Source organism: Streptomyces sp. HB132 (genome assembly GCF_016909575.1).
Taxonomy (GTDB): domain Bacteria; phylum Actinomycetota; class Actinomycetes; order Streptomycetales; family Streptomycetaceae; genus Streptomyces.
Map to the genome: position 1 here is coordinate 1 of NZ_JAFBGA010000002.1, position 55,841 is coordinate 55,841.

A 55,841-nucleotide genomic window follows, 5' to 3' on the forward strand; every position below is an offset into this window, starting at 1 on the left:
TTCACCGGGGCCCTCCGGGCGCTTCCCTTCGTTCTTGCGTTTCCGACTCTATCAGACTCTTTCGTGTCCGATTCCCGGCCGAAGCGGGTCACTGCCTTTTCGCTTTCCAGTTCTTCGCTTTCGCGTTTCCCTTTCCGGCGAGTCCGACTCTATCAGATCCTTTCGGGCCTGATTCCCAGTCAGCGGGGTTCGTCCTCCCGGCCTTCGGCCGTTCCGACGAGTGAGACATTAGCGGAATCCCCGGCCCCGACGCTAATCGGGTCACCTTCGAACACTGATTCCTCATTTCGCACGTGCGCACCCATAAACGCACGACAGAAGTCGCTCGTTCTGAGTGGTTACTGCGGAATCGCTGTCCGGGGACCGACCGGAGTCGACGCTCACGTCGGACAACTCGGAGCACACTACGGTTCGGTGGAGGGCGTGTCAACCCCCTCCTCTTCGCCCCTGCTGTGGGCGGCGGACCCGCCGCCATGAGGTCGCAAGGGGGCGGGTCCGGAAGCGCGGGAGTTGGGGCCGGGGTGGGATGCCCGCAGGTCAGCCGTTGCCCGAGGCCAGCTCACGGCTGCGGTCGCGGGCGGCTTCGAGCGCCGCGATGAGGGCGGCGCGTACGCCGTGGTTCTCCAGCTCCCGGATGGCACTGATGGTCGTGCCGGCCGGGCTGGTGACGGCCTCGCGGAGCTTGACCGGATGTTCGCCGCTGTCCCGGAGCATGACGGCCGCTCCGATGGCGGCCTGGACGATCAGGTCGTGGGCCTGGGCTCGGGGCAGACCGAGCAGGATGCCGGCGTCGGTCATCGCCTCGACGAGGAAGTAGAAGTACGCGGGGCCCGAGCCGGACAGCGCGGTTGCCGCGTCCTGCTGGGACTCCGGGACCCGGAGCGTCTTCCCCACGCCGCCGAAGATCGACTCTGCGTGGCCGAGGTGCTCGGCGGTGGCGTGGCTGCCCGCGGAGATGACGGACATGCCCTCGTCCACCAGCACCGGGGTGTTCGGCATGACGCGTACGACCGGGGTGCCCGTGGCGAGGCTGTCCTCGATGAACCCGGTGGTGATGCCCGCGGCCGCGCTGATGACCAGGCGGTCGGGGCTCAGGTGGGGGGCGAGCTCGTCCAGGAGCCGGCCCATGTCCTGGGGCTTGACCGCGAGGATGAGGATGTCTGCGCTCTTGGCGGCCTCGGCGTTGGTGACGGCCTCGACGCCGTACCGGGTACGGAGCTTCTCGGCGCGCTCGGGGCGGCGGGTGGTCACCAACAGGTCACCGGCCCGCCAGCCGGCCCGGATCATGCCGCTGAGCAGGGCCTCGCCGATCTTTCCTGTGCCGAGGACTGCGACTGTCTGGGTCATGCGGTTCATCCTCCGGGTGGCGGTACGCGTCGTGGTTCGCCATCCTCGCACCGCGCCGTCAGGTGGTGCGGCGCCTGAGGGTGGCCGCGCCCAGGCAGAGGACGAGCAGCGCACTGCCGGCGACGACGAGGACGTCCCGGTAGAAGTCGCCGGTGATGTCGGTCCGGGTGAGGACCTCGTTCATCCCGTCGACTGCGTACGACATCGGCAGCACGTCGGAGACGGTTTCGAGTACGGGGTGCATCTGGTCGCGCGGTGTGAACAGCCCGCAGAGCAGCAGTTGCGGGAAGATCACGGCGGGCATGAACTGCACCGCCTGGAATTCGGACGCGGCGAAGGCGGAGACGAACAGGCCGAGTGCCGTGCCGAGGAGCGCGTCGAGCAGGGCGACCAGGAGCAGCAGCCAGGGGGAGCCGACCACGTCGAGTCCGAGCACCCAGAGGGACATCGCGGTGGCCAGGAGGGACTGGGCGACGGCGACGGCGCCGAAGGCCAACGCGTATCCGGCGATCAGATCGCCCTTGCCCAGCGGCAGGGCGAGGAGGCGTTCGAAGGTGCCCGAGGTGCGTTCGCGGAGGGTGGCGATGGACGTCACCAGGAACATCGTGATCAGCGGGAAGATACCGAGCAGTGACGCACCGATGGCGTCGAAGGTGCCCGGGTCGCCGTCGAAGACGTAGCGCAGCAGCGTGATCATCAGGACCGGCACGAACAGCATCAGCGCGACGGTGCGGGGATCGTGGCGGAGCTGGCGCAGGACGCGTCCTGCGGTGGCGAGGGTCCGGGCCGGGCGGAGTGCGGGCGTGTCGGTGCTCATCGGGTCGTCTCCTGGCTCGCGTCGGCTTCGTCCTGTGCGGCTTCGTCCCGTGCGGCTTCGTCCCGTGCGGCCTCGGCCACCAGGCGGAGGAACGCCTCCTCGACGGTGGCGGAACCCGTACGGGCGCGGAGGGAGTCGGGCGTGTCGTCGGCGAGGATCCCGCCCTCGCGCATGAGCAGCAGCCGGTGGCAGCGCTCGGCCTCGTCCATGACGTGGGAGGAGACGAGGATCGTGGTGCCGCGGTCGGCGGCGAGGGTGTGGAAGAGGTTCCACAGGTCGCGGCGCAGTACGGGGTCGAGGCCGACGGTCGGCTCGTCGAGGACCAGCAGCTCGGGGGTGCCGAGCAGTGCGACGGCCAGGGAGACGCGGCTGAGCTGGCCACCGGAGAGGTTTCCGGCGAGGGAGTCCGCGTGGCGGGTGAGGTCGACGTCATCGACGGCGCGGGTGACGGCCTCCTCGCGGGAGGCGCGTTGGGTGCGTCCCGGCCGGAGGACGGCCGCGAAGTAGTCGAGGTTCTGCCGCACGGTGAGGTCGGTGTAGACCGACGGCGCCTGGGTGACATAGCCGACGCGTGGCCGCAGGGCCGGATGGCCTGCGGGGCGGCCGAGGACGTCGAGGGTTCCCGTGACCTTGGCCTGGGTGCCCACGACAGCCCGCATGAGCGTGGACTTGCCGCAGCCGGACGGGCCGAGGAGGCCGGTGATCCTGCCCGGCCCGACGGTGAAGTCGAGGCCGCGCAGGACCGTGCGGCCTCCCCGTACGACGGTGAGGCCGCGGGCCTCGACGGCGCTCGCGTCCCCGGTGCGCGGAGAATTCATCATGTGATGAATATTGGTCCCGCCGAAGCAGCCGCGTCAAGGGACGTGGCGTCGCCGGCCCGCGGGTTCAGCGGACCAGCACACCGAGTTCGACCACGTACCGCTCCTCGACCATGCCGTCGGGGAACACGGCGGCCAGGTGGCCGCGCTCCCGGTCCATGAACCGGCGGGTGGACCGCTCACCTGCCGCGCCGAGCACGAGGAAGGCGGAGTGGGTGGCGAGGTTGGCGAGATGCGCGTCGACGGACACCGTCCGGGACCACCGCAGCAGCCGTTTCTCGAAGCCGCCGCCGGAGAGCTGGGAGAGGTTCCGTGAATCGGCGCCGCCCGGTGTGCCGTGGGCGCTGTCGCCCCCGCCGAGTTGACGGCGCAACCGCTCGCCCTGGTCAACGACCCACGGGACGGAGTAGTCGGAGACGTTCCACCAGAGCGCCAGCGCGCCGCCGGGGCGCAGGACGCGGAGCGCCTCGGAGAGTGCCCGGTCGGGGTCGGTCCAGTGCCAGGCCTGGGCGTAGGTGATCAGGTCGGCCGACGCGGTGGCGAGGGGGAGGCGGTTGCCGTCACCCCGGACGACGGGCACGGTGGGCAGCGTCCGGCGCAGTTCCCCCGCCATGCCGGGACCCGGCTCGACGGCGGTGACCCGGGCGCCGCGCGCGTGCAGCAGCCGGGTGGCGATGCCCGTGCCGGCGCCGACGTCGGCGGTGCGCGCGCCGCTCAGCGGGCGGCCGGTCAACTCCTCGACTGTGTCCAGGAGTTCGGGCGGGTATCCGGGGCGCGACGCTGCGTAGAGGGCGGCGGCGCTGTCGAAGGAGAGGGCTCGGGGCACGGATGCAGACATGCGTTCATCGTGCCCGCGCCCAGCCGTGCGCGGGGTGGTTGCCCCGAACTACCCGCGCCCGGAGCGCTTCGCCTTGCCGCCCTTGCGGGCAGCGGGGTTGCCGGTCCGGGACGAGCGGCGCTTCACGTACTGGGCGAGCGCGGTCTCGTACTCCTCGCGGCGCAGTCCCTCGCCCGGCGCCTCCCGCAGCGAGCGGATGAAGTAGGCGAGGATCGAGCCGATGAAGCCGATCGTCTTGAGGCCGCGCAGCCTGTCCTCGTGGGCCGGGTCGGCGGGGCGGCGGGTGAAGCCCTCCCAGGTCTTGCGGAAGGCGATAGCGCTGCACACCGCGAACATCAGCACGACGAGCATGCCGACCAGGCCGCCGACCTCGGCGATCTCCAGGCCCTGGTAGGCGAAGCGCAGCACGAAGCACGCGACGACGGCCGCGACGAGCGAGCCGAGGGCGACGCCCACCCGCCGCAGCCCGTACCCGCCGTCGCGGTCGACCCAGGTCGTACCGAAGAAACGGAGGGTTTCGGGCTGCGGCCCCGGCGTGGTGCCGCTGGTGGGCGCGGCCGAGGACGTTCCGGGGGCTTCGCTTTTCTCGCTCACGGAACCGATTATCCCCGAACGCGCCCCGGCTCCGTCAGTCGCAGCGCGTAGCGACGTAGCCGTCACTGCCCGTCTTGACGTAGGCGTCCGACACGAACTGGCCGTTGGCGATGTTGTCCCAGAGGTTCGAGGTGCCGTACGGGCCGGACACCCGCTCCCCCGGCTTCTGGCAGTACACCGGGACGCTCATCCCGTACGGCAGGGTCCTGACGATCCCGTACTGCGTGCCGGGTCCCCTGCGGACGTTGACCCGGTAGCCGGGCGCGATCGGGTAGACGAAGGCGTCCGCGGCGAGCGTCGTCGCCTCCGCCGCGACGACCGCCTCGGTGTCCGTGGTGACTGTTCCGGCGCTGTTCTCTTCAACACCCATGAGGGCCTCCCCCGTTGAAAGCAATGCGTGTGACGCGCAGGCTAACAAGCCCCCCTCGCCTCGCACGCACCATCGACTAGGCTCCGTGCGTCGCGCTTGCGCACGAACACACGGGGGTGGGCGATGCCGCCGCTGCGAGGGACCGGATCACATCCGGAAGCGGAGCATCCTGAGTACGCCGGGCAGTACAGGCTCGAGGCATGCCTCGGAGCGGGTGGCATGGGTGTCGTACACCTGGCGCGCTCCGCCTCCGGGCTGCAGCTCGCGGTGAAGGTGGTGCACCGCCAGTACGCGGCGGACCCTGAGTTCAGAGCGCGTTTCCGGCAGGAGGTCGCGGCCGCCCGACGGGTCAGCGGGGCCTTCACGGCGCCGGTCGTGGACGCCGATCCGGCAGCCGCACTGCCCTGGATGGCCACCCTGTACGTGCCCGGCCCGACGCTCTCCGCGCAGGTGAAGCGGAACGGGCCGATGAGCCCCGCGGAGCTGCGCAGGCTCACGGCCGGGCTCGCCGAGGCACTGCGCGACATCCACCGGGCCGGTGTCATCCACCGGGACCTCAAGCCGAGCAACGTGCTGCTCCCCGACTCCGGGCCCAAGGTCATCGACTTCGGGATCTCCCGGCCGTACGACAGTGATCTCCGCACGGAGACGGGCAAGCTGATCGGCTCACCCCCTTACATGGCGCCCGAGCAGTTCCAGCGGCCCCGCGAGGTCGGGCCGGCCGCTGACGTGTTCGCGCTCGGGGCGGTACTGGTGCACGCGGCGACGGGCCGGGGGCCCTTCGACTCGGACAGCCCGTACCTCGTCGCCTACCAGGTGGTGCACCACGAGGCCGATCTCGCCGGCGTACCGGCGGATCTCGCGCCCCTGGTCGGGCGTTGCCTGGCCAAGGATCCCGCGGAGCGTCCCACCCCGGACGAGATCATGGCCGCGCTGCACCCCCCGTCGTACGAGGCGGCCGCCTTCATACCCGTCCAGCGCAGGCCGCTCGCCGTGGAGTCCGGAGCGGCGGACGAGGAGGGGGCCACCACCCATGTGCGGGCGACGGACGGCCTGCCCTCGGGACCCGGGACGGCCGAGGGCCCCCGCAGGTGGCGCCGGCTCGCGGTCGTGGCCACCGCGCTGCTGCTGGTGGCCGGAGGTCTCTGGGCCGCCGCGGCCCGGGGCGGCCCGGAGGCGCGGGAGGACGCTGTGCACGAAGGCCGCGCGACGGCCTTCACGCCCTGGCGTACGCCGCTGCGCTCGCCGGGCGGCTCCACGCCGTCGTGCGCGCCGGGGCCCGCCGGTCAGGGTTCCGCTCTGTACTGCGTCTCCGCCGGTTTCGGCCTGGCCCGGCTGGACGCGTCGGACGGCCGGGTGGTCTGGGCGCACCGCGACACGTCACCGGCCCCGGTGTCCGGAGCAGCGATGTCCGGCGAGGCGGCCTGCGTCGTGGTGGGCGAGGAGTTCCGGGCGTACTCCCCGGGCGAGGGCACGGAACTGTGGCACACGGACCTCTCCGCCTACTCCGACGCCCCCGTCCCGGCCGGCGACCTCCTGCTGGCGGTCCGCCGGGACGGGACACTCGAGGCGCTGGACGCGGCGACCGGTGAATCCCGCTGGCGGCGCACCGTACCGGGGCACGTGAATCCGGGTTACGCGCTGTACGAGGCCGGGACCGGTCTCGCGTACGTGTACGAGAGCTCCGCCCAGGGGGCCACCACCCTGGTCACGGCCGTCGACGCGGGGACCGGCGACACCGCCTGGCAACGCGGGCTGGACGGGATCCTCACACCGGCCGGGACATCGGACGGGCAGCTCCTGCTGACCGCCATGAACGAGAAGTCCCAGACCACCGCCCTGATCCGCTACGACCCGAGGACGCGGAGCGCGACCCGCATCGCGCTGCCCCTGCGGATGAACGCACCGGAGACCGTGGTGGACGGGGACACCGCCCTGCTGCTGGAGCGCGGCGGAACGCTGCTCGCCCTCGATGTCCGTGCGGGTGCCGGGCCGGCCGAGCTGTGGCGGCTGGAGACGGCGGTCGGAACGACTTCGGCGCCGGTACTCGGGGCGGGCGGTCGGCTGTACTTCTCCGCCACCGACGGGCGGCTGCTCGCCGTCGACACGAAGCGTGGAACGCTGCTCGGCCAGACGCGCCCCCGGCTGAGGAACGGGAAGCTCATCCACGCCTCCTCACTGCCGGCCCCCGTCGTCCTGGGCCGGAGCGTGATCGGCACCGCGCCGGACGGTTCCGTCTTCGCCGTGGACGCGGACGGCCCCGCCCGCTGGTGAACCCGGGGACGGGGCCGGACAGAAGCCGCTGAGGGTCAGCCGAGCTTGGAGACGTCGCGGACGGCGCCCCGGTCGGCACTGGTGGCCATCGCCGCGTACGCCCGGAGAGCGGCCGAGACCTTGCGGTCGCGGTTCTTCGGCGCGTACACGCCGTTCAGCGCCTCGCGGCGGGCGGCGAGGTCCTCGTCGGCGACGAGCAGCTCGATCGAACGGTTCGGGATGTCGATCCGGATCCGGTCGCCGTCCTCCACCAGCGCGATCGTGCCGCCGGACGCCGCCTCGGGCGAGGCGTGCCCGATGGAGAGGCCGGAGGTGCCGCCGGAGAACCGGCCGTCGGTGACGAGGGCGCAGGTCTTGCCGAGGCCCCGGCCCTTCAGGAAGGAGGTGGGGTAGAGCATCTCCTGCATGCCGGGGCCGCCGCGCGGGCCCTCGTAGCGGATGACGACGACGTCGCCGTCCTTGATCTCCTTGCGGAGGATCTTGTCGACGGCGTCGTCCTGCGACTCGCAGACGACGGCCGGGCCCTCGAAGGTCCAGATCGACTCGTCGACGCCGGCCGTCTTCACGACACAGCCGTCCACAGCGAGGTTGCCCTTGAGGACCGCGAGACCGCCGTCCTTGGAGTACGCGTGCTCCAGGTCGCGGATACAGCCGCCGGCCGCATCCAGGTCGAGGGTGTCCCAGCGCTCGGACTGCGAGAAGGCCGTCGCCGAGCGGACGCAGCCGGGAGCCGCGTGCCAGAGCTCGACGGCCTCGGGCGACGGGGAGCCGCCGCGGACGTCCCAGTTCTTCAGCCACTCGGCGAGGGTGTCGGAGTGCACCGAGTGCACGTCCTCGTTGAGGAGGCCGGCGCGGTGCAGCTCGCCGAGGAGGGCGGGGATGCCACCGGCCCGGTGGACGTCCTCCATGTAGTACGTGCCGCCGGGCGCGACGTTGGGGGCGACCTTGGACAGACAGGGCACGCGGCGCGAGACCTCGTTGATGTCGTCGAGGTCGTAGTCGAGCTCGGCCTCCTGCGCCGCGGCGAGCAGGTGCAGGATCGTGTTGGTCGAGCCGCCCATGGCGATGTCGAGCGCCATGGCGTTGTCGAAGGCGGCGCGGGTGCCGATGGCCCGGGGCAGGACGGTCTCGTCGTCCTGCTCGTAGTAGCGCCGGGTGATGTCGACGACCGTGCGGCCCGCGTCCTCGTACAGCGCCTTGCGGGCGGTGTGCGTGGCGAGGACGGAGCCGTTGCCGGGGAGGGAGAGGCCGAGGACCTCGGTCAGGCAGTTCATCGAGTTGGCGGTGAACATGCCCGAACAGCTGCCGCAGGTGGGGCAGGCGTTCTCCTCGATGCGGAGGATGTCCTCGTCGGAGATGCTCTCGTCGACCGCGTCACTGATCGCGTTGACCAGGTCGAGCTTGCGGACCGTGCCGTCGACGAGGGTGGCCTTGCCGGCCTCCATCGGACCGCCGGAGACGAACACCGTGGGGATGTTGAGGCGCATGGCGGCCATCAGCATGCCGGGGGTGATCTTGTCGCAGTTGGAGATGCAGATCAGGGCGTCGGCGCAGTGGGCCTCGACCATGTACTCGACGCTGTCCGCGATGAGGTCGCGGGAGGGCAGGCTGTAGAGCATGCCGTTGTGTCCCATGGCGATGCCGTCGTCCACCGCGATGGTGTTGAACTCGCGGGGCACCGCGCCCGCCGCCTTGATCGCCTCGGAGACGATCCGGCCGACGGGGGCGAGGTGGGTGTGGCCCGGGACGAACTCGGTGAAGGAGTTGGCCACCGCGATGATCGGCTTGCCAATGTCCTCACTGGCTACGCCGGACGCCCGCATAAGGGCGCGGGCGCCCGCCATGTTGCGGCCGTGGGTGACAGTGCGGGACCTCAGCTGGGGCATCGTCTCTCGCTCCTTCGACAGAAAAGACTGCCTTTGAGCGTACGCCTCCGGTGCCAAGATCTGGACATCCCGTCCGGAATGCGGGACGGCCTGCTCAGTGGGCGGGCAGGGGGAGGAACCGCCCGCCCCCTCCCCGCGGCCCGGTCACACCGCCGGAAGCGCCAGCAGGCGACCGCCGTGGAGGGCGGCCAGCCGCTTGCCGCCGGAGACCATATACCACGGGTCGATCGCCCCCGAGCCGTCGTTGAAGGTCCAGCGCAGCTTCCCGTCACGCGCGTCGTAGGCCTGGACGCCGCCGTCCTGGTCGAACTCCGTCGCCCCGTAGAGGGTGTCCCCCACCTTGGCGAACTGGAGCGGGACCGAGACCTCCAGCAGGTCGGCGTTGTGCCACCGCCGCTTGCCGGTGGCGGGATCGACGGCCCACAGGGCGTGGGCACTGTCCGAGGCGTAGAGCACCCCTTCGAGGACGGTCGGCCCGTTGAACGTGTCGAACTCCTCGGTCTCCAGCGCCCAGCGCTCGGCACCGTCGTCCAGGGCGTACGAGCGCAGGTGCCTGCCGTCGGCGACGAAGACCGCCCCGTCGTGGACGGTGATCCTCTCGAAGTTGGACCTGCTGATCTTCTTCGACCACAGCTGCCGTCCGGTCGCGGTGTCGCGGACGGTCAGGTTCTCGCGGTGGTCGGTGTAGGCGAGACGCTCGCCGAGCAGCGCGGAGGTGAGGCCGGACTCCTCGGTCCCGGTGTCGCGCTTCTCGCTCCAGACGGCCTTGCCGGTACGGATGTCGATGGCGGCGATCACGTTGGTCCGGGAGCTGAGGTCCTTCTCCAGGATGCCCGCGATCACGTACACGCGTTCGGTGTCGGCGCCGATGGGCCGCGGCTGGGCGTACCGCCCGTCCAGGCGGCTGCGCCAGGTCTCCTTGCCGGTGGCCGGGTCGAGCCCCACGAGATCGCCGTCGTACTCGCCGCTGGCCAGATAGAGCGTGTCCCCGCCCATGATCAGCCGCGCGCCCGGCTGGGCGGCGCCCGGCAGCGACCACAGCTTCTTGCCGGTGGCGAGGTCCCGTGCCGTCAGGGGGTCGTCGGCGACCAGCACCACGTTCCCCACGACGGCCAGCACCTCGTCGCTGCCGAGGGAGCCCACCCCGGTCGACTCCTGCCACAGGGCGCGCGGCGCGGTCCCGGCGGGCGGTGTGGTGAACGCGTCACCGCCGCCCTTGCCGCTCCCGCCGGGCTTCGGGTTTCCGGCACCGCCGGAGGCGTCGGCCTCCTCGGGCCCGCACGCCGTCGTCACCGCCCCGGTCAGGACGAGGCCCAGTCCCACGCCGGCCATCCGCAGCAGCCTCCGGCGGGGCAGGGCGCCGTCCGCCCCGCGTCCGTCAGGCCCGCGTACATCTCGAGTGGCCATGGCCGTCTCCCCCGCTTGTCGTTCACCACGTACGTCCGGCTCGCTTGATCCCGCACAGCCAACCATCGAAATTCGGCCACGCCGGCGGCTGATACGGATTCGCGACATCGTTGTGAAGCCACCGGCACAGCGGTCACACAGGCAGGACCTGGATCACCGGTCGCCCAGATAGCGCTGGAGCGTGGGGGCGACCATCTCGATGATCTTCTCCGGGTCCGCCGATGCCAGGGGTTCCGCCCGGATCACGTACCGGAGGATCGCGATACCGATCATGTGCGAGGCCGCGAGTTCCGCACGGAAGGTCGGGTCCGGCACGTCGAGGTCCGCCGCGATCCGCTCCAGCAGCCTGCGCAGCACGAAGCCGCGCAGCACCTTCGCCGCCGCCTCGTGCGTGAGTGCGGAGCGGAGGATCGCCAGCAGCGGCGCGCGGGACGCCGGGTCCTCCCACACGCCGATGAAATACCTGGCCAGCCGTTCCCCGACGTCCTCCGAGGAACGGCCCAGGACGGCGGGGACGACGAGCGCGGGTTCGAAGGAGAGCTCGATGGCCGCGGCGAAGACCTCGTCCTTCGTGCCGAAGTAGTGGTGGACCAGGGCGGCGTCGACGTCCGCCGCCCTGGCGATGCCACGGACCGACGTCTTGTCGTAGCCGCGCTCGGCGAATTCCGTGCGGGCCGCCTCCAGGATCCGGGTCCGCGCGTCGGGGCCGTCCGTGCGCGTCGTACGGGAGGGGCGGCCCCTGCGCCGTGGGGCCGGGCCGTCGGCGCCGGCGGTCACGGCCGGGGCGCCTGCGCCGACGACGCCAGGTGGAGTCGGGTGAAGGCGAGCGCCTCCGCGAGATCGGCCTCGCGTTCGGCCGACGACATGGCACGGCGGGTGTTGACCTCGATGACCACATGGCCGTCGAAGCCGGTGCGCGCCAGCCGCTCCAGCAGTTCCGCGCACGGCTGGTCGCCCCGGCCGGGCACCAGGTGCTCGTCCTTGTTGGAGCCCTTGCCGTCGGCGAGGTGGACGTGGGCGAGCCGGTCGCCCATCCGGTCCACCATGGCCAGGCTGTCGGTTCGCGCGGTCGCGGTGTGCGAGAGGTCCACGGTGAAGTGCCGGTAGTCGTCGTTGCTGACGTCCCAGGCGGGGGCGTACGCGAGCATCTCGCGGTCCCGGTAGCGCCAGGGGTACATGTTCTCGACGGCGAAGCGCACATCGGTCTCGTCCGCCATGCGCCAGATGCCGGAGACGAAGTCGCGGGCGTAGTTGCGCTGCCACCGGAACGGCGGGTGGACGACCACCGCCGACGCGCCCAGCTTCTCCGCCGCGGCCCTGGCACGCTGGAGCTTCACCCACGGATCGGTGGACCAGACCCGCTGGGTGATCAGCAGACAGGGCGCGTGGATGGCCAGGATCGGCACCTGGTGGTAGTCCGACAGCCGCTTCAGCGCCTCGATGTCCTGACTTACGGGGTCGGTCCAGACCATGACCTCGACACCGTCGTAGCCCAGGCGCGCGGCGATCTCGAAGGCCGTCGCCGTCGACTCCGGATAGACGGAGGCCGTCGACAGGGCGACCTTCGCATCCGGGATGCGCACCACTGGTTCTGCCACGTGGACAGCGTACGGGCAGCGGAACGCGACGCCGAAGGAACCCGGCGACAAGTGAGAAGGACCATGAGGCGGGCGGCCGCGCTCAGGCCAGGGCGGCCTGCTCCGACGGCAGGTGGTCGAGGCGCCGCAGGATGACTCCCTCGCGCAGCGCCCAGGGGCAGATCTCCAGTTCCTCGACCCCGAACAGGTCCATCGCGCCCTCGGCGACGAGCGCGCCGGCCAGGAGCTGCGCGGCGCGCCCCTCCGTGACCCCGGGCAGGTTCCCCCGCTGTGCGACGGTCATCGCCGACAGCTTCGGCACCCACTCCTCCAGGGCCTTGCGGGTGAGGACGCGCTGCACGTACAGCCCCTCGGCGGAGCGGGCGGCGCCCGTGATCCTGGCGAGCTGGCGGAAGGTCTTGGAGGTCCCGACGACGTGGTCGGGCGGCCCCAGCCGGGTGAAGTCGCCGACCGTACGGGCGATCCCGGCGCGGACGTGGCGGCGCAGCGCGCGCACGTCCGTCGCGTCCGGCGGATCGCCCGGCAGCCAGGCCGCGGTGAGGCGGCCGGCGCCGAACGGCAGCGACACGGCGGCGTCCGGCTCCTCGTCCATCCCGTAGCCGACCTCCAGCGAACCGCCGCCGATGTCCAGGACCAGCAGCTTCCCCGCGGACCAGCCGAACCAGCGGCGGGCGGCCAGGAAGGTCAGCCGGGCCTCCTCCTCACCGCTGAGGACGGCGAGGGCGACACCGGTCTCGTCCCGCACGCGCGCCAGCACCTGGTCCGCGTTGCCCGCGTCACGCACGGCGGAGGTGGCGAAGGCCAGCACGTCCTCGCAGCCCTTGTCCTCGGCCGCCCGGAGGGCGTCGGCAACCGTCGTCACCAGTCGGTCCACGCCCTCCGGGCCGATCGCGCCCTCCGGGTCGAGGAGTTCGGCGAGCCGCAATTCCGCCTTGTGCGAGTGGGCGGGCAGCGGGCGGGCGCCGGGGTGCGCGTCGACCACCAGCAGATGCACCGTGTTCGACCCCACGTCGAGGACTCCGAGTCTCATGGGGGAACGCTACTGCGGCTTACTCTGGGCACGTGCCAAAGACGAAAAAGGCGAAGCCGGACAAAGCCACGAAGAAGCTGCGTAACTCGAAGCAGGAGACGCAGCAGCCGGAAGCTACGGGGCCCCACGGGCCCGACGAGAAGGGGCTCGACTTCGCTCGGGCCTGGGTCGAGTTCCCCGATCCCACCGACGACGAGCAGGTGTTCCGCTGCGACCTGACCTGGCTGACGTCCCGCTGGACCTGCATCTTCGGAAGCGGCTGCCAGGGCATCCAGGCCGGCCGCGCGGACGACGGCTGCTGCACGCTGGGTGCGCACTTCTCGGACAAGGACGACGAGAAGCGGGTGGCCGGGCACGTGGCACGGCTCACACCGGAGCTGTGGCAGTTCCACGACGTCGGCACGAAGACCGGCTGGGTCGGCGTCGACGAGGACGGCGAGCGCCAGACGCGGCGCTGGGAGGGCTCCTGCATCTTCCAGAACCGTCCGGGGTTCGCGGGCGGCATGGGCTGTTCCCTGCACATCCTGGCCCTCAAGGAGGGCAAGGAGCCGCTGGAGACCAAGCCGGACGTGTGCTGGCAGCTGCCGGTGCGCCGCACGTACGACTGGATCGAACGGCCCGACGACACGCGCGTGCTCCAGATCTCGATCGGGGAGTACGACCGCCGGGGCTGGGGCCCGGGCGGCCACGATCTGCACTGGTGGTGCACGTCGGCGACGTCCGCGCACGGGGCCGGCGACCCGGTCTACGTGTCCTACCGCCCCGAACTCACCGAACTGATGGGCAAGGAGGCCTACGACCGGCTGGCCGAGCTGTGCGAGCAGCGGCTGGCGTCGCTGCTGCCCATGGCCCCGCACCCGGCCGACCCGGCCTGAGGCGGCGGGGCGTACGAGGCGGGGGCGGGTGCTCGGTGGGTCTCGGAGCCTGCTCCCACTCCCCCTCAGTTCCGGTCCGTTCGGCGTCAGCCTGCCGGCCCGGAGGGCTCGCCGGGGTCCGTGGAGGGTCCGGACGACGGGCCGGGTGCGGAGGATCCGTCCGTCGGTGACGGCGTGGGGCCCGGTGTGTCCGTGGGGGGATCCGTCGGCGTGGGCGTCGGGTCCGTCGGGGTCCCGGACGGGTCCGTGGGGTCCGGGGTGGGATCCGACGAGGGTGGCGGGGAGGACGGCGTGGCGCTCGGGGGCCCCGACGGGTCCGGTGTCGGCTGCGGGCTCCCGGGGCCGGGAGGCGTGGAGCCGTAGCCGGTGATCGCGACCGCGGAACCCGAGGGGGCGAGCAGGACACGGGCACTCCACGGGCCCCTCGGCTGGGCCCCGCGGTCCACGAACACGTAGAAGGTGACGCTCCGGCCGGGGGCGACCGTGCCGGCCGTACGGCTCAGGCGCAGCCACGGGGCGTCCGCCCGGGCGGACCAGGTGACGGCTTCGTCGCCGCCCGCGGTCAGGGTGATCGCCGTACGGCCGCCGGACGAGCGGGCCGAGACCGCGAGGGAAGCCGCTCCGTCGGGGCCGGCACCGAGGCTGACGACCTCGGCGGAGACGTCCGGGCTCCGGGCTCCGTCGGTGAAACCGTCGCTCCCGTCGGGGCTGGCGTTGCCCGCGTTCTCGTAGTGGTCGTACGGATCACCGTCGTCGGGCTCCCCGTCCACGTCCGTCGCGGTGATCGAGGTGTCGCGTCCCTCGCCGGTCAGCGGCGCGCCCCGGTAGGCGGCCCACAGGGCGATCACCGGGGCGGCGACGACCGTCGCCACGACCGTCGTCGTCACGACCCGGGCGCGCAGCCGGTCCCGGCGCGCGGCGTGGTCCTTGGGGTCCATCGGGAAGCCGGTCCGGCCGAAGCGCGGGGCGCCGGCCCGGGACCGCCGGGCGTGTGTCAGGGCGACCTGCACCGAGGGCCGCGGCGCCTCGACGACGGGGAGAGCGGCGGCCGGGGTGACGGTCGCGCCCGGCCAGGGCCCGGCCGCGCCGGCCCGCTCGGCGGCGCGGCGGCAGCGCGGGCAGTCGTCGACGTGCCGGACGAGCTCCCGGCGCAGGGTGGAGGAGAGCAGCATCTGACGTGCGCCTCCGAGCCGCGCGACGACGGGGCAGTCCCCCGTCCCGACGACGGCGAGGGCGGCACGGGTGCGCTCCACCTCGCAGGCCGCACCGGCCAGGAGCTCCCGGGTGCTCCCCGGGTCGAGGCCGAGGACGGCGCCGACGGCGCGCGGGGTGAGCCCGTGGCGCACGGCGAGCTCGAGCGCCTCGCGCTGCTCGGGTGTGGTGCCCGCGGCCTCGGGCCAGGCCAGTTGTGCGAGCTCGCGGCGGCGCGCCTCGGCCACCGGTGACTCCGTGGGACGGCCGGGCTCGACGGCCTCCTCCGGAGCACCGTGCGCTCCCCGGGCCCCCGCCGCGCGCGCGCTTTCACGTCGGGCGGTCGGACGCCGGTGCGCCTGACGGCCACGCCGCTGCTCGGTGAGCGCCCGCAGGCACGCCCATCTGGCCAGGGCGTACAGCCAGGATTTACGTTCCTCCTCGGCCGCGGGGCACCGGCCGTCCTGCCGCTCGGCGATCGCGAGGACCGAGCCCAGGGCCTCGGTGGCCGCCTCGTGGTCGCAGAGCACGGAGAGGCAGTAGGTGAACAGGCCGTCGAGGTGCGGCTCGTAACGTGCGGGCGATCGCTGCGCCGACGGGCGGGCCTCGCGACGGTGCGCCCGGTGTGCGCCGGTGGTGTGGGTGTGGGTCTCCAGCCTGCTGCTCGTCACCTGGCGACCGTAGGCAGTTGTGGGCGGAACCCCGACAGCACAGTGCGACATTTAATCCTTACGGGTGACAGGCTCACTCGAAAGGGGACAGGAATCCCGTATTCCCCAGGAATTACCGCATCGGGCACATGTTCGGCCCCCGTGCCCGCGACCGGGCTGTCAGACCTCACCTATACGGTGACGCCATGGCTGCCCGTACGAAATCCACGAAGGACAGGCCGTCCTACCGCTGCACCGAATGCGGCTGGACGACCGCCAAATGGCTGGGCCGCTGCCCGGAGTGCCAGGCATGGGGGACGGTCGAGGAGTTCGGCGGCGCCCCCGCGATCCGTACGACGGCCGCCGGCCGGGTCTCCACCGCCGCCCTGCCGATCGGCCAGGTCGACAGCCGGCAGGCGACCGCGCGCTCCACCGGGGTCGGCGAGCTGGACCGGGTGCTCGGCGGAGGGCTCGTGCCGGGGGCGGTCGTGCTGTTCGCGGGCGAGCCGGGCGTGGGCAAGTCGACGCTGCTGCTGGACGTGGCCGCCAAGGCCGCGAGCGACGACCACCGCACCCTCTACGTCACGGCCGAGGAGTCCGCCAGCCAGGTGCGGATGCGGGCCGACCGGATCCGGGCGATCAACGACCACCTGTACCTGGCCGCCGAGACCGACCTCTCCGCCGTCCTGGGGCATCTGGACGCGGTCAAGCCGTCCCTCCTCGTCCTCGACTCGGTGCAGACGGTCGCCTCCCCGGAGATCGACGGCGCACCCGGCGGCATGGCACAGGTCCGCGAGGTCGCGGGGGCGCTCATCAGGGCCTCCAAGGAGCGCGGCATGTCGACGCTCCTGGTGGGCCATGTGACCAAGGACGGCGCCATCGCGGGACCGCGGCTCCTGGAGCACCTGGTCGACGTGGTGCTGTCCTTCGAGGGCGACCGGCACGCGCGCCTCCGCCTCGTACGAGGCGTCAAGAACAGGTACGGCGCCACGGACGAGGTCGGCTGCTTCGAGCTGCACGACGAGGGCATCACCGGCCTCGCCGATCCCTCCGGCCTCTTCCTCACCCGCCGTGACGAGCCCGTCCCCGGCACCTGCCTGACGGTCACCCTGGAAGGCAAGCGCCCCCTCGTCGCCGAGGTCCAGGCCCTGACGGTCGACTCACAGATCCCCTCGCCCAGGCGCACGACCTCGGGCCTGGAGACCTCCCGGGTCTCGATGATGCTGGCCGTCCTGGAACAGCGGGGCCGGATCAGCGCGCTCGGCAAGCGGGACATCTACAGCGCGACGGTGGGCGGCGTGAAGCTCACCGAACCGGCCGCGGACCTCGCGATCGCCCTCGCGCTGGCCAGTGCGGCCAGTGACACACCGCTGCCGAAGAACCTGGTCGCGATCGGTGAGGTGGGCCTCGCCGGAGAGGTCAGAAGGGTGACGGGGGTCCAGCGCAGGCTGGCGGAGGCGTACCGTCTCGGGTTCAAGCACGCCCTGGTCCCGAGGGACCCGGGGCAGGTCCCGGCAGGCATGAAGGTCACGGAGGTGGCCGACATGGGTGATGCCCTGAGAGTCCTCCCCCGCCGGTCTCGGCCGGACGGACCACAGGACGACGGCGCGCGCCGGTAGACTTTGCCCTGGTCTCGCCCGCCCGTACGAACGGTACGAGGGACGCGAGGGCACCGCCGACCTGTGACCGGAGGAGTGCAGTGGCAGCCAACGACCGGGCAGCATCGCCCGGAAAGTCCGGCCAAGGCACGGGCAACGAGGCGCTGATGCGTGCCTCGTTGAGCGCGGTCGCGCCCGGAACGGCCCTCCGTGACGGCCTGGAGCGCATTCTCCGCGGCAACACCGGCGGACTGATCGTCCTCGGCATGGACAAGACCGTCGAATCCATGTGTACCGGCGGATTCGTGCTCGACGTCGAGTTCGCCGCGACGCGCCTGCGCGAACTGTGCAAGCTCGACGGCGCGATGATCCTCGACAAGGAGATGACCAAGATCCTTCGGGCCGGCGTCCAGTTGGTCCCGGACGCCTCCATCCCCACCGAGGAGACGGGAACCCGTCACCGCACGGCGGACCGGGTCTCCAAGGCGTGCGGCTTCCCGGTGGTGTCGGTCTCCCAGTCGATGCGCCTGATCGCGGTGTACGTGGACGGCGAGCGCCGGGTCCTGGAGGAGTCCTCCGCGATCCTGTCACGCGCCAATCAGGCGCTGGCCACCCTGGAGCGCTACAAGCTCAGGCTGGACGAGGTCGCAGGGACCCTCTCCGCGCTGGAGATCGAGGACCTGGTGACGGTCCGGGACGTGACGGCCGTCTCGCAGCGGCTGGAGATGGTGCGCCGGATCGCGACCGAGATCGCCGAGTACGTGGTGGAGCTGGGCACCGACGGACGACTCCTGGCGCTCCAGCTGGACGAGCTGATCGCCGGTGTGGAGCCCGAGCGGGAGCTGGTCGTCCGCGACTACGTGCCCGAGCCGACCGCGAAGCGGTCCCGTACGGTCGCGGAGGCGCTGGCCGAGCTCGACACGCTCACCCACACCGAACTGCTCGAACTTCCCGTCGTGGCACGGGCACTGGGTTACAGCGGTTCGCCGGAGACGCTGGACTCGGCGGTTTCCCCGAGGGGTTACCGGCTGCTCGCGAAGGTACCGCGACTGCCCGGGACGATCATCGAGCGGCTGGTGGAGCACTTCGGCGGCCTGCAGAAGCTGCTCGCCGCGAGCGTCGACGACCTCCAGGCCGTGGACGGGGTCGGGGAGGCACGGGCCCGGAGCGTGCGGGAGGGACTCTCGCGGCTGGCGGAGTCGTCGATCCTGGAGAGGTACGTCTGAGGGCTGCCCTCTGACGGGCCACCGCCGGTCGCGCCGCCTCCGGGCGGCGGATGCGGGCCCGCCGCAGGGCGGTGCCCCGCAGCCGTCAGTCCTTGGCCAGCACGAACGAGGCGCGCTGGACGCTCTCGCCCGGCACCTCGGCCTCCAGCAGGTACGTCCCCGGGGCCGCGGACCGGACGGGCGGGGTCGCGCACCCGGGTGCGCTCCCCTTGCGGTCCCACTTCACGGTATGGACGACCGTCGCTCCCGCCGGGATCCTCAGGAAGAGGGCTCCGGCCTTCGGGCAGTCCTTGGTGGACCACACCTTCTCGTCGTCCTCGCCCGCTTCGGTGATCGTGAGCACCGCGTTCTTCGGGCCGAAGTCGGCCTTGCAGTCCGCGGACGAGGTGTTCCTGGCGCTCAGCCGGAACGTCGGCTTGTCGTCGGGTCCGTAACTGTTGTCGGTCTTCAGGCTCAACCGCAGCACGGCGGCAGTGCAGTCGGGGAGCGACGAGCCCGCCGGCACCTGCTGGCCGCCCGTGCTTCCGCCGGTGGTGCCCGCGCTCGTACCCGCTGACGCGGAGCCGCCCGCTCCCCCGGCGTCCGACCCGGCCGACCCTGACGAGCCGCCGGCTCCGGTACCCCCGGCGTCCTCGCCGGAGCCCCCGTCCGTGCCGGAGCCCTCCGACTCGTCGCGCCCGCCCGGCGGTTGGCCGAGGTCCGGGCCGGAGCTCGAGGGCCCGGGAGTGATGGACGGCGCGGGATCGGAGTCCCCCGGCTTGCCGTCGTCGTGCCCGCCGCCGCTGCCGCCACCCGAGGTGACGGCCCACGCGACCAGCGCCGCGAGCAGCGCGATCACGAGAACCGCTACCGCTCTCCGACGCCAGTAGATGCTGGAGGGAAGCGGACCGACCGGATTGCGCATAGAACCCACGGACCGAACTGTACGAGAGTTCCTGCCCAACTCCGGCCCACAACCGCCGCTCTGATCGACAAGTTTTCCGGATCATCATCATGCGACGGGCCACTCCTGGCAATTCCGTCCGTTTTGCACCGGATAGGGTGCGTCCGCGCCGCACGAAGGGACAGAACGGGTGGCTTTATCACTCATAGAGCCCTTGCCCGGACCGACACACCTGGAGCCGTGCCCGACATCCCGCCTTTCGTGCCAGGATCGTCGGGCGATGACTGCAACGACTGCGACACAGACGATCCCCGCTTCCCTCCATACACCCGTCATCGGGTGGTTCGAGCAGCACGCCCGCGACCTGCCCTGGCGCCGCCCCGAAGCGGGCGCCTGGGGTGTGATGGTGAGCGAGTTCATGCTCCAGCAGACCCCGGTGAACCGCGTGCTTCCGGTCTACGAGCAGTGGATGGCCCGCTGGCCGCGCCCGGCCGACCTGGCCGCCGACGCACCGGGCGAAGCCGTCCGTACCTGGGGCCGGCTCGGCTACCCCAGGCGCGCGCTGCGGCTGCACGGGGCGGCGCAGGCGATAACGGAACGTCATGGCGGCGACGTACCGAGTGAGCACGGGCAGTTGCTCGCGCTGCCAGGGATCGGGGAGTACACGGCCGCGGCCGTGGCCTCGTTCGCATACGGGCAGCGCCACGCGGTGCTGGACACGAACGTCCGCAGGGTGTTCGCCAGGGCCGCCACCGGTATCCAGTACCCGCCGAACGCGACCACCGCGGCCGAGCGCAAGCTCGCCCGTGCCCTGCTCCCCGAGGAGGAGGGGCGCGCCGCCAGTTGGGCGGCGGCCACGATGGAACTCGGCGCTCTCGTGTGCACCGCGAAGAACGAGGACTGCACGCGCTGCCCGATCGCCGGACAGTGCGCCTGGCGGCTGGCCGGGAAGCCCGCCCACCAGGGACCGCCGCGCCGCGGCCAGACCTACGCCGGTACGGACCGGCAGGTGCGGGGCCGGCTGCTCGCGGTGCTGCGTGACGCGGTCACGCCGGTGCCGCAGTCCGCGCTGGACTCGGTGTGGGAGGAGCCCGTGCAGCGGGCGCGCGCCCTGGACGGGCTCGTCGCCGACGGCCTGGTCGAACCCCTGGCGAACGGCCGGTACCGGCTGCCCATGACGTGACCCAGACCCCGGCGCACGGCTGTCCACGGCTGTTACACAACCGATGGACAGCCGTGCGTTCGCGTACGGCTGCTCCGCACACCCTCGTGACAACGCCTCCGTAACGTCACCGGACGTCGGAAGGGGTCCACCCGGCCGACGGCGGTATACGGGGAACCACGGCGGAGGCGGTTGTGATGGCGCAGGGCGAGGTGCTCGGATTCGAGGAGTACGTACGGACCCGGCAGGACGCGCTGTTGCGCAGCGCACGTCGCCTCGTGCCCGATCCCGTGGACGCGCAGGACCTGCTGCAGACCGCTCTCGTGCGCACCCTCGGCCGCTGGGACGGCATCGCCGACAAGTCCCTCGCCGACGCCTATCTGCGTCGCGTCATGATCAACACGCGTACGGAGTGGTGGCGGGCCCGCAAGCTCGACGAGGTGCCCACCGAGCAACTCCCCGACGCGAGCGTCGACGACGGCGCCGAACAGCGCGCCGACCGCGCCCTCCTCATCGACGTTCTCGGGGTCCTGGCTCCGAAGCAGCGCAGCGTCGTCGTGCTGCGACACTGGGAGCAGATGAGCACGGAGGAGACGGCCGCGGCGCTCGGCATGTCCGCCGGTACGGTGAAGAGCACGCTGCACCGCGCCCTGGCACGACTGCGCCAGGAGCTGGAGGACCGTGCGGCCCGGAGCCGTGAGGCCGAGGAGACACTCGCGCGGATACCTTCGCAGCGGAACAGGCGTCATGACGAGCGGGGGCAGGAGCGGTGCGCGGCCTGAAGGGCAGTGGAGGGGGCACGACCGGCCTCGGGGGACTCGGGGCCGGCCTGGCGGCGGGTGGCACGGCGGCGGCCGGGCTCGCCGCCTTCATGCTGCTCTGCACCGGCTGTGCCGCGGGTGGCACGGGCACGCGGGACGAGGGCCCGGCGAGCACGCAGCAGGTCGCCGGGTCGACGCCGTCGAACGCTGTCGCCACCGGGACGGCGAAGCCCGTCCCACGGGTCGACGCGGTGACGCTCCTCAAGGGCGACCCCGAGGTGAGCCGGCAGCTGAAGGAGGACCTGAAGCCCTGCGCCGGTGACGAGTACCCGGTCGACACCTCCTACGGGACGGTCACCGACGGCTCGGCCACCGATGTCGTGGTCAACGTGATGACCTGCGGTGACTCGGTCGGCGTCGGCACGTACGTCTACCAGCGGCGCTCCGACGGTTCGTACGGGAACGTCTTCGCCTCGGAGGTGCCCGCGGTCTACGGCACCATCGACCGCGGTGATCTGGTGGTGACGACGCAGGTGTACGGGTCGAAGGACTCGGTCGCGTACCCCTCGGGCGAGGACGTCGTGACCTACCACTGGACCGCCGGCCGGTTCTCCGAGACCGACCGGGTGCACAACGTCTTCAACCGGGCCGTCGGCAGCGGGGAGGGCGCCCTCCCCGCACCCCAGACGACGCAGAACTGAGAGCCGCTCGCATGGCCGAGACCCATGTCCTCTTCGTCGAGGACGACGACGTCATCCGCGAGGCCACCCAGCTCGCCCTGGAGCGGGTGGGCTTCACCGTCACCGCGGTGCCCGACGGCCTGCTGGGCCTGGAGGCGTTCCGGACGGACCGTCCGGACATCGCGCTGCTGGACGTCATGGTGCCGGGCCTGGACGGGGTCAGCCTCTGCCGGCGCATCCGCGACGAGTCGACCGTTCCCGTGATCATGCTGTCGGCGCGGGCCGACGCGATCGACGTGGTCCTCGGCCTGGAGGCCGGGGCCGACGACTACGTCACCAAGCCGTTCGACGGTGCGGTGCTCGTCGCCCGCATCCGCGCCGTGCTGAGGCGCTTCGGCCACGCGGCGGGTGCGGGTGGACCTCCCGCCGGGGCCGTCGGGGAGCCGGACGTGACGAGCGGGGTGCTGGTCTTCGGCGACGTGGAGATCGACACCGAGGGCATGGAGGTGAGCCGGGCCGGCGCGCACGTGGGTCTGACACCGACGGAGATGCGGCTGCTGCTCGAATTCTCCTCGGCCCCCGGCACGGTGCTCTCCCGGGACAGGCTCCTGGAGCGGGTCTGGGACTACGGCTGGGGCGGGGACACCCGCGTCGTCGACGTCCATGTGCAGCGGCTGCGCACCAAGATCGGGCAGGACCGGATCGAGACGGTCCGCGGCTTCGGCTACAAGCTGCGCGCATGAGGCGGCTGGCGCTGCGGACCGGTGTCCGCTGGAAGATCAGCATCGCGATCGCCGCCGTCGGCGCGCTCATCGCCCTCGCGCTGAGCCTCGTCGTCCACAACGCGGCCCGCGTCTCGATGCTGGAGAACGCGCGTGAGGTGCAGTTGGAGCGGCTGCTGTTCGCCCAGCGGCTGTACGAGGCGACGAACACGCAGAAACCGTCGCCGAAGTTCGGCGCCAAGATCAACGACCCGTCGCTGCCGGCGAGCCTGCGCGAACAGACCCGCGAGAACCGGCGCGCCACCCACGTCGACGAGAACCCGGACGGGGTGCCGGACGTCTGGGCGGCCGTCCCGCTCGCCAACGGCGACGTCCTGTCCCTGCACACCCGCTTCGCCGACCGCAGCACCACGATCATGGGCGACCTCGACCGGGCCCTGGTCATCGGCTCGGTCTCGGTCGTCGTCGGCGGCTGCGCCCTGGGCGTCCTGATCGGCGGCCAGCTGTCCAGGAGACTGCGCAAGGCGGCGGCGGCGGCCGGCAAGGTCGCCCAGGGCAACACGGAGGTACGCGTTCGGGAGGCCGTCGGCGGAGTCGTACGGGACGAGACCGATGAGCTCGCCCGGGCCGTGGACGCGCTCACCGACGCGCTGAACGAGCGCATCGAGGCGGAACGCCGGGTCACCGCGGACATCGCCCACGAACTGCGCACCCCGGTGACCGGGCTGCTCACCGCAGCCGAGCTGCTGCCGCCCGGGCGGCCCACGGAGCTCGTGAGGGACCGGGCCCAGGCGATGCGGACGCTCGTCGAGGACGTCCTGGAGGTGGCGCGGCTGGACAGCGCCTCGGAGCGGGCCGAGCTGCAGGAGCTGCAGCTCGGCGAGTTCGTGAGCCGGCGGATCCGGCTGCTGGACCCCGAGATCACGGTGCGGGTGGTGCACGAGTCCTGGGTCTCCTCCGACCCGCGGCGGCTGGAACGCGTCCTGGGCAATCTGCTGGGCAACGCCGCCAAGCACGGGGCCGGACCGGTCGAGGTCACGGTCGAGGGCCGGGTGGTGCGGGTCCGCGATCACGGGCCCGGTTTCCCCGAGGCACTGCTTCGCGAGGGGCCGAGCCGCTTCCGTACGGGGAGCAGCGACCGGTCCGGTCGCGGTCACGGTCTGGGGCTGACCATCGCCGCGGGGCAGGCACGGGTCCTGGGGGCCAGGCTGACGTTCCGCAACGCGGGCCCCGCCGGCGACTCCGGCGGCGGCACGGGCGGGGCGGTCGCCGTGCTGTGGCTGCCCGAACACGCGCCGACGAACACCGGCAGCTTCCCCGTCCTGCGGCAGGCGGGAACGGACTGAGGGAAGAAAGGGGTGGGCCCCGGCGACGTCGTGCCGTCTCCGGGGCCCACCCGCGCCGGTGGCGGTTCAGACGGCCTGTGCCCCCTTGGCCGCGGCCAGGGCGGGCGCCGTGCCGTCGCCGTCTCCGTCCGACGACGCGGTCGGCTTCACCGTGCCACGCAGCGGGACCTCCTTGACGAACAACGCCGCCACCAGGGCCACCACCGCGACGGAGCCGCCCACCAGGAAGGCGATGTGCGTCCCCGAGGCCACTGCGTACTCGTACGCCTCACGTGCGGCGTCGGGCAGCTTCGCCAGGCTCGCGGCGTCCAGCTGCGCGGACTGCTCCATCGCTCCCCCGCCTCCGTGCGCCCCCATCTCGTCCCGCACCCGCCCGGTGAACAGCGCACCCATGATCGCGACGCCGAAGGAGCTGCCCAGCGTGCGGAAGAGGGTGGTCGCGGACGAGGCGACGCCCATGTCCTTGAGCTCGACGCTGTTCTGGGCGACGAGCATCGTGATCTGCATCAGGAAGCCCATGCCCGCGCCCAGCACCGCCATGTAGACGCCTGAGGTGAAGCGTGTGGTGCCCGTGTCCATGGTGGCCAGCAGGAACAGGCCCGCGACCATCAGGACGCTGCCCAGGATCGGGAAGATCTTGTACTTGCCGGTACTCGTGGTGATCCGCCCCGCGACGAGCGAGACGATCATCATCGAGAGCAGCATCGGCAGGAGCAGCAGGCCGGAGTTGGTCGCGGTCGCCCCCTGGACGGACTGCTGGTACAGCGGGAGGAAGAGCACCGCTCCGAACATCACGAAGCCGGCCATGAAGCCGATCACCGACATGAGCGTGAAGTTGAGGTTGCGGAAGATGTGCAGCGGCATGATCGGTTCGGCCGCCCTCGTCTCGACGAAGAGGAAGCCGACGAGCGAGGCCACTCCGAGCGCGATGAGCTCCATGATCACGGCCGAGTCCCAGGCGTACTCCGTACCGCCCCAGGTGGTCACCAGCACGATCGCGGTGATGCCCACGGTGAGGAGCGCGGCGCCCAGGTAGTCGACCTTTGCCGTCGACCGCTCCTTGACGGGCAGGTGCAGCACCGCGGTGACCATGGCGAGCGCGACCGCGCCCAGCGGGAGATTGATGTAGAAGCTCCAGCGCCAGCCCAGGTGGTCCGTGATCGCTCCGCCGACGAGCGGTCCGCCGATCATGGCGACGGCCATGACGCCGGCCATCATGCCCTGGTACTTGCCCCGCTCCCGCGGGGGCACCAGGTCGCCGAGGATCGCCATGACGCCGACCATCAGGCCGCCCGCGCCGAGGCCCTGGATCGCGCGGAAACCGATCAGCTGGCCCATGTCCTGGGCCAGTCCGCTCAGCACCGAGCCGATCAGGAAGATGACGATGGACGTGAGGAAGATGCCCTTGCGTCCGTAGAGGTCACCGAGCTTGCCCCAGATGGGGGTGGAGGCCGCCGTGGCGAGGGTGTACGCCGTCACCACCCAGGACAGGTGCTCCATGCCGCCCAGATCGCCGACGATCGTCGGCATGGCGGTGCCGACGATGAGGTTGTCGAGCATGGCCAGCAGCATCGTGATCATCAGGGCGAGAACCACCACCCTGACGCTGCGCCCCTGTGGCCCGGCCGACGTGGCCGCCGCCTTCTTCAGTTCCGTCATGCCGTGCTCCCCTGATCCCCTGAACGCCTGGTCTGCCACCGACCCGGCACTTACTTGCCGCCCGGCTAGTTGGCTACACTGAGGAAAGTAGACCCGTAACTAGCCGGGCGTCAAGTAAGTTCTTTGGAGAGTCGCATGGGCAGCACGCCGCAGCAGCGCCGGGGCAACACCCGCCAGCGCATTCAGGACGTCGCCCTGGAACTCTTCGCCGAGCAGGGGTACGAGAAGACCTCGCTCCGCGAGATCGCCGAGCAGCTACAGGTCACCAAGGCGGCGCTGTACTACCACTTCAAGACCAAGGAAGACATCCTCACCAGCATTTTCGACGACCTGAACCGGCCGGTCGAGGAGATCCTGGAGTGGGGCAAGGAGCAGCCGCGGACCCTGGAGACCAAGAAGGAGATCCTGGTCCGCTACAGCGAGGCCCTGAGGGCCGCCGCGCCGCTCTTCGTCTTCATGCAGGAGAACCAGGCGACGGTGCGCGAGCTGAGCATCGGCCACACCATGAAGAGCAGGGTCGTCGCCCTGGTGGACCTGATCAAGGACCCAGACGCCCCGCTGACCGACCAGGTGCGCTGCTTCACCGCGCTCTTCGCGATGCACGCCGGAATGCTCGCCCTCAGAGACGCCGAAGGCGACCCCGAGGAGAAGCGCGAGGCTGCTCTCGAGGTCGCCTTCGAACTGGTGACCAAGGCCCATGACCCGGGACCCACCGCCTGACTCGGCGACTACGGGGTGCGCGTCAGATGTGGACGTGCACGGACTTCAGGTACGACACCGGGTCGAGCGCGGAACCGTAGTTGGGCGAGTTCCGGATCTCGAAGTGCAGGTGCGGGCCGCTGGAGTTTCCGGTGTTGCCGGAGAGGGCTATCTTGTCGCCCGTCTTCACGCGGTCGCCGATCTTGACGTCGATCTTGGACAGGTGCGCGTACTGCGAGTACTTGCCGTTGGCGTGCTTGATCACGATGGCGTTGCCGTACGCGGGACCGTCGCCGCCGCCGTTCGGGCCGGCCTTGACGACGCGGCCGGTGTGCGCGGCCTCGACCTTGGTGCCGATCGGGACCGCGAAGTCCTGACCCGAGTGCTTGCTGGCCCAGCGGTCGCCGCCGGTGCCGTAGGTGGCGCTCAGCTCGTAGTGGTTGACCGGGGCCTCCCACGAGGCGGCCTTCTTCTTGGCCGCGGCCTTCTTCTTGGCGGCCGCCTTCTTCTTGGCCTCCGCCTTCTCGGCCTTGTCCGCCTTCGCCTTCTCGGCGGCCTTGCCCTGGGCGGTCGCCTGCAGGGCGACGGAGTCGGCGGCGGCCGCGCCGGCGCGGGCCGCGGTGTCCGTCGTGCCGGACGCGAACGCCGCGCCCGCACCGAACACCATCGACGCACCCAGGCCGGCGGCCACGACGGCGCCACTGACGCGGGACATGGACGGGCGGCGGGAGTGCTGGAACGTAACGCGCTTCGACATACGGGGGAACCTCCGGGGTGACTGGGACCCGATGCTCGACCGGGCTTGCTCCACCTTGGTAACCCGCACCCCCAGCAACGCCCAAACCGCCCATCTACGATCAAAAGCCGTAGTCGAGGGGGCGGGAATTCGGGACGCCACCCGGACCGGCGACCGATGATGATCTTGCGGCGAATTTCGGCCGTACGGGTTTAACCCCTGCTCCAGAGCCGCCCTTACGGGACATGGGCCAGAAACGACGACTTATCGCCCCAGACGCCGAAAGTCTCCCCGGGGGCAGGTCCAAGGTCCCTGCGCCGGTCACCCCCTCTTCTCCTAAGGCGCGTAGTTGGCTTCCAAGAGCCTGTGCGCCTTGTCACCGGCGGTGGGCCGGAAGCCTGTCCGTTTCGGGACCTTCGGCACCGGGGGTCGTCGCCCCGCGGAACCAGCACCCGACGGCGGTGGATCCGGAGGTCTCGCTCGGGCGACGGAGACCCGGCGCCCGCCCCGCGCCCGCCGCCCGGATCGGCCACATCCTCGGTGCCCCGCGCAGATCCGGCTGCGTCTCCCGGGGGCCCTGAGCGTCTCGGCTCCCTTGAGGGACGGGTAGCCCTCACAGCTCCGAGAGCGCCCTGAGCCCGGATCCGGTGGTGAGGCGCCACGACGGGAGGGCCTATGCGGAGGCCGGAGGCTGAAGTGGCTTCGTGCATCTCGAGGAACAGCGATTGTCGACCGGTTCCGGAGTCAGTTGTCGAGTTGTCGATCAGCTGGCTCGTGAATGTCGAAGAGAAATGACGGCAGTGCCGTGGCAGGCCACCACGCCGGCTCGGCCCTGCGGCCGTCGCCGCGGCTCAGGATTTCCTCTGACACGCGATCGGTCGGACACCGTCGCCCTCCTCGGCGATGCCAGCTGGCTCCGTCGGCGGTCTCGTCGACGAGGAAGCCGTGAACGGCGACAGCCCGCCGCAGCGCTCGTAGGATGCCTGGATGCCTAAGCCGATACGGATGAGCCGCCGCGCGTGGGTTGCCGCGTGGGCGGTGCTGTGCGCGGCTTGCCTCGCCGCCACCGCCAAACTGAACGCCTCCTCGGCACCAGACCCGCAGCCCGAGAAGTCCGTCAGTGCCGAGTGCGCCGAACGCATCGCGGACATCGAGACGCAGCTGGCCAAGGCCAAGCAGGAAGGCAAGGGAGACGGAGTGCTGGCCTTTTCACAAGTCCAGGTCGGCACCGAGGCCGATTGCCGTGACGATCTCCGTAACCACTTCCGTGGTGATCAGTGAGCCGCGGTACCTGGCTCGCCGTGATGGCAGGGCTAACCTTCGTCGCTGCCGTGGCGACCATTGCCGTGGGCGCCACGTCGGAACCGAAGCCGCGGCCCACGCCGCCGCGGGTGTACTCCTCCTGCCTGGTGGCCGACACCAAGCCGGTGTCTGCGGACGACGACCCGTGCGACGGCCGCTGAAGAACGTCCGAGCGACCGTCCGCCGCGTGGCAGAGCATCCAAACCCAAGCCGGCCTCTTGGCCGACGGCGCCACCACAAGAACCGTGGACATCGGGGTCCACCCCGATGAGGGGGACCCTGTTCGTCGAGGGCAGGGAGATCGAACTGGCCACCCACAGCCCTGGCAAGAGACCTGGCGCCTCCCAAACTCATCCACACCACTCGCCCGTGGAACGGGGTGCCTCCCAAGACCATCGACAAGTGACGTCACAACTGCTCGATAAGGCCACTCAAGGCCGGTACGGAGGCCGGAGTACGCCGCGGCAGACTCGGGGGACCGCTCTCTGCCCGGCCGGGCCCGTGCACGCCGTCTGCCGAACGGTCCGCCCCCCAGCACCCCTGGCGTCAGTACGGCGTGCGGGTCACTGCCAGGGACCCGCCGCTGGGCACACGAAAGGATCCTGCGGCAGCAGGCCACAGGCAGCAGGCCACAGGCAGACGGCAGACGGCAGACGGCAGCACCGTGACCCGGCGACCCGGCGACACGGCGGCAGCCGGGCCGCCACGACAGCAGGCAGATCGTGTACGGCCAACCAGGCCCCGACCGCCAGGCCCCGCCCGCCAGGTCACCGGCCGGGGGTGCCGCGCACCGAACCCGGCCCCCGGACCCGGCGGGACCGGACCCGGCAGCCCGCGGGCCCGGTGCCGCGAACGGCAGAAGGGGCTGCCCCGGACCGTGACCGGTCCGGGGCAGCCCCTTCAACGCTCAGGCGCTACGCGCCCTACGCTTCCTTCGTCAGGTTAGGGCCGCCGCCCGCCGCCTGCTCGATCGGCGGGACGTCGGGCAGCGCCGACTTCTCCTCGCCGCGGAACGAGAACTTCTTCTCGTCCCCTTCACCCTCGGTGCCCACGACCACGATGTGACCGGGACGCAGCTCGCCGAAGAGGATCTTCTCGGAGAGGATGTCCTCGATCTCGCGCTGGATCGTCCGGCGCAGCGGCCGGGCGCCCATCACGGGGTCGTAGCCCTTCTTCGCCAGGAGCGACTTGGCCTCGGCACTGAGCTCGATGCCCATGTCACGGTCCTTGAGGCGCTCATCCACCTTGTCGACCATCAGGTCGACGATCTGGATGATGTCTTCCTCGGTGAGCTGGTGGAAGACCACCGTGTCGTCGACACGGTTGAGGAACTCGGGCCGGAAGTGCTGCTTGAGCTCTTCGTTGACCTTGACCTTCATCCGCTCGTAGTTCGTCTTGACGTCGCCCTGAGCCGCGAAGCCCAGGTTGAAGCCCTTCGAGATGTCCCTGGTCCCGAGGTTGGTCGTCATGATGATGACCGTGTTCTTGAAGTCCACCACCCGGCCCTGGGAGTCGGTCAGACGACCGTCCTCCAGAATCTGGAGCAGGGAATTGAAGATGTCGGGGTGGGCCTTCTCGACCTCGTCGAAGAGGACGACGGAGAACGGCTTGCGGCGCACCTTCTCGGTGAGCTGGCCACCCTCTTCGTAACCCACGTAACCGGGAGGCGAACCGAAGAGGCGGGAAACCGTGTGCTTCTCGCTGAACTCCGACATGTCGAGGGAGATCAGCGCGTCCTCGTCGCCGAAGAGGAATTCGGCGAGCGTCTTCGAGAGCTCCGTCTTACCGACACCGGACGGGCCGGCGAAGATGAACGAGCCACCGGGGCGCTTCGGGTCCTTCAGACCGGCTCGCGTACGGCGGATCGCCTGCGAGAGGGCCTTGATGGCGTCCTTCTGGCCGATGACGCGCTTGTGGAGCTCGTCCTCCATGCGCAGCAGGCGCGAGGACTCCTCCTCCGTCAGCTTGAAGACCGGGATACCGGTGGAGGCTGCCAGTACCTCGGCGATGAGCTCGCCGTCGACCTCGGCGACGACGTCCATGTCGCCGGCCTTCCACTCCTTCTCCCGCTTGGCCTTCGCCGCCAGCAGCTGCTTCTCCTTGTCGCGGAGCGAAGCTGCCTTCTCGAAGTCCTGGGAGTCGATCGCCGACTCCTTGTCGCGGCGGACGCCCGCGATCTTCTCGTCGAACTCGCGGAGGTCCGGCGGCGCGGTCATCCGGCGGATGCGCATCCGGGAACCGGCCTCGTCGATCAGGTCGATCGCCTTGTCCGGCAGGAAGCGGTCCGAGATGTACCGGTCGGCCAGGGTGGCGGCCTGGACCAGCGCCTCGTCCGTGATGGAGACCCTGTGGTGGGCCTCGTAACGGTCACGCAGACCCTTGAGGATCTCGATCGTGTGCGGCAGCGTCGGCTCCGCGACCTGGATGGGCTGGAAGCGGCGCTCGAGCGCGGCGTCCTTCTCCAGGTGCTTGCGGTACTCGTCGAGCGTCGTGGCACCGATGGTCTGGAGCTCGCCCCGCGCCAACATGGGCTTGAGGATGCTCGCCGCGTCGATCGCGCCCTCGGCGGCACCCGCACCCACCAGGGTGTGGAGCTCGTCGATGAACAGGATGATGTCGCCGCGGGTGCGGATCTCCTTGAGGACCTTCTTCAGGCGCTCCTCGAAGTCACCTCGGTAGCGGGAACCCGCCACCAGGGCGCCGAGGTCCAGGGTGTAGAGGTGCTTGTCCTTGAGGGTCTCGGGCACCTCGCCCTTGACGATGGCCTGGGCCAGGCCCTCGACGACCGCCGTCTTGCCGACGCCGGGCTCGCCGATGAGAACCGGGTTGTTCTTCGTACGACGGGACAGCACCTGCATGACCCGCTCGATCTCCTTCTCGCGCCCGATGACCGGGTCGAGCTTGGATTCGCGAGCGGCCTGGGTGAGATTCCGGCCGAACTGGTCGAGCACCAGGGACGTGGAGGGTGTGCCCTCCGCGGGGCCGCCCGCTGTGGCGGCCTCCTTGCCTCCCGAGTACCCGGAGAGCAGCTGGATGACCTGCTGCCGCACCCGGTTCAGGTCGGCGCCCAGCTTCACGAGGACCTGGGCGGCGACGCCCTCGCCCTCGCGGATCAGGCCGAGCAGGATGTGCTCGGTGCCGATGTAGTTGTGGCCGAGCTGAAGTGCCTCGCGGAGCGACAGCTCCAGGACCTTCTTGGCCCGGGGAGTGAAGGGGATGTGCCCGGACGGGGCCTGCTGGCCCTGACCGATGATCTCCTCCACCTGCTGGCGGACCGCCTCGAGCGAAATCCCGAGGCTCTCCAGGGCCTTAGCGGCGACACCCTCACCCTCGTGGATCAGGCCCAGGAGGATGTGCTCGGTGCCGATGTAGTTGTGGTTGAGCATCCGGGCTTCTTCCTGAGCCAGGACGACAACCCGCCGCGCGCGGTCGGTGAACCTCTCGAACATCGTTAATCGCTCCTCAGAGCGGTCAGGCAGTAAGGGGTCGGTCCCCTCCCTGTCCTTCCGCAGCTTAGTCCCGCAAGCGGGGACCGCTCATTTCAACTGCCGACACCCGCGAAGGCCTCCTGCCCCGAACGCCGACAACTGCTCCAACCCGATGGTGCGAGACGATGTTCCCGCAGGCCAGGCAGATAGCCCTTTCGCCAGTACGCCGATGGCGAACGTGAGACGTTTTTGCCCGCGTGTCGCCCCTTCCCACTAGGGATGTCTTACCCGCACTCACTGACAGTCCATGCGGCGCGCCCCTGTTTCCTCCGCTACGGGCGAACAACTTCGCGCTGCCGGATGCCTTTGCACGCCCCCGTCACGGACACGCAGAGGAGTCGATCACCGACGGTGCGTAACCCCGCGGGCGTTTCGGCGGTTCATCGGACATGGCCACCCTCGTCCCGCCTCCCCGCTCGCCGAAGGATTCCGACGACTGCGCGCAGTGGTACGCCCGCGAACTCGGCTGGGCGACGACAGGCACGGCGCCCGTGCGGTTACCGACCGGGCTGAGCTTCGACGTGCTCGAGCTGCCCGCCGCGGCAGGCCACGCGGCGCTGCGCCGGATCGGCCGCGCCGGCCCGGTGGCACTGGAGGGTCAGCGGATGCGGCTGCTGGTGGCCGCGGGCGCCGCCGACGAACTGCCGGGACTGCTCGACTGGCTGGAGTGGGGCGGGATCGCCCTCGACCTGTCGGCGATCGGCAGCGGCGGGCACATCACGGCCCCGGTGCCGCCGGGCAGGACGGCGGGCTCGCCGGGGGCCGCGTTCTGGCTGCGGCCCCCCGGATCGCGCAAGGAGGCGGAACGGACGCTCCCGGCCCTGGGAGGCCTCGGGAGCAGGGGTGGGGATGCTCCCGATCTCGTACGACTCGTGGACGCGGCGGCCACGGAATGCCACCGTGCCAGGCTGGCGCATGCCAGGAGGTACCTGTGGACCCATCGGCCGACAGGTCAGCCGTTGGCCTTCTCGTAGGCCTCACGGATCTCGGCGGGAACGCGGCCGCGGTCATTCACGTTGTGGCCGTTCTCGCGCGCCCACCTACGGATCTCGGCCGTGTCCTTGTTGCCACCGGTGACTGCGCGGCCCTTGCCACGACCGGTGGCGGCACGGCCGCCGGTGCGACGCCCACTCTTGGTGTACGGCTCGAGAAGGCCACGCAGCTTGTCCGCGTTGGCCGTGGTGAGGTCGATCTCGTACGTCTTGCCGTCCAGAGCGAACGTCACGGTCTCGTCCGCCTCGCCGCCGTCGAGGTCATCAACAAGAAGGACCTGAACCTTCTGTGCCACCGGATTTCCTTTCATCGAAAAATTGAGTACGCGGAAAGGAAACCGCTTTTCTCCGGAAAACACAAACCCCCGGGAGAGGTTCAGGAGCACAAGAGCACGGGAAACATGCGCGATTCGGACATAGGGCTCCGGCGACTTCAGCCGTTCACAGGTGCAGAAGCATCCGGCTGTTGCCCAAGGTGTTCGGCTTCACTCGTTCGAGGCCCAGGAACTCTGCGACACCCTCGTCATAGGAACGCAGCAGCTCGCTGTAGACATCTCCGTCGACCGGCGTCTCCCCGATCTCCGTGAAGCCGTGCGCGGCGAAGAAGTCCACTTCGAACGTGAGGCAGAAAACTCTGCGGACACCGAGCCAGCGCGCGGTCTGCAAGAGCTTGTCCAGGACCTGGTGTCCCACTCCGGCACCCTTGATGCCGTGGTCCACGGCGAGAGTGCGTACTTCGGCGAGGTCTTCCCACATCACGTGCAGGGCGCCGCAGCCGATGACTCGGGCGTCCTCGTCGCGTTCGGCCACCCAGAACTCCTGGATGTCCTCGTAAAGAGTCACCGTCGCTTTGTCGAGCAGGATGCCTTCGGAGACGTAGCCGTCAAGGAGCCCGCGTACGGACGCGACATCGCTGGTCCTGGCACGGCGGACGGTGATGGCCGGCTTATTTACCGACGGGCCGGTATGAACACCTGCGCGAGATCGGGTTTCCGGTCGGCTATGTGCTCCGGTTTGCGACTCGGCACGGTGCTCGGTTTGCGGCTGCTCTGAGGACATCCCCCGACGCTATCGCCCGCTCTCCGGCGTTGCTTCATCGGCCGCGGTCCCGTCATCGGGACGACTCCCTGCCGGTTCGGGGAAGGTGGGCGCGACGACGCGGATCGCATCCCGGAGAGCCTCGCGCTGCTCCGCGGACATCATGCCGAAGAAGGCGACCAGCGCAGCCGCGGGGTTGTCGCTCTGCGACCAGGCTTCGTTCATCAGTGCGGCCGAGTATGCGGCGCGGGTGGAGACCGCCGTATATCGATATGCCCGGCCGTCCACTTCCCGGCGTACCCAGCCCTTCTGATGGAGATTGTCCATTACCGTCATCACGGTCGTGTAGGCGATGGACCGTTCCTGCTGAAGATCCTCGAGAACTTCCCGCACGGTGACCGGGCGGTTCCATTGCCAGACCCGTGTCATCACGGCGTCTTCCAGCTCTCCCAATTGGCGAGGCACAGCATCACCTTAGTGCTATATGTCTGGAATGGGATAATTCTTGGACGGCAAAAGGGCGCACAGCTCCGAGGAGCCGTGCGCCCTTCGTGCTCGGTCCGGGTCAGACGCCCTCGGGCCTCGGAACCTGCTTGACCGACTCGGCACGGGCGAGCGCCGCGTCCACGGCGGCGTCCTCCTTGGCCTTGTTCGGCCCGCCCTGGCTCTTGATGATCGTCCTGACGAGGCCGATGAAGAAGACGGCCATCACCACGGGGGGAACGAGCGCGGATACGTAGTCCATGCCGTCCAGGGTAGCGAGCCCGGCATTCCGGCCACTCCCGGGCACCCCCTCCGGACCCGGGCCCGCTCAGGAGACGGCGCGCTCCTCGGGCGGGGGCGCCGGCGCGGGCCGGCGCCGGGGCGGGAAGACCTCGGACGGCTTGGGCATCGGGCGCTCACCCGGGGCCGCCGGGCGAGCGGGCACGGCGGGCCTCGACGGGGCCTTCGGCCGCTCGGGGTCCTTGGCCGCCGACAGGCCCCCGGGAAGGGCCAGCAGCCTGCTGCGCGGGGCGGGCGCCGTGACGGACACCGCGCGGCCGGCGAGACGCGCCCGCACCGAACGCTCGGCAAGCTCCTGACAGCGCTCCAGCAGGGCCGCGGCGACCGGCCCGGCGCGCAGTGCGCGCAGGGCCGCGAGGTCGTCGGGGCGCGGGTCGTAGCCGGCCGCGAGGGCGTCCTGGAGCAGCTCCAGATAGCCACTGAGCGAGCCGGGGAGCGCGTCGCGGTAGCGGGCGAGATCGGCGAGGAGGAAGGTGCGCAGCCGACCCGCCTCGCTCACCGCCTCGTCCACCGCGCCCGCGAGGCGCAGGCAGTCCTGGACATCCTCTTCCGGCAGGGGCGTGGGGTGGAGGGCGTTGGCGAGAGCGCGTCGGAGCACCCGGAGCTCGTCCGCGCTGAACGCCATGCCGCCGCGTGATCCGTAGGGCGTGGGCATGACGCGACAATACGTGCTAAATGGACAAAATCCGCTTAACTAACTGCTCGGCGGCGCGGCGTCGGGCGCCGAGCCGCCGAGTCGTTCCCGCAGGTGGCTACGGGCGCGTCTACATCCTGGCGATGTTGCGCTCGTAGACGAGGCGCAGCCCGATGAGCGTCAGCCAGGGTTCGTGCTCGTCGATGACGGAGGACTCACCCAACACCATCGGAGCAAGGCCACCGGTCGCGATGACGGTGACCTCGTCGGGATCGGCCGCCAGCTCCTTCTTCATGCGCTCGACCACGCCGTCGATCTGACCCGCGAAGCCGTACACGATGCCCGACTGCATGGCCTCGACGGTGTTCTTGCCGATCACGCTGCGCGGCCGTGCCAGCTCGATCTTGCGGAGCTGGGCGCCCTTCACCCCGAGGGCCTCGACGGAGATCTCGATGCCCGGCGCGATCACCCCGCCCGTGTACTCACCGCGCGCGGAGACCGCGTCGAAGGTCGTGGCCGTGCCGAGGTCGACGACGATGGCGGGGCCGCCGTAGAGCTCGACGGCGGCGACCGCGTTGATGATGCGGTCCGCGCCGACCTCCTTCGGGTTGTCCGTGAGGACCGGCACGCCCGTCTTGACGCCCGGCTCCACGAGGACCGCCGGTACGTCGCCGTAGTAGCGGCGGGTGACCTCGCGGAGCTCGTGCAGAACGGCGGGGACGGTCGAACAGATCGCGATGCCCTCGATCCCGTCGCCGAGTTCGACACCGAGCAGCGGGTGCATTCCCATCAGGCCCTGGAGGAGGACGGCCAGCTCGTCGGCGGTGCGGCGGGCGTCGGTGGAGATCCGCCAGTGCTCGACGATCTCCTCGCCGTCGAACAGGCCGAGGACGGTGTGGGAGTTGCCGACGTCGATGGTGAGCAGCATCAGGCGCCGGCTCCGTAGGTCTCCGCCGCGGTGTCACGGAAGTCCAGGCCGATGTCGAGGATCGGCGAGGAGTGCGTCAGGGCGCCGACGGCCAGGTAGTCCACGCCGGCCTCGGCGTAGGCGCGGGCGGAGTCGAGGGACAGCCGGCCCGAGGACTCCAGCACCGCACGGCCACCGACGAGGGCGACCGCCTCGGCCGTCGCCGACGGCGTGAAGTTGTCCAGCAGGATGAGGTCGGCACCCGCGTCGAGCACCTCGCGGACCTGCTCCAGGGTGTCGACCTCGACCTCGATCGCGAGCTCCGGGAACGTCTTCCTGACCCGCGTGAACGCCTCGGCGACACCGCCTGCCGCGATGACGTGGTTGTCCTTGACCAGCGCCGCGTCCACCAGCGACATGCGGTGGTTGACCCCGCCTCCGCAGCGAACCGCGTACTTCTCCAGCGCGCGCAGCCCCGGAGTGGTCTTCCGGGTGTCGCGGACCTTCGCCTTCGTGCCCTCGAGCACATCGGCCCAGGCACGGGTCGCGGTCGCGATCCCGGAGAGCCTGCAGAGCAGGTTGAGCGCGCTGCGCTCGCCGGTGAGCAGGTCGCGGGTGCGGGTGGTGACGGTCAGCAGCTTCTGTCCGGGGACGACGCGGTCGCCGTCCTCGACGTGGCGCTCGACCTCGAACTCGTCGGTGCAGACGATGGACAGGACGGCCTCGGCGACACGCAGACCCGCAACGACGCCTGCCTCACGCGCGGTGAAGTCACCGGTGGCGACGGAGTCCTCCGGGACGGTCGCCACGGTGGTGACGTCCTCGCCCCCGTCCAGGTCCTCCTCGATCGCGACGTGGGCGATGTCCTCGACCTGCACCGGGTCCAGTCCGGCGTCGGCCAGGAGCTGGGCCAGGGCGGGGTCGAGACCGCACTCCAGGCCGTCGGGGTCGTAACCGTCGCCGCAGCCGCAGCCGTCGCCGCAGCCGCCCCCGGACTCGGCGGGTGCGCCGATGTGGATCAGCGGTACGTCCACGGGTGTGGGGCGCGGATTCTCTTCGGGCGTGCTCACGGTTGCGGCTCCTCGGGGGCGTCGGCGGGGTTGGTGCGGGGACTGCCGGACGGTTCGGACAGCGCTGTGTCTGCGGAGTCTGCCGGGTCTACGGGACGTACGGGCGGGAACGCGGCACTGTCCGTCGTGCGGACGACGGGCGGCTCGCCGGCGGCGATACGGACGACGAGGTGGCGGCGCCAGGCGGAGTCGTCGCGGTCGGGACGGTCCTCGCGCCAGTGGCAGCCGCGGGTCTCCTCGCGCTCACGGGCGGCGGCGACCAGCACCCGTGACACGAGGAGCAGGTTCGTGGCCTCCCACGCCTCCACCCCCGGTACGGCGTCCTTCGGTCCGTCCTCGCCGGCGGCGTCCGCGGCACGCTGCAGTTCCTCCAGCTCACCGGCCGCGGTCGCCAGGCTGTCGGCGGAACGGATGACCCCGGCGCCCCTGGTCATGATCCGCTGGATCGCCGTCCGGGACTCCGCCGTGAGCAGCGGGACGGTGTGGGGCGCGGTCGCGGCCGCGCCGGGCGTACGCCGGGAGGCGGCACCGGAAGCGGTCCGGGGCCCGCCCACGATGTCGGCCGCGATGCGCTCGGCGAAGACCAGGCCCTCCAGGAGGGAGTTGGACGCCAGCCGGTTCGCACCGTGCACCCCCGTGCAGGCGACCTCGCCGCAGGCGTACAGGCCGGGGACCGTCGTGCGGCCGCGGAGGTCCGTACGCACGCCGCCCGAGGCGTAGTGCGCGGCGGGGGCCACGGGTATCGGCTGCGTGACGGGATCGATGCCGTGCGCGCGGCAGGCGGCGAGGATCGTCGGGAAGCGCTGCTCCCACATGGCGGCGCCGAAGTGGCGCGCGTCGAGGTACATGTGCTCGGCGCCCCGCAGCTGCATCCGGCGGGTGATGGCCTTGGCGACGATGTCGCGGGGCGCCAGTTCGGCCAGCTCGTGCTGCCCGAGCATGAAGCGGGTGCCGGATGCGTCGACGAGGTGGGCGCCCTCACCCCGTACCGCTTCGGACACCAGGGGCTGCTGGCCCTCGGAGTCGGCGCCCAGAAACAGGACGGTCGGATGGAACTGGACGAACTCGAGGTCCGACACCTCCGCGCCCGCCCGCAGCGCGAGCGCCACCCCGTCGCCCGTGGAGACCGGCGGGTTGGTGGTGGCGGAGAAGACCTGGCCCATGCCGCCGGTGGCGAGCACCACGGCCGGGGCGCGGACGGCGCCGACGCCGTCGTGCTGCCCCTCGCCCATGACGTGCAGGGTGACGCCCTCGGTACGGCCTTCGGCGTCCGTGAGCAGGTCCAGGACCAACGCGTTCTCGATGGTGCGCAGGGCGGCCGAGCGGACCGCCTCGACCAGGGCACGGGAGATCTCGGCACCCGTCGCGTCGCCCCCCGCGTGCGCGATGCGGCGGCGGTGGTGGCCGCCCTCGCGGGTCAGCGCGATCGCCCCGGTGTGGGTGGTGTCGAAGTGCGCGCCGGTGTCGATCAGCCTGCGTACGGCGCCGGGGCCCTCGGTGACCAGGGTGCGCACCGCCGTCTCGTCGCACAGGCCGGCCCCGGCGACCAGGGTGTCGTCGAGGTGCTGCTCGGGGGTGTCGCCCTCGCCGAGCGCGGCTGCGATGCCGCCCTGGGCCCAGCGGGTCGAGCCGTCGTCGAGGCGGGCCTTGGTGACGACGACGGTCGCGAGGCCCGCCGCGGCACAGCGCAGTGCGGTGGTGAGACCTGCCACGCCGGAGCCGACCACGACCACGTCCGCGTCGATGGCCCAGCCGGGGGCGGGTGCGCTCAGCCGTATGCCGGTCATGTGAGGGCTCCGAGGGTCAGCGGGATGTTGTCGATCAGGCGGGTGGCTCCCACCCGAGCCGCGACGGCGAGGACCACCTCACCACTGACACGGCCGTCGGGGACCTCGGTGAAGTCCGCCGGGTCCACGAGCGCCACGTAGTCCAGGGTGAGCGGCACCTCTTCCCCGGCCGCCTCGTCCAGGACCGCCCGTGCGGCGGACAGCACGGCGGCGGGTACGACGGTCGGCCGGGCGAGCGCCACGGCCTGTGTGTCGGCGGCCGCACGGGCCTCCCCGAGCCGGTTGAGCGCGGCGGCCCGGCCCCCGCGATCCGGCACCGTCCGGGCACGGGCATGGAGCGTCTGCTGGGCGGCCAGCCTGTCGCGTGCGGCGAACAGGGCCCGGGGCAGGGCCAGCGCGGTCCGGCGCTCCTCGGCGGAGAGGAAGCGGTTACGGCTCGAGAGGGCGAGACCGTCCGGGTCGCGGACGGTCGGCACCGCGACGATGTCGATGCCGAAGTCGAGGTCGCGCACCATGCGGCGGACCAGTGCCAGCTGCTGGGCGTCCTTCTGCCCGAAGAACGCCGCGTCCGGCCGGGTGAGGTGGAGGAGCTTGGCCACGACGGTGAGCATGCCGTCGAAGTGCCCGGGGCGGGCGGCTCCTTCCAGTCGCTCGCCCATGGGACCCGCGGTGATCCTGACCTGGGGCTCGCCGCCGGGGTAGACCTCGTCGGCGGAGGGGGCGAAGACCGCGTCGGCGCCCGCCTCGGAGGCCACGGCGAGGTCGGCGTCGAGGGTGCGGGGATAACGGTCGAGATCGGCGGCCTCGCCGAACTGGAGCGGGTTGACGAAGGCGGTGACCACGACCTGCCCGCCCGGTCCCGCGGCGGCCCGCGCGGCGCGGATCAGGGTGGCGTGGCCTTCGTGGAGCGCGCCCATCGTCATGACGACGGCTCGACGCGCCTCGGCGGGCCGGCCGAGGGCGTCCAGCTCCGCGACGGAGCGCAGCAGGGTGGCGGGTGCGGTGTTCATCGCTTCTCCCCCGGTCCGGTCTCGTCCGGGCCGTGTGTTCCGTTCGTTCCGGTCGCGGCGCCGCTGTCGGACAGGACGCCGAGCAGGTCCTCCGCGAACTCCGGCTTGAGCAGGCCGTGGTCGAGCGCCCGGTCGGCCGTTGCACGCGCCATGGCGAGGTATCCGGCAACGGTCTGCGGTGCGTGCGCCCGCAGCTCCCGGATGTGCGCGGACACCGTCCCCGCGTCGCCCCGGGCGACGGGTCCGGTCAGCGCCGCGTCACCGGAGCGCAGGGCGTTGTCGAGCGCGGCCCCGAGCAGGGGGCCGAGCATCCGGTCGGGAGCGCCCACACCGGCCTGGCGGAGCAGATCCATCGACTGTGCGACGAGGGTGACCAGGTGGTTCGCCCCGAGCGCGAGTGCCGCGTGGTAGAGCGGCCTGGACTCCTCGGCGATCCATTCGGGCTCGCCGCCCATCTCGATGACGAGCGCCTCGGCGGCGAGTCTGAGCTCCTCGGGGGCGGTGACCCCGAAGGAACAGCCCGCCAGCCGCTGGACGTCGACGGAGCTGCCGGTGAAGGTCATCGCCGGATGCAGGGCGAGCGGGAGCGCGCCGGCCCGCAGCGCGGGGTCGAGCACCTTCGTCCCGTACCGCCCGGAGGTGTGGACGAGCAGCTGGCCCGGCCGCACGGCGCCGGTCTCGGCGAGGCCTTCGACCAGACCGGGCAGCGCGTCGTCCGGGACGGTCAGCAGCACGAGCTCGGCGCGTGCGAGGACCTCGGCGGGGGGCACCAGGGGGACGTCGGGGAGCAGGGCGGCTGCCCGGCGCACCGATGCGTCGGAGACGCCCGACACCGCGACCGGGCGGTGCCCGGCGAGCTGGAGCGCGGCGGCGAGGGCGGGGCCCACCCGTCCCGCGCCGACGACGCCGACGGTGAGGCGGGCGGGGCGGTCCCTCGCGTCGAGGGCTTCCTTGGAAATTGATGCGTTCACGCGGCTACGGCCTTCCGTTCCAGTCCGCGGGGGGTACCGGACGACTTCTCTGCATGCTACGCCAGCGTTTCGGCATACCCACCGACTGTCCACATCCTGTGGATAACTTCTGGCGACGGAGAAATCCGGGTGTGCGGCGCCGACGGCCCGGGCCATGATCGTCCCATGGGAGTCACCGATGAGCAGAAGCAGCGGCATCGCAGGCTGACCGCGTGGAAGCGGTCCGGAAAGGTGCTGGCCCGGATGCCGACGGACCACACGACGGCGGAACGACTGTCCGCACTGGCCGCCGGTGCCGCCGCGGTCCACGACCTGGACGAGTGGACGGATGTGTACGGCGACGGGGTCGTCGCAGAGGTCGAGCGGCGCACCGCGGACCTCCTGGGCATGGAGGCCGCCGCGTACTTCCCCACGGGGACGATGGCCCAACAGGTCGCACTGCGGTGCTGGGCGGGGCGCACGGGCAGTCCGGTCGTGGCACTGCATCCGCTGTCCCACCCGGAGGTGCACGAGGGCGGCGCACTCGCGTCGGTGAGCGGGCTGCGCACGGTGCATCCGACGACCGGGCCCCACCAGCCGACCGCGGAGGAGATCAGGGACTTCCCCGAGCCGTTCGGCACCCTGATGCTGGAACTGCCGCTGCGTGACGCCGGCTTCGTCCTGCCCTCCTGGGAGGACCTGGAGGACGTCGTGACCGCCGCGCGTGAGCGCGACGCGGTGGTCCATGTGGACGGAGCGCGCCTCTGGGAGTGCACATCGCACTTCGGGCGCGGTCTGCCGGAGATCGCGGCGCTCGCCGACAGTGTGTACGTGTCGTTCTACAAGTCCCTGGACGGCCTGTCCGGAGCGGTGCTCGCCGGTCCCGAGTCGCTGGTCGAGGAGGCGAGGACCTGGCGCCACCGGTACGGCGGCCAGGTCTTCCAGCAGTACCCGGCGGCCCTTTCGGCCCTGCTGGGCCTGGAGCGGGAGCTGCCGAGGCTGCCGTCGTACGTGGCACAGGCCAGGGTGGTCGCCCGGGCGCTGGCCGAGGGCTTCGCCGGGTCGGCGGTGCCGTGGTTCCGGGTCCACCCCGAGCCGCCGCACACGCACCAGTTCCAGGTCTGGCTGCCGTACACCGCGGACGTGCTGGACGAGGCCTCGGTGCGGCAGGCCGAGGAGACGGGCGTGACGCTCTTCCGCCGCTGGTTCGCGGCTCCGGCGGGACCGCCCGGCCTCTCGTTCACCGAGGTCACCGTGGCGGCCCCGGGGCTGGACTGGACGGCCGACGACGTACGGGAGGCGGTGTCGGACTTCGTGGAACGCCTGGCCTGAGCGCGCGGGACGAGAGCGTCCGGGGCGCCCACGTTCCGGACACCAGGGTTCCGGAGGTCTGCCCTCCGGTCCTGCCCCCGCACATGCGACGGCGCACGGGCGACGGCGCGGCCGTATCAGGGGAGGGGCGGCCGATGTGCGGCAGTCCAGGCGCGGATACGCCTACGGATCATGCGCAGGACCTCCCGGTCATGTGCACCGGGCAGCGGGGGCGGCCCCTCACCGTGCTGCGCGGCCCGACAGCTGTCGAGCATGTGCTGCTGAACGATGTCCATGCGTCCAGCGTGACCCCGGACCGACGGGTACGCCCGTGGATTGACGGCCACCGTCAAGTGGAACCCGCGGCCGCCCCCGCACCCGCACCCTGGAGCCGTGAGCGTGCATATCGACATCGCGGGCCTGCCCCCGAGGGCGTCCTGCGGTGACCCCGGCGGCCGCGGCGCCCGGGGTTCAGCCCGTCCCGCCGGCCCTGACCAGCCCGGTCTCGTACGCGAGGATGACCACCTGGACGCGGTCGCGCAGGCCCAGCTTGGTGAGGATGCGGCCCACGTGGGTCTTCACGGTCGCCTCGGACAGCACCAGGCGGCCGGCGATCTCGCCGTTCGACAGACCCTGGGCGACCAGCAGCATCACCTCGCGCTCACGCCCGGTCAGCTTCTCGATGTGCTTGTGCTCCGGCTCCTTCCTGCCGCTCGGCAGCATCGGCGAGAACCGGTCGAGCAGCCTGCGGGTCGTGGAGGGCGCCACCACGGCGTCGCCGCTGTGGACCGAGCGGATGGCGGAGAGAAGCTCGCCGGGCGGGACGTCCTTGAGCATGAAACCGCTGGCACCCGCCTTCAGACCGGAGAACGCGTACTCGTCCAGGTCGAACGTGGTCAGGATGAGCACCTTGGGCGGGTCGGTCCGCGCGCGGATGCGCCGGGTCGCCTCGACACCGTCCAGCCGTGGCATGCGTACGTCCATCAGCACCACGTCGACGGCGGTGGAGCGCAGGACCTCGACCGCCTCGGCACCGTCGCCCGCCTCCGCGACGACCTCCATGTCCGGCTGGGCGGCGAGCACCATCCTGAATCCCGTGCGCAGCAGCACCTGGTCGTCGACGAGCATTACGCGGATCGCCATGGGTTCCCGTCCTTCGGTCACTGGTTGGCCGGCTTGAGCGGAAGCAGGGCGCTGATCCGGAAGCCGCCGCCCTGGCGCGGGCCCGCGTCCAGCGTGCCGCCGACCATGCCGACCCGCTCGCGCATGCCGATCATCCCCTGTCCCGCACCGTCGGCCCCGCCGTCCTCGTAGAGCTCGTGCGGTGAGCCGCGGCCGTCGTCCTCGACCAGGAGGCCCAGCCCGTCGTCGAAGTAGACCAGCCGTACGCTCGCGCCGGCGTCCGGGCCGCCGTGCTTCCGGGTGTTGGTGAGCGCCTCCTGGACGATGCGGTACGCGGTCAGCTCGACCCCGCTCGGCAGTGGACGCGGAGTGCCCTCGATCCTGAAGTCGACCACGAGGCCGGTCTCCCTGACCTTGTCGACGAGTTCCTCGATCTGCTGGACGTCGGGCTGGGGGACGTACTCCCCGCTCTCCTCGGCATCGCCGGTCCTCAGCACACCCAGAAGCCGGCGCATCTCGGCGAGTGCCTGGCGGCCGGTGCCGGAGATCGTCTCCAGCGCCTGCCGGGCCTGGTCGGGGGACGAGTCCATGACATACGCGGCTCCGTCCGCCTGGACCACCATCACCGAGACGTTGTGCGCGACGACGTCGTGCAGTTCGCGGGCGATACGGGCCCGTTCGGCGGCCACGGCGACCTTCGACTGCGCCTCGCGCTCCCGCTCCAGCCGGGCGGCCCGCTCCTCCAGCTGACTGAAGTAGGCCCGCCGGGTGCGTATGGAGTCGCCGAGCACCCAGGCCAGGACGAAGGGCACGGTCATGATGACGACGTAGCCCAGCGTCTGCGCCCAGCCGCCGTAGGGCGCGTCGTCGGGCCAGCGCAGACGTGAGACCCCCGCCGCGACCAGGCTGCATCCGAGGGCGAGCCGGGACGCCCAGCGCTCCCCCACCGTGGCCACGGTGTACGTGATCACCAGCATGGCGAAGTCCGCCACGTCCGGCCGCACTCCGAGCAGCAGCTGCACGAGACCCATCACGATCGCGAGCAGCAGCATCCTCTCCGGCACTCGGCGGCGCAGCGCGACCACGACGGACAGACCGACGGCGATCGGCACCGCGGCGACGCGCTCCAGCCCGACACCGGCCTGGTCGGTCACGATGGACACGCCGGAGAACCCGAGGAGGAGGACAGCCCAGAGGATGTCGACGCCCGTCGGGTGTCTGCGGATGAAATCGTAGAAGCGCTGCACGTCACCCAGCGTAGGGACACCTGATCGGTGCCCGGGTCAGCCGAAGGTTCGATCCGGGTCCTGGGACCGTACTCCCCAAGGTGGAGACTTGCCCACGTGACGGATGACTGGTGCCGCTGGCGGGAAGCCGCCGAGACCGCTTTGTACGGGGAAGAGGGGTTCTACCTCCGCCCCGAAGGCCCCGGGGGCCATTTCCGCACCTCGGTGCACGCCTCCCCGCTGTTCGCCACCGCGGTCGCCCGGCTGCTGGCCGGCACGGCGCGGGAGCTGGGTACGGACACGGTCGCCCTGGTGGACGTGGGCGCGGGCCGCGGCGAGCTGCTGACCGGAGTGCTCGCGGCGCTGCGGGACGGGTCCCTGGCCCCCGGCCTCACCGTACGGCCGTACGCCGTGGAGCTCGCACCGCGCCCGCCGGGCCTGGACCCGGCCGTCGAGTGGTGTGCCGAACTCCCGCATGGCGTGCGGGGACTGCTGTTCGCCAACGAGTGGCTGGACAACGTCCCGACGGACATCGCGGTGGCCGACGCGGACGGGGTTGCCCGCTACGTCCTCGTACGGAGGGCGGACGGCGCAGAGCGGCTCGGTGAGCCGGTGACCGGGGCGGACGCCCGGTGGCTGAGCCGCTGGTGGCCGCTGTCCCGGCCCGGTGACCGCGCGGAGATCGGCCGGCCCCGCGACGAGGCCTGGGCACGGGCCGTCGCCTCGCTGGCGGGCGGGACCGCGGTGGCGGTGGACTACGCGCATGTGCGGGCGGCCCGGCCGCCGTTCGGGACACTGACCGGGTTCCGTGCCGGCCGTGAGGTGCCGCCCGTCCCCGACGGGAGCTGCGACCTGACCTCGCACGTGGCGCTCGACGCCTGCGCGGCGGCCGCGGACGGCGTGGACGGGCTCCTGGACCAGCGGACGGCGCTGCGGGAACTGGGCGTCAGCGGCGAACGCCCGCCGCTGGCACAGGCGTCGGCCGATCCCGCCGGCTATGTGCGGGCGCTCGCGTCGGCCGGGGAGGCCGCGGAGCTCACGGCGCGGGGCGGGCTGGGCGACTTCGGCTGGCTGCGGCATCGGGTCCCGGACCGTGAGGGGGGATACTGTCCGGCATGACGGAGACGACGATCGGCATCGGCGGCGCGGCGGAGAGCACCGACATGGTGCTGAACATCGGTCCTCAGCACCCCTCCACCCACGGTGTGCTCCGCCTGAAGCTCGTCCTGGACGGGGAGCGGATCCAGCAGGCCGAGCCCGTCATCGGCTACATGCACCGAGGCGCCGAGAAGCTCTTCGAGGCCAGGGACTACCGGCAGATCATCATGCTCGCCAACCGCCACGACTGGCTGTCGGCGTTCTCCAACGAGCTCGGCGTGGTCATGGCCGTCGAGCGGATGCTCGGCATGGAGGTCCCCGAGCGCGCCGTCTGGACGAGGACGCTGCTGGCGGAGCTGAACCGGGTCCTCAACCATCTGATGTTCCTCGGCTCCTACCCGCTCGAACTCGGTGGGATCACCCCGATGTTCCACGCGTTCCGGGAGCGCGAGGAACTCCAGGCCGTCATGGAGGAGGTCTCCGGCGGCCGGATGCACTACATGTTCAACCGGGTCGGCGGCCTCAAGGAGGACCTGCCGGCGGGCTGGCTCGGCCGGGCCGGGGACGCCGTGGCGTCGGTGCGCTCACGGATGGACGTGTACGACCGGCTGGTGCTCGGCAACGAGATCTTCCGGGGCCGCACCCGCGGGGTGGGCGTCCTGTCCCCCGAGGCCGTGCACGCGTACGGGGTGTCCGGGCCGATCGCCCGGGCCTCCGGCGTCGACTTCGACCTGCGGCGCGACGAGCCGTATCTCGCGTACGGAGAACTCCAGGACACCCTCCAGGTCGTCACCCGGACCGAGGGCGACTGCCTGGCCCGCTTCGAGTGCCTGCTGGAGCAGACGCACAACGCGCTGGACCTCGCCGACGCCTGCCTGGACCGGATGGCGGGGCTGGAGCCCGGGCCCATCAACCAGCGCCTGCCGAAGGTGCTCAAGGCCCCTGAGGGCCACACCTACGCGTGGACCGAGAACCCGCTGGGCGTCAACGGCTACTACCTGGTGTCGACGGGCGAGAAGACCCCGTACCGGCTGAAGCTGCGCTCCGCCTCGTTCAACAACATCCAGGCACTCACGGAGCTCCTGCCGGGGACGCTCGTCGCCGACATGGTGGCGATCCTGGGCTCGCTCTTCTTCGTCGTCGGGGACATCGACAAGTAGCCCCGGCCCACGGCCCGCCCAGGGCCGTGCGTCTACGACGAGACCGCACTCCGCAGTTCGACGACGTCCAGCTGCTCGGTCTCGTCGTGCGCCGTCAGATCGATGACCTTGCCGACGGCGCGGTTCTCGGCCGCGCCCGTGCGGTGCGCCGCCAGCGCCTCCTCGCCCACCACGTCCGCGAGGTCCTCGTTCTGCACGGACTCGATCGCGGCGTCCGCCTTCTGCGTGCCGAAGAAGTCGAAGCTGCCCTGCGGGACGAGATGACGGCGCGCGGCGGCGTACGGGACGACGGCTGATGCCGCGGCGACGGCACGGGGCGGGCGCACGGGGGACAGCTTCGGCGCGGTGAGGGCGGTCTGCTGACGGCGGTGCCGGAGATCACCCGCTCCGGCGACCGCCGCGTGCTTCCCCTTCGGGCCGTCGCCCTCCGGGTCCCGTTCGGCGGACCGCTCGGCGATGTCGCGCTGCCGGGCCGCCTGGGCCGTGCGGCGCGCCTCCTGGAGCGCGGCGTTGCGGCTCAGGTCACGCAGGGCATGGGCGGCCCGAAGATACGCGCCCGGCGTCGGAGTGGACCGCGCGGGCAGGAGTTCGCGCGGGGCGGACGCCTCGATGGCGAGCTGCCTGCGGCCCTCCAGCGCGCTGGCCCGCTCCGTCTCGGCGTTGGCGTACCGGCGCAGCAGCGCGGCGTGTTCGCCCCGCAGCCCGGCGAGCTCCACCCGCTTGCGGCGCAGCTTGGTCTCCAGCCGGGTGCGCAATTCCCGTGATTCCTCGAGGTCCGTCTCGAGTTCGGCTATGCGCTCCTCGGTCTTCCACTCGTCGCCGGCCCGGGCACGGGTCAGCTCCGCGACGCGCAGCCCGGCGGCCCGGTCCCAGCTGCGCATCATCCAGGCGCCGGTGACGGCGGCGGCCGCGGTCACGGCGACGAGGGCGCGCAGGGGCAGGGGATCCGCGAGGAGCCAGGCGCCGGCGGCGCAGACGACCGGAACTCCGGCCACCACGGCGGGGGGCAGGATTCTGTGAAGGGGCGGCGAATGGCGGTGGCGTCCTCGTGGCATGGCCCGAAATTTACCGTGCGTACGGGTCACGTGGGAGGCCGCCCGGCAATCTGTTCCCCGCCGGTTACCTGGCGGCCTCTCAAGTGACCCTCCGGTACGCCTTTTTACTTCTTGATCAGGCCCTTCGACCGGAGATACTCCCCAGCCGCGTCCGCGGGCTTGGCGCGCTCCGCGTCGACCTTGCGGTTCAGTTCCGCGAGGTCCTCCGTGGTGAGCGCGTCGGTGAGCTTCCCGAGCGCCTCGGCGATCTCCGGAGCGCCCGCGTCCTCGGCATTGAGCACCGGAAGGACGTTGTCCGCGTTCTGCAGCTTCTTGTCGTCCTCCAGGAACACCAGCCCGTAGGAGTCGAGCACGGCGTCCGTGGTGGTGGTGAGGACCAGTTGGTCCTTGCCGTCCTTGACGGCCTGCTTCGACTGCGGCGTGCCGACACCCTTGGGATCGATCCCGGTGACGTCGATGCCGTACGTCTTCTTCAGCCCGGGCGCGCAGAACGGGCGCACCTCGCATTCGTCGCCCGCCGCGATCTTCACCTTGATCTTCGAGGCGCCGAGATCGGAAAGCGTCGTGAGACTGTTCTTGTCGGCGAATTCCTTCGACACCGCGAAGGCGTTCTGGTCGACCGCCTTGCCCGCCGGAAGGACCTTCAGTCCGAGCGGGGTGGCGAGCTTCTCCAGAGCTGTGACGGTGGCCGTCACGTCTCCCGAGGCGACCGGCTTCTTCGCCGCGTCCTCCGCTCCGTTGACCTTGGCGTTGAGGAATTCGGCGAGGGTCGCCGCGTATTCCGGGACGACGTCGATCTCGCCCTTCTCCAGCGACGGCTCGTACAGCTCGCGGTTCTTGACCGTGGTGACCGAGGTGTCGTATCCGGCGTCGCCCAGGACCTGGGCGTACAGCTCGGCGAGCACCTTGGACTCGGTGAAGCCGGCTGCGCCCACGACGAGCGAGCCCTTCTTGGAGTCGGCGCCGGCACCCGTGTCCGAGCCGCCCTTCTCCTTCTCCAGGCTGTCGCCGCCACACGCGGCGAGCGATCCTGCCAGCGCGACCGCTCCGATGACCGCACCCGCTATGCGCGAGGTCCTGCTCATGTTGTTCTCCGTCCGCGAAAAAAATGGTGTGCACTGTGCGAGAAGTCGGCGCGTTCATACGGTCCGGCGGCGGCGCAGGGGCGACAGCAGCCGGTCGAGCGCCACGAGAACGCCCTCCACCACCAGGGCCAGGAGGGCGACCAGTACGGCGCCGGCGAAGACCTGGGCGGTGTCGTAGGTGTTGAATCCGGCGGTGATGATCCGGCCGAGGCCCCCGAGGCCGACCATCGCCGCGATCGAGGCGGTGGCGATCACCTGTACGGCGGCGGACCGGAGACCGGTCATGATCATCGGGTAGGCGAGGGGGAGCTCGACCCTCAGGAAGAGCTGGGCGCCGGACATCCCCATCCCCCGTGCGGCCTCCAGCACCGACCGGTCCACCTCCGTCATCCCGACGTAGGCGTTGGTCAGCAACGGGGGGACCGCGAAGAGCACAAGCGCGATGACCGTGGGCAGATAGCCGGAGTTGCGCAGGGGCGTCATCATGAACAGCGCCAGCACCGCGAACACCGGGACCGCCCGGCCCACGTTGGAGAGGTTGACGGCGAGCGCGCCCCCCTTGCCCACGTGTCCGAGATACAGCGCGACGGGCAGGGCGATGACGCAGGCCACCGCGAGGGCTGTCCCACTGACGTAGAGGTGCTCGGCCAGCCGGTGTCCCGCCCCGCCGTCCCCCGACCAGTTGGCTCCGGTGGTGAGCCAGACCCATGCCTCTTCGACGACTCCCATGGGTCAGCCGGCCTCCGTCTTCGCGATGCCCGCCACGGCCGGCGCCCCGGCGGGCGTCCGTATCCGGGTCCAGGGCGTGAGCAGGCGTTGCACGCCGAGGAGCAGCAGGTCGGCGGCCACCGCGAGCAGCACGCAGAGCACGGAAGCGGTGAGTACCTGGGCCTTGAAGAAGCTCGGCAGCGCGTCCTCGATGAGGTTGCCGAGGCCGCCCTTGCCGACGAGGGAGCCGACCGTGGTCAGCGCGACCGTCGACACCGTGGCGATCCGCAGCCCCGCCATCAGGGCGGGCAGGGCGAGCGGGAGCTCGACCTCCCAGAGGAGCCGTACGGGCCCGTACCCCATGCCCTTCGCGGCCTCCCTGGACTCCTGCGGGACCGCTTCGAGTCCCGCCAGGATGTTCCGGACGAGGATGGTCAGCGAGTAGAGCACCAGTCCGGTGACGACGAGCGCCGCGGACAGCCCGAAGAGCGGCAGCAGCAGCGAGAACATCGCCAGCGACGGCACGGTGTAGAGCACGGTGGTCAGGCCCAGCACCGGGCCCGCGAAATGCCGGCCCCGGCGGGCGAGCAGCGCGAGCGGGAATGCCACGGCCAGCCCTATCAGCACGGAAGCCACCGTGATCCAGATGTGCTGGACGGTCGCTTCGGTCAACTCGGCGCTGCGGGAGCGCAGATACTCTCCGCAGATCCAGTCGTTCGTCACCAGGCAGTTCTGCTCGGCCATCCGCCCCCACCTCCTGTTGCCTTCGCGATGCCGATCCGGTTGTGGTCCTGGGTGACCCTATCCTCGACCACCGACAATCGCCGAGGCTGTCTTATTCCGGCAACATGGCCTTCACAGAGCCCGCGCCACAATGGGGAATCATGATCCGTTTCGAGCACGTCACCAAGCGGTACGCGGACGGCACCACCGCCGTCGACGACCTTTCCTTCGAGGTCTCCGAGGGTGAACTGGTCACGCTCGTGGGGCCTTCCGGCTGCGGCAAGACGACCACCATGAAAATGGTGAACCGCCTGATCGAACCGACCGACGGCCGGATATTCCTCGACGGGGACGACATATCCGCCATCGACCCCGTCCGGCTCCGCCGCCGTATCGGCTACGTGATCCAGCAGGTAGGGCTCTTCCCGCACAAGACGGTCCTGGAGAACACGGCTACCGTTCCCCATCTCCTGGGCTGGGGACGGGAAAAGGGCAGGAAGCGCGCCGCCGAACTGCTCGACCTCGTCGGACTGGACCCGTCCGTTTATGGCGGCCGCTATCCCGAGCAGCTTTCCGGCGGTCAGCGCCAACGGGTCGGCGTGGCACGTGCCCTGGCCGCCGACCCGCCGGTTCTGCTGATGGACGAACCTTTCGGCGCCGTCGATCCGGTCGTGCGGGAAAGGCTGCAGAACGAATTCCTGAAACTGCAGGCGCAGGTCCGCAAGACCGTGTTGTTCGTCACCCATGACATCGAGGAGGCCGTCCGGCTCGGCGACCGGATCGCCGTGTACGGGCACGGCCGCATCGAACAGTTCGACAGTCCGGCCACGGTGCTCGGGGCTCCGGCGACTCCGTACGTCGCCGACTTCGTCGGGGCGGACCGGGGTCTCAAGCGGCTCTCGGTCACCCCCATCGAGGAGAGCGACCTGGACCAGCCGCCGGTCGTCCATCTCGACGACCCCCTGGCGAAGGCGACCGAGCGGCTGCGGGCCGACGGCGCGCGCTGGGCGGTCGTCCTGGACGGCCGGGACCAGCTGCACGGCTGGATCCCGGCGGACGACGCGCCGACGGCCGGGGGCACGGTCCGTGAGCACGCCCGGCGCATGGAGGCGTGGCTTCCGCTGGGGGCTCCGCTGAAGCAGGCCTTCGCCACGATGCTGCAGCACGACGCGGGCTGGATCGCCGTCATCGACGAGGAGGGCACCGGCCGCTTCCTGGGCGTGCTGACGCCTGCCCGGCTCCACGAGGCACTGCGCCGCTCGATCGACGCGGACGCACAGGACGTGCCGCGCGCCGAGGTCGCTGTGGAGACCGTGGCGGGTGTCGGCCCGCACTGACGCCCCATCGCTCCGCCGGCGGGGCGGCCGTACCGTCCGTCCGGCTGAACGCGGTGCGCGGGGATCCCGGGCGGTGGGCTCACGGCGGCGGGCTTCCCGTGGAGCGCCTTAGGCTGGTCGCATGAGTACGTTGCGAGGACGGGGCACGGTGCGGGGTCTGCCGGAGTGGGACCGCTGTGCGGTCATGGGAGTCGTCAATGTGACGCCCGACTCCTTCTCCGACGGCGGCCACTGGTTCGACACCACGGCAGCGATCAAGCACGGCCTCGAACTGATGGACGAAGGCGCGGACCTGATCGACGTCGGCGGCGAGTCGACCCGCCCCGGCGCGAGCAGAGTGGACGAGGCCGAGGAGCTGCGACGGGTGATCCCCGTCGTGCGGGGGCTGGTCTCCGAGGGCGTCACCGTCTCCGTCGACACCATGCGGGCCGTCGTGGCCGAACACGCGGTCGCCGCCGGTGCGGCCCTGGTCAACGACGTGAGCGGCGGCCTCGCCGACCCGGGCATGATCCCGGTCGTCGCGGACGCGGGAGTGCCGTTCGTCGTCATGCACTGGCGTGGTTTCAGCGAGTCGATGAACAGCCGCGCGGTGTACGACGACGTCGTCGGCGATGTCGTCGCGGAACTCCGGGAGCGCGTGGAGGCCGTGATCGAGGGCGGGGTGGACCCCGAGAAGCTCGTGATCGACCCGGGGCTCGGCTTCGCCAAGAACGCCGCCCAGGACCTCGCCCTGGTCGCGCACCTCGACCGGCTTCACTCCCTGGGCAGACCGCTGCTCGTGGCCGCCTCCCGCAAGCGCTTCCTCGGCCATGTCCTGGCGGGCGAGGGCGAGGCCCCGCCGCCCGCCCGCGAGCGGGACGCCGCGACGGCCGCGGTCTCCGCCCTCTCCGCCGCCGCCGGCGCGTGGGCGGTCCGGGTGCACGCGGTACGGCCCACGGCCGACGCGGTGCGGGTCGCCCGCGCCGTCGAGGGAGCGGCGTGAGCGCCGCGCGCGACGAGCACGAGGAGGCCGCCGCCGACATCGCCGCGGTCGAGCAGGCCAACACCGCCTTCTACGAAGCGCTGGAGCGCGGCGACTTCGACGCGCTCTCCGGCCTGTGGCTGCCCGGAGAGGACCTCACCGTCTCCTGCGTCCACCCGGGCTGGCCGGTGCTCACGGGCCGCGGCGAGGTGATGCGGAGCTACGCGCTGATCATGGCGAACACCGAGTACATCCAGTTCTTCCTCACCGATGTCGGCGTCTCGATGACCGGCGACACCGCCCTGGTGACCTGCACCGAGAACATCCTCAGCGGTGGCCCAGCGGAGGAGGGCAACGCACTCGGCCCACTGGTCGGCCAGCTCGTCGTGGCCACCAACGTGTTCCGGCGCACACCTGAGGGCTGGAAGCTCTGGTCGCACCACGGGTCCCCCGTACTGGCCGAAACCGGTGACGAGGAGGACGAGGAGCCGACCGTCTGAGCGGACGGCGCCGGCCCGGGGGATTGGGCGCCCCGATCACGGGGTATACGCGGCCCACCCCCTGCCGGGCGCTCCCGCGCGCCCCCGCGGGCGGGAGCTGTCCTTGCACGCGGGTAGATTCGAAAGACGGCACTTCTCCGCCCGCACGCGGTCAGGTGCCTCCAGAGACGACGAACAGCAGGAGTGATTCGCGTGGATCGTGTCGCGCTGCGCGGCCTCAAGGCCCGTGGGCACCACGGTGTCTTCCCCAGGGAACGGGAAGAGGGCCAGACCTTCATCGTGGACCTGGTGCTCGGCCTCGACACCCGCCCCGCGGCAGCCGCCGACGACCTGTCGAAGACCGTTCACTACGGCGTGGTCGCGGAAGAGGTGGTCGGTGTCGTCCGGGGCGAGCCGGTCGACCTGATCGAGACCCTCGCGGAACGCATCGCGCAGCAATGTCTCAAGCACGACGGGGTCGAGGAGGTCGAGGTCGTCGTCCACAAGCCGGACGCCCCGATCACCGTTCCCTTCGACGACGTGACCATCACCATCACCCGGAGCCGAGCATGACCGCATTTTCCGCCGAGGGGCAGAGCGACCCGACCGTACAGCCGGTTCCCGCCGCCGTGGTCGAGCAGGTCGACGCGGCAGACATCACCCTCTCCAACCCCAAACTCGCCGTGATCTCCCTGGGCTCCAACCTGGGCAACCGGCTGGAGACGCTCCAGGGCGCGGTCGACGCCCTGGAGGACACCCCCGGCCTCCGGGTCAAAGCGGTCTCCCCGGTCTACGAGACGGAGCCCTGGGGCGTCGAGGCCGGCTCCCAGCCGTCGTATTTCAACGCGGTGATCGTCGTGAAGACGACCCTGCCCCCTTCGTCCCTGCTGGAGCGCGGCCAGGCCATCGAGGAGGCCTTCGACCGTGTCCGCGAGGAGCGCTGGGGCCCCCGCACCCTCGACGTCGACATCGTGTCGTACGCCGAGGTGGTCTCCGACGACCCCCTGCTGACCCTCCCGCACCCGCGAGCCCGCGAGCGCGCCTTCGTGCTCGCCCCCTGGCACGACCTGGACCCGGAGGCCCAACTGCCCGGCGCCGGCCCCGTCGCCGACCTGCTGACCGGTGTCGGCCGCGAGGGTGTGCTCGTCCGGCCCGACCTGGAACTTCGTCTGCCCGAGTAGTCGTTAGGCTCAAGGACCCCCGGCTACGGGCGAACCACCCGGGCGAGCGGCACGGGCAACGGCGACGAAGGGCGGCACTCTCGGTGAAGCAACTACGGCTCGGCCTCCTGGCCGGACTCTTCGCCGGAGCCGGCGTGCTGTCCTGGGGCGCCGCCCGCCTCTGGAACTCGCTGGGGACGCTGCCGAGCGTGCCGCTCGCCGCGCCCGTCGTGCTGGCCGTGATCGCCGCCGTCCTGCTCGCCACGGCGCTGTCGATCCGGTCCCGGTTGCGCGCCCAGCGGGAACGTCGCCCCGGAGCGAAGGGCGTGGAGCCGATGATGGCGGCGCGCGCCCTGGTCTTCGGCCAGGCCAGTGCGCTCGTCACCGCTCTGGTCGCGGGGATGTACGGCGGCACGGGCGTCTTCCTGCTCGGCTCCCTCGACGTACCGCCCCGGCGGGATCAGGCCATCTACGCCGGCTTCGCGGTCCTGGCCGGCATCGCGGTCATCGCCGCGGCGTTCTTCCTCGAGCGGGTCTGCAAGCTCCCGGACGACGGCGACGACGATCGGAACAGGGCCCAGGCCGCCTGAACCTGAAGGCCCCGCACGCACCGGACGGGCGCAGGACGGCTCTCCTGGTGAATCCGGCCGGACGGCCGCGTCCGTGTTCGCCGGGGGTCGCACTCCCCCGTCGCCCGGACTCGTCGCCCGGACTCGTCGCCGTCGCGCCGGGCCCGGGCCATCTCAGCCCGTTTCGGCGTCGGCTAACGCGCCATGATGAGGCTCATGGCCTCGGCACGGGTGGCCGGATCACGCAGCTGGCCGCGGACCGCGGACGTGATGGTCTTGGCTCCGGGCTTACGGATACCTCGCATCGACATGCACATGTGCTCGCACTCGACGACGACGATGACACCGCGAGGCTCCAGGATCGACATGAGCGAGTCGGCGATCTGCGTGGTCAGCCGCTCCTGGACCTGCGGCCGCCGGGCGTACACGTCGACCAGTCGGGCCAGCTTCGACAGCCCCGTGATCTTGCCGCTGGTCGCCGGGATGTAGCCGACGTGCGCGACACCGTGGAACGGCACCAGGTGGTGCTCACAGGTGCTGAACACCTCGATGTCCTTGACCAGGACCATCTCGTCGTGGCCGAGGTCGAACGTCGTCGTCAGGACGTCCTCCGGCTCCTGGTGGAGGCCGGCGAATATCTCCTGGTAAGCACGTGCCACACGGCCCGGGGTCTCGCGCAGCCCCTCACGGTCGGGGTCCTCCCCGACAGCGAGAAGAAG

At 71.3% G+C, this 55,841-nt stretch carries 55 protein-coding genes (1 of these 55 running past the window's edge); 22 read left to right on the top strand and 33 right to left on the bottom strand.

The window, feature by feature from the left end:
- Nucleotides 1-537: 537 nt before the first annotated feature.
- From proC to JOC24_RS04380, 6 genes are all read right to left on the bottom strand, one after another.
- Nucleotides 538-1,347, bottom strand: a complete 810-nt coding sequence (gene proC / locus JOC24_RS04355; RefSeq protein WP_205018772.1) for a pyrroline-5-carboxylate reductase — start codon at nt 1,345-1,347, stop codon at nt 538-540.
- A gap of 58 nt (nt 1,348-1,405) precedes the next feature.
- On the bottom strand, nt 1,406-2,164 hold the full coding sequence (locus tag JOC24_RS04360; protein ID WP_205018773.1) for an ABC transporter permease: 759 nt from the start codon (nt 2,162-2,164) through the stop codon (nt 1,406-1,408).
- On the bottom strand, nt 2,161-2,985 hold the full coding sequence (locus JOC24_RS04365) for an ABC transporter ATP-binding protein (protein ID WP_205018774.1): 825 nt from the start codon (nt 2,983-2,985) through the stop codon (nt 2,161-2,163). Before JOC24_RS04365 ends, JOC24_RS04360 begins: the two co-directional genes overlap by 4 nt.
- Before the next feature lie 64 nt (nt 2,986-3,049).
- Complete coding sequence (locus JOC24_RS04370; protein ID WP_205018775.1) at nt 3,050-3,820, bottom strand: class I SAM-dependent methyltransferase; 771 nt, start codon at nt 3,818-3,820, stop codon at nt 3,050-3,052.
- Between the two features lie 48 nt (nt 3,821-3,868).
- Nucleotides 3,869-4,414: a hypothetical protein gene (locus JOC24_RS04375; RefSeq protein WP_205018776.1), complete on the bottom strand. Its 546-nt coding sequence runs from the start codon at nt 4,412-4,414 to the stop codon at nt 3,869-3,871.
- 34 nt (nt 4,415-4,448) lie between these two features.
- Entirely contained in the window at nt 4,449-4,784 is a 336-nt protein-coding gene (locus tag JOC24_RS04380) for an SH3 domain-containing protein (RefSeq protein WP_205018777.1), read from the bottom strand.
- Nucleotides 4,785-4,907: 123 nt separating this feature from the next.
- Between JOC24_RS04380 and JOC24_RS04385 the strand changes: the two genes are divergently transcribed.
- Nucleotides 4,908-7,058, top strand: a complete 2,151-nt coding sequence (locus JOC24_RS04385) for a protein kinase domain-containing protein (RefSeq protein WP_205018778.1) — start codon at nt 4,908-4,910, stop codon at nt 7,056-7,058.
- 35 nt (nt 7,059-7,093) lie between these two features.
- Here the strand turns inward: JOC24_RS04385 and ilvD are convergent, their stop codons facing one another.
- The 5 genes from ilvD to JOC24_RS04410 form a co-directional block, all read right to left on the bottom strand.
- On the bottom strand, nt 7,094-8,944 hold the full coding sequence (gene ilvD / locus JOC24_RS04390) for a dihydroxy-acid dehydratase (RefSeq protein ID WP_205018779.1): 1,851 nt from the start codon (nt 8,942-8,944) through the stop codon (nt 7,094-7,096).
- Between the two features lie 144 nt (nt 8,945-9,088).
- Nucleotides 9,089-10,351: a PQQ-binding-like beta-propeller repeat protein gene (locus JOC24_RS04395; protein WP_205018780.1), complete on the bottom strand. Its 1,263-nt coding sequence runs from the start codon at nt 10,349-10,351 to the stop codon at nt 9,089-9,091.
- Between the two features lie 153 nt (nt 10,352-10,504).
- The gene (locus JOC24_RS04400; RefSeq protein ID WP_205018781.1) at nt 10,505-11,128 is read right to left on the bottom strand and encodes a TetR/AcrR family transcriptional regulator; all 624 of its coding nucleotides are present in this window, start codon (nt 11,126-11,128) and stop codon (nt 10,505-10,507) included.
- Entirely contained in the window at nt 11,125-11,937 is an 813-nt protein-coding gene (locus JOC24_RS04405) for a sugar phosphate isomerase/epimerase family protein (protein WP_205019311.1), read from the bottom strand. The genes JOC24_RS04400 and JOC24_RS04405 overlap by 4 nt, the downstream gene beginning before the upstream one ends.
- A gap of 94 nt (nt 11,938-12,031) precedes the next feature.
- Nucleotides 12,032-12,979, bottom strand: a complete 948-nt coding sequence (locus tag JOC24_RS04410; protein WP_205018782.1) for a Ppx/GppA family phosphatase — start codon at nt 12,977-12,979, stop codon at nt 12,032-12,034.
- Nucleotides 12,980-13,011: 32 nt separating this feature from the next.
- Here JOC24_RS04410 and JOC24_RS04415 point away from each other — a divergent pair, with 32 nt between their 5' ends.
- Complete coding sequence (locus JOC24_RS04415) at nt 13,012-13,854, top strand: hypothetical protein (RefSeq protein ID WP_205018783.1); 843 nt, start codon at nt 13,012-13,014, stop codon at nt 13,852-13,854.
- 86 nt (nt 13,855-13,940) lie between these two features.
- Here JOC24_RS04415 and JOC24_RS04420 read toward each other — a convergent pair whose 3' ends face one another.
- Entirely contained in the window at nt 13,941-15,767 is a 1,827-nt protein-coding gene (locus tag JOC24_RS04420; protein WP_205018784.1) for a BACON domain-containing protein, read from the bottom strand.
- A 134-nt stretch (nt 15,768-15,901) separates the two neighbouring features.
- On the opposite strand from JOC24_RS04420, the gene radA reads away from it, so the two are divergent.
- Entirely contained in the window at nt 15,902-17,314 is a 1,413-nt protein-coding gene (gene radA / locus JOC24_RS04425) for a DNA repair protein RadA (protein ID WP_205018785.1), read from the top strand.
- An 80-nt stretch (nt 17,315-17,394) separates the two neighbouring features.
- Nucleotides 17,395-18,519, top strand: a complete 1,125-nt coding sequence (disA, locus tag JOC24_RS04430) for a DNA integrity scanning diadenylate cyclase DisA (protein ID WP_205018786.1) — start codon at nt 17,395-17,397, stop codon at nt 18,517-18,519.
- Nucleotides 18,520-18,604: 85 nt separating this feature from the next.
- On the opposite strand, the gene JOC24_RS04435 is transcribed toward disA, so the two are convergent.
- Nucleotides 18,605-19,423: a hypothetical protein gene (locus JOC24_RS04435; protein ID WP_205019312.1), complete on the bottom strand. Its 819-nt coding sequence runs from the start codon at nt 19,421-19,423 to the stop codon at nt 18,605-18,607.
- A gap of 259 nt (nt 19,424-19,682) precedes the next feature.
- On the opposite strand from JOC24_RS04435, the gene JOC24_RS04440 reads away from it, so the two are divergent.
- The 5 genes from JOC24_RS04440 (at nt 19,683) to cseC (ending at nt 24,073) form a co-directional block, all read left to right on the top strand.
- Nucleotides 19,683-20,585: an A/G-specific adenine glycosylase gene (locus tag JOC24_RS04440; protein ID WP_205018787.1), complete on the top strand. Its 903-nt coding sequence runs from the start codon at nt 19,683-19,685 to the stop codon at nt 20,583-20,585.
- A 176-nt stretch (nt 20,586-20,761) separates the two neighbouring features.
- Entirely contained in the window at nt 20,762-21,346 is a 585-nt protein-coding gene (locus tag JOC24_RS04445) for a SigE family RNA polymerase sigma factor (RefSeq protein WP_205018788.1), read from the top strand.
- On the top strand, nt 21,334-22,026 hold the full coding sequence (locus JOC24_RS04450; protein WP_374104473.1) for a hypothetical protein: 693 nt from the start codon (nt 21,334-21,336) through the stop codon (nt 22,024-22,026). Before JOC24_RS04445 ends, JOC24_RS04450 begins: the two co-directional genes overlap by 13 nt.
- Before the next feature lie 11 nt (nt 22,027-22,037).
- On the top strand, nt 22,038-22,748 hold the full coding sequence (cseB, locus tag JOC24_RS04455; protein WP_205018789.1) for a two-component system response regulator CseB: 711 nt from the start codon (nt 22,038-22,040) through the stop codon (nt 22,746-22,748).
- The gene (gene cseC / locus JOC24_RS04460) at nt 22,745-24,073 is read left to right on the top strand and encodes a two-component system sensor histidine kinase CseC (protein ID WP_205018790.1); all 1,329 of its coding nucleotides are present in this window, start codon (nt 22,745-22,747) and stop codon (nt 24,071-24,073) included. The genes cseB and cseC overlap by 4 nt, the downstream gene beginning before the upstream one ends.
- Nucleotides 24,074-24,139: 66 nt before the next feature.
- On the opposite strand, the gene JOC24_RS04465 is transcribed toward cseC, so the two are convergent.
- The gene (locus tag JOC24_RS04465) at nt 24,140-25,732 is read right to left on the bottom strand and encodes an MDR family MFS transporter (RefSeq protein ID WP_205018791.1); all 1,593 of its coding nucleotides are present in this window, start codon (nt 25,730-25,732) and stop codon (nt 24,140-24,142) included.
- A 135-nt stretch (nt 25,733-25,867) separates the two neighbouring features.
- Here JOC24_RS04465 and JOC24_RS04470 point away from each other — a divergent pair, with 135 nt between their 5' ends.
- Entirely contained in the window at nt 25,868-26,452 is a 585-nt protein-coding gene (locus tag JOC24_RS04470) for a TetR/AcrR family transcriptional regulator (RefSeq protein ID WP_205018792.1), read from the top strand.
- A 22-nt stretch (nt 26,453-26,474) separates the two neighbouring features.
- On the opposite strand, the gene JOC24_RS04475 is transcribed toward JOC24_RS04470, so the two are convergent.
- On the bottom strand, nt 26,475-27,188 hold the full coding sequence (locus JOC24_RS04475; protein ID WP_205018793.1) for a M23 family metallopeptidase: 714 nt from the start codon (nt 27,186-27,188) through the stop codon (nt 26,475-26,477).
- A gap of 966 nt (nt 27,189-28,154) precedes the next feature.
- Here JOC24_RS04475 and JOC24_RS04480 point away from each other — a divergent pair.
- Nucleotides 28,155-28,448: a hypothetical protein gene (locus tag JOC24_RS04480; protein ID WP_205018794.1), complete on the top strand. Its 294-nt coding sequence runs from the start codon at nt 28,155-28,157 to the stop codon at nt 28,446-28,448.
- The gene (locus tag JOC24_RS04485; RefSeq protein ID WP_205018795.1) at nt 28,445-28,630 is read left to right on the top strand and encodes a hypothetical protein; all 186 of its coding nucleotides are present in this window, start codon (nt 28,445-28,447) and stop codon (nt 28,628-28,630) included. Before JOC24_RS04480 ends, JOC24_RS04485 begins: the two co-directional genes overlap by 4 nt.
- Nucleotides 28,631-29,392: 762 nt before the next feature.
- On the opposite strand, the gene JOC24_RS04490 is transcribed toward JOC24_RS04485, so the two are convergent.
- Nucleotides 29,393-31,918, bottom strand: coding sequence for an ATP-dependent Clp protease ATP-binding subunit (locus JOC24_RS04490; RefSeq protein ID WP_205018796.1), 2,526 nt, complete (start codon nt 31,916-31,918; stop codon nt 29,393-29,395).
- A gap of 428 nt (nt 31,919-32,346) precedes the next feature.
- On the opposite strand from JOC24_RS04490, the gene JOC24_RS04495 reads away from it, so the two are divergent.
- Nucleotides 32,347-32,931, top strand: a complete 585-nt coding sequence (locus JOC24_RS04495) for an SCO3374 family protein (RefSeq protein WP_205018797.1) — start codon at nt 32,347-32,349, stop codon at nt 32,929-32,931.
- Here the strand turns inward: JOC24_RS04495 and JOC24_RS04500 are convergent.
- The 10 genes from JOC24_RS04500 to JOC24_RS04545 all read right to left on the bottom strand — a co-directional run bounded on the left by JOC24_RS04500 (nt 32,910) and on the right by JOC24_RS04545 (nt 41,149).
- On the bottom strand, nt 32,910-33,245 hold the full coding sequence (locus JOC24_RS04500) for a histone-like nucleoid-structuring protein Lsr2 (protein WP_205018798.1): 336 nt from the start codon (nt 33,243-33,245) through the stop codon (nt 32,910-32,912). The two genes, JOC24_RS04495 and JOC24_RS04500, sit on opposite strands and share 22 nt — an antisense overlap.
- A 145-nt stretch (nt 33,246-33,390) precedes the next feature.
- Nucleotides 33,391-33,888, bottom strand: a complete 498-nt coding sequence (locus tag JOC24_RS04505) for an amino-acid N-acetyltransferase (RefSeq protein ID WP_078597586.1) — start codon at nt 33,886-33,888, stop codon at nt 33,391-33,393.
- 129 nt (nt 33,889-34,017) lie between these two features.
- Complete coding sequence (locus JOC24_RS04510; RefSeq protein WP_205018799.1) at nt 34,018-34,452, bottom strand: BlaI/MecI/CopY family transcriptional regulator; 435 nt, start codon at nt 34,450-34,452, stop codon at nt 34,018-34,020.
- Nucleotides 34,453-34,552: 100 nt separating this feature from the next.
- Entirely contained in the window at nt 34,553-34,732 is a 180-nt protein-coding gene (locus JOC24_RS04515) for a hypothetical protein (RefSeq protein WP_205018800.1), read from the bottom strand.
- A gap of 66 nt (nt 34,733-34,798) precedes the next feature.
- Nucleotides 34,799-35,395 carry a hypothetical protein gene (locus JOC24_RS04520; protein WP_205019314.1) on the bottom strand — a complete coding sequence of 199 codons (597 nt, stop codon included), beginning with the start codon at nt 35,393-35,395 and terminating at the stop codon, nt 34,799-34,801.
- A gap of 139 nt (nt 35,396-35,534) precedes the next feature.
- Nucleotides 35,535-36,332: a type III pantothenate kinase gene (locus tag JOC24_RS04525; RefSeq protein ID WP_031091045.1), complete on the bottom strand. Its 798-nt coding sequence runs from the start codon at nt 36,330-36,332 to the stop codon at nt 35,535-35,537.
- A complete protein-coding gene (gene nadC / locus JOC24_RS04530) occupies nt 36,332-37,381 on the bottom strand; it encodes a carboxylating nicotinate-nucleotide diphosphorylase (RefSeq protein WP_205018801.1) in 1,050 nt (349 codons plus the stop codon). Before nadC ends, JOC24_RS04525 begins: the two co-directional genes overlap by 1 nt.
- On the bottom strand, nt 37,378-39,168 hold the full coding sequence (locus tag JOC24_RS04535; protein ID WP_205018802.1) for an L-aspartate oxidase: 1,791 nt from the start codon (nt 39,166-39,168) through the stop codon (nt 37,378-37,380). The genes nadC and JOC24_RS04535 overlap by 4 nt, the downstream gene beginning before the upstream one ends.
- Nucleotides 39,165-40,178 carry a pantoate--beta-alanine ligase gene (panC, locus tag JOC24_RS04540; RefSeq protein WP_205018803.1) on the bottom strand — a complete coding sequence of 338 codons (1,014 nt, stop codon included), beginning with the start codon at nt 40,176-40,178 and terminating at the stop codon, nt 39,165-39,167. Before panC ends, JOC24_RS04535 begins: the two co-directional genes overlap by 4 nt.
- Nucleotides 40,175-41,149: a Rossmann-like and DUF2520 domain-containing protein gene (locus JOC24_RS04545; RefSeq protein WP_205018804.1), complete on the bottom strand. Its 975-nt coding sequence runs from the start codon at nt 41,147-41,149 to the stop codon at nt 40,175-40,177. The genes panC and JOC24_RS04545 overlap by 4 nt, the downstream gene beginning before the upstream one ends.
- Nucleotides 41,150-41,314: 165 nt before the next feature.
- On the opposite strand from JOC24_RS04545, the gene JOC24_RS04550 reads away from it, so the two are divergent.
- Entirely contained in the window at nt 41,315-42,460 is a 1,146-nt protein-coding gene (locus JOC24_RS04550; RefSeq protein WP_205018805.1) for a threonine aldolase family protein, read from the top strand.
- Nucleotides 42,461-42,910: 450 nt separating this feature from the next.
- On the opposite strand, the gene JOC24_RS04555 is transcribed toward JOC24_RS04550, so the two are convergent.
- Together JOC24_RS04555 and JOC24_RS04560 are read right to left on the bottom strand one after the other, a co-directional pair.
- Nucleotides 42,911-43,582 (bottom strand): response regulator transcription factor, encoded by a 672-nt coding sequence (locus JOC24_RS04555; RefSeq protein ID WP_205018806.1) that lies wholly within the window; start codon nt 43,580-43,582, stop codon nt 42,911-42,913.
- A gap of 17 nt (nt 43,583-43,599) precedes the next feature.
- Nucleotides 43,600-44,808, bottom strand: a complete 1,209-nt coding sequence (locus tag JOC24_RS04560) for a sensor histidine kinase (protein ID WP_205018807.1) — start codon at nt 44,806-44,808, stop codon at nt 43,600-43,602.
- Nucleotides 44,809-44,904: 96 nt separating this feature from the next.
- Between JOC24_RS04560 and JOC24_RS04565 the strand changes: the two genes are divergently transcribed.
- Both JOC24_RS04565 and JOC24_RS04570 read left to right on the top strand, forming a co-directional pair.
- Nucleotides 44,905-45,906 carry an SAM-dependent methyltransferase gene (locus JOC24_RS04565; RefSeq protein WP_205018808.1) on the top strand — a complete coding sequence of 334 codons (1,002 nt, stop codon included), beginning with the start codon at nt 44,905-44,907 and terminating at the stop codon, nt 45,904-45,906.
- On the top strand, nt 45,903-47,045 hold the full coding sequence (locus JOC24_RS04570; RefSeq protein ID WP_205018809.1) for an NADH-quinone oxidoreductase subunit D: 1,143 nt from the start codon (nt 45,903-45,905) through the stop codon (nt 47,043-47,045). Before JOC24_RS04565 ends, JOC24_RS04570 begins: the two co-directional genes overlap by 4 nt.
- Nucleotides 47,046-47,077: 32 nt before the next feature.
- Here the strand turns inward: JOC24_RS04570 and JOC24_RS04575 are convergent, their stop codons facing one another.
- From JOC24_RS04575 to JOC24_RS04590, 4 genes are all read right to left on the bottom strand, one after another.
- Entirely contained in the window at nt 47,078-48,100 is a 1,023-nt protein-coding gene (locus JOC24_RS04575; RefSeq protein ID WP_205018810.1) for a hypothetical protein, read from the bottom strand.
- A 104-nt stretch (nt 48,101-48,204) separates the two neighbouring features.
- The gene (locus JOC24_RS04580; protein ID WP_205018811.1) at nt 48,205-49,185 is read right to left on the bottom strand and encodes an ABC transporter substrate-binding protein; all 981 of its coding nucleotides are present in this window, start codon (nt 49,183-49,185) and stop codon (nt 48,205-48,207) included.
- Between the two features lie 54 nt (nt 49,186-49,239).
- Nucleotides 49,240-49,914, bottom strand: coding sequence for an ABC transporter permease (locus tag JOC24_RS04585; protein WP_205018812.1), 675 nt, complete (start codon nt 49,912-49,914; stop codon nt 49,240-49,242).
- A 3-nt stretch (nt 49,915-49,917) separates the two neighbouring features.
- Nucleotides 49,918-50,637: an ABC transporter permease gene (locus JOC24_RS04590; protein WP_205018813.1), complete on the bottom strand. Its 720-nt coding sequence runs from the start codon at nt 50,635-50,637 to the stop codon at nt 49,918-49,920.
- Between the two features lie 140 nt (nt 50,638-50,777).
- On the opposite strand from JOC24_RS04590, the gene JOC24_RS04595 reads away from it, so the two are divergent.
- The 6 genes from JOC24_RS04595 to JOC24_RS04620 all read left to right on the top strand — a co-directional run bounded on the left by JOC24_RS04595 (nt 50,778) and on the right by JOC24_RS04620 (nt 55,143).
- Entirely contained in the window at nt 50,778-51,953 is a 1,176-nt protein-coding gene (locus JOC24_RS04595; RefSeq protein ID WP_205018814.1) for a betaine/proline/choline family ABC transporter ATP-binding protein, read from the top strand.
- A 121-nt stretch (nt 51,954-52,074) separates the two neighbouring features.
- Nucleotides 52,075-52,935: a dihydropteroate synthase gene (gene folP, locus JOC24_RS04600; protein WP_205018815.1), complete on the top strand. Its 861-nt coding sequence runs from the start codon at nt 52,075-52,077 to the stop codon at nt 52,933-52,935.
- Entirely contained in the window at nt 52,932-53,414 is a 483-nt protein-coding gene (locus JOC24_RS04605; protein ID WP_205018816.1) for a nuclear transport factor 2 family protein, read from the top strand. The genes folP and JOC24_RS04605 overlap by 4 nt, the downstream gene beginning before the upstream one ends.
- A 192-nt stretch (nt 53,415-53,606) precedes the next feature.
- Nucleotides 53,607-53,966 (top strand): dihydroneopterin aldolase, encoded by a 360-nt coding sequence (folB, locus tag JOC24_RS04610; protein ID WP_205018817.1) that lies wholly within the window; start codon nt 53,607-53,609, stop codon nt 53,964-53,966.
- Nucleotides 53,963-54,574 carry a 2-amino-4-hydroxy-6-hydroxymethyldihydropteridine diphosphokinase gene (folK, locus tag JOC24_RS04615; protein ID WP_205018818.1) on the top strand — a complete coding sequence of 204 codons (612 nt, stop codon included), beginning with the start codon at nt 53,963-53,965 and terminating at the stop codon, nt 54,572-54,574. The genes folB and folK overlap by 4 nt, the downstream gene beginning before the upstream one ends.
- An 83-nt stretch (nt 54,575-54,657) precedes the next feature.
- Nucleotides 54,658-55,143 (top strand): DUF3180 domain-containing protein, encoded by a 486-nt coding sequence (locus tag JOC24_RS04620; RefSeq protein ID WP_205018819.1) that lies wholly within the window; start codon nt 54,658-54,660, stop codon nt 55,141-55,143.
- Between the two features lie 173 nt (nt 55,144-55,316).
- Here the strand turns inward: JOC24_RS04620 and folE are convergent, their stop codons facing one another.
- Nucleotides 55,317-55,841: the 3' portion of a GTP cyclohydrolase I FolE gene (gene folE / locus JOC24_RS04625; protein WP_205018820.1), read on the bottom strand. 81 nt of this gene lie beyond the right edge of the window; only the last 525 of its 606 coding nucleotides appear in the window; the start codon falls outside the window, past its right edge; it ends in the stop codon at nt 55,317-55,319.

What these genes read in the sequence shown, in the direction of transcription:
- JOC24_RS04420 (WP_205018784.1), bottom strand. Translation starts at nt 15,767, where the DNA reads ATGTCGCACTGTGCTGTCGGGGTTCCGCCCACAACTGCCTACGGTCGC.
- JOC24_RS04520 (WP_205019314.1), bottom strand. Translation starts at nt 35,395, where the DNA reads ATGGCGTTCAGCGCGGACGAGCTCCGGGTGCTCCGACGCGCTCTCGCC.
- JOC24_RS04365 (WP_205018774.1), bottom strand. Translation starts at nt 2,985, where the DNA reads ATGATGAATTCTCCGCGCACCGGGGACGCGAGCGCCGTCGAGGCCCGC.
- JOC24_RS04525 (WP_031091045.1), bottom strand. Translation starts at nt 36,332, where the DNA reads ATGCTGCTCACCATCGACGTCGGCAACTCCCACACCGTCCTCGGCCTG.
- folP (WP_205018815.1), top strand. Translation starts at nt 52,075, where the DNA reads ATGAGTACGTTGCGAGGACGGGGCACGGTGCGGGGTCTGCCGGAGTGG.
- JOC24_RS04550 (WP_205018805.1), top strand. Translation starts at nt 41,315, where the DNA reads ATGGGAGTCACCGATGAGCAGAAGCAGCGGCATCGCAGGCTGACCGCG.
- JOC24_RS04535 (WP_205018802.1), bottom strand. Translation starts at nt 39,168, where the DNA reads ATGACCGGCATACGGCTGAGCGCACCCGCCCCCGGCTGGGCCATCGAC.
- JOC24_RS04445 (WP_205018788.1), top strand. Translation starts at nt 20,762, where the DNA reads ATGGCGCAGGGCGAGGTGCTCGGATTCGAGGAGTACGTACGGACCCGG.
- JOC24_RS04480 (WP_205018794.1), top strand. Translation starts at nt 28,155, where the DNA reads ATGCCTAAGCCGATACGGATGAGCCGCCGCGCGTGGGTTGCCGCGTGG.
- panC (WP_205018803.1), bottom strand. Translation starts at nt 40,178, where the DNA reads ATGAACACCGCACCCGCCACCCTGCTGCGCTCCGTCGCGGAGCTGGAC.
- JOC24_RS04575 (WP_205018810.1), bottom strand. Translation starts at nt 48,100, where the DNA reads ATGCCACGAGGACGCCACCGCCATTCGCCGCCCCTTCACAGAATCCTG.
- JOC24_RS04585 (WP_205018812.1), bottom strand. Translation starts at nt 49,914, where the DNA reads ATGGGAGTCGTCGAAGAGGCATGGGTCTGGCTCACCACCGGAGCCAAC.
- JOC24_RS04360 (WP_205018773.1), bottom strand. Translation starts at nt 2,164, where the DNA reads ATGAGCACCGACACGCCCGCACTCCGCCCGGCCCGGACCCTCGCCACC.
- JOC24_RS04555 (WP_205018806.1), bottom strand. Translation starts at nt 43,582, where the DNA reads ATGGCGATCCGCGTAATGCTCGTCGACGACCAGGTGCTGCTGCGCACG.
- JOC24_RS04395 (WP_205018780.1), bottom strand. Translation starts at nt 10,351, where the DNA reads ATGGCCACTCGAGATGTACGCGGGCCTGACGGACGCGGGGCGGACGGC.
- JOC24_RS04380 (WP_205018777.1), bottom strand. Translation starts at nt 4,784, where the DNA reads ATGGGTGTTGAAGAGAACAGCGCCGGAACAGTCACCACGGACACCGAG.
- cseC (WP_205018790.1), top strand. Translation starts at nt 22,745, where the DNA reads ATGAGGCGGCTGGCGCTGCGGACCGGTGTCCGCTGGAAGATCAGCATC.
- JOC24_RS04490 (WP_205018796.1), bottom strand. Translation starts at nt 31,918, where the DNA reads ATGTTCGAGAGGTTCACCGACCGCGCGCGGCGGGTTGTCGTCCTGGCT.
- JOC24_RS04440 (WP_205018787.1), top strand. Translation starts at nt 19,683, where the DNA reads ATGACTGCAACGACTGCGACACAGACGATCCCCGCTTCCCTCCATACA.
- radA (WP_205018785.1), top strand. Translation starts at nt 15,902, where the DNA reads ATGGCTGCCCGTACGAAATCCACGAAGGACAGGCCGTCCTACCGCTGC.
- folK (WP_205018818.1), top strand. Translation starts at nt 53,963, where the DNA reads ATGACCGCATTTTCCGCCGAGGGGCAGAGCGACCCGACCGTACAGCCG.
- JOC24_RS04570 (WP_205018809.1), top strand. Translation starts at nt 45,903, where the DNA reads ATGACGGAGACGACGATCGGCATCGGCGGCGCGGCGGAGAGCACCGAC.
- JOC24_RS04590 (WP_205018813.1), bottom strand. Translation starts at nt 50,637, where the DNA reads ATGGCCGAGCAGAACTGCCTGGTGACGAACGACTGGATCTGCGGAGAG.
- JOC24_RS04370 (WP_205018775.1), bottom strand. Translation starts at nt 3,820, where the DNA reads ATGTCTGCATCCGTGCCCCGAGCCCTCTCCTTCGACAGCGCCGCCGCC.
- JOC24_RS04470 (WP_205018792.1), top strand. Translation starts at nt 25,868, where the DNA reads ATGGGCAGCACGCCGCAGCAGCGCCGGGGCAACACCCGCCAGCGCATT.
- JOC24_RS04515 (WP_205018800.1), bottom strand. Translation starts at nt 34,732, where the DNA reads ATGGACTACGTATCCGCGCTCGTTCCCCCCGTGGTGATGGCCGTCTTC.
- JOC24_RS04580 (WP_205018811.1), bottom strand. Translation starts at nt 49,185, where the DNA reads ATGAGCAGGACCTCGCGCATAGCGGGTGCGGTCATCGGAGCGGTCGCG.
- proC (WP_205018772.1), bottom strand. Translation starts at nt 1,347, where the DNA reads ATGACCCAGACAGTCGCAGTCCTCGGCACAGGAAAGATCGGCGAGGCC.
- JOC24_RS04410 (WP_205018782.1), bottom strand. Translation starts at nt 12,979, where the DNA reads ATGAGACTCGGAGTCCTCGACGTGGGGTCGAACACGGTGCATCTGCTG.
- JOC24_RS04595 (WP_205018814.1), top strand. Translation starts at nt 50,778, where the DNA reads ATGATCCGTTTCGAGCACGTCACCAAGCGGTACGCGGACGGCACCACC.
- cseB (WP_205018789.1), top strand. Translation starts at nt 22,038, where the DNA reads ATGGCCGAGACCCATGTCCTCTTCGTCGAGGACGACGACGTCATCCGC.
- JOC24_RS04385 (WP_205018778.1), top strand. Translation starts at nt 4,908, where the DNA reads ATGCCGCCGCTGCGAGGGACCGGATCACATCCGGAAGCGGAGCATCCT.
- ilvD (WP_205018779.1), bottom strand. Translation starts at nt 8,944, where the DNA reads ATGCCCCAGCTGAGGTCCCGCACTGTCACCCACGGCCGCAACATGGCG.
- JOC24_RS04495 (WP_205018797.1), top strand. Translation starts at nt 32,347, where the DNA reads ATGGCCACCCTCGTCCCGCCTCCCCGCTCGCCGAAGGATTCCGACGAC.
- JOC24_RS04465 (WP_205018791.1), bottom strand. Translation starts at nt 25,732, where the DNA reads ATGACGGAACTGAAGAAGGCGGCGGCCACGTCGGCCGGGCCACAGGGG.
- JOC24_RS04435 (WP_205019312.1), bottom strand. Translation starts at nt 19,423, where the DNA reads ATGCGCAATCCGGTCGGTCCGCTTCCCTCCAGCATCTACTGGCGTCGG.
- JOC24_RS04475 (WP_205018793.1), bottom strand. Translation starts at nt 27,188, where the DNA reads ATGTCGAAGCGCGTTACGTTCCAGCACTCCCGCCGCCCGTCCATGTCC.